Annotated in this window: 52 protein-coding genes and 1 pseudogene (2 of these 53 only partly in view); 20 read left to right on the top strand and 33 right to left on the bottom strand. The window is 56.8% G+C overall.

The window, feature by feature from the left end:
* The 5 genes from thiL to PSH66_RS26505 all read left to right on the top strand — a co-directional run.
* Positions 1-214: the 3' portion of a thiamine-phosphate kinase gene (gene thiL / locus PSH66_RS26525; RefSeq protein WP_003176354.1), read on the top strand. The gene continues 752 nt to the left of window position 1, outside the view; only the last 214 of its 966 coding nucleotides appear in the window; its start codon lies beyond the left edge, outside the window; it ends in the stop codon at positions 212-214.
* 66 nt (positions 215-280) lie between these two features.
* Positions 281-1,009 carry an ABC transporter substrate-binding protein gene (locus PSH66_RS26520; RefSeq protein ID WP_305427961.1) on the top strand — a complete coding sequence of 243 codons (729 nt, stop codon included), beginning with the start codon at positions 281-283 and terminating at the stop codon, positions 1,007-1,009.
* Positions 1,010-1,138: 129 nt separating this feature from the next.
* Entirely contained in the window at positions 1,139-1,756 is a 618-nt protein-coding gene (ribA, locus tag PSH66_RS26515; protein WP_003176352.1) for a GTP cyclohydrolase II, read from the top strand.
* Positions 1,753-2,172: a hypothetical protein gene (locus PSH66_RS26510; protein WP_003176351.1), complete on the top strand. Its 420-nt coding sequence runs from the start codon at positions 1,753-1,755 to the stop codon at positions 2,170-2,172. The genes ribA and PSH66_RS26510 overlap by 4 nt, the downstream gene beginning before the upstream one ends.
* A complete protein-coding gene (locus PSH66_RS26505; RefSeq protein WP_141063410.1) occupies positions 2,169-2,954 on the top strand; it encodes a cobalamin-binding protein in 786 nt (261 codons plus the stop codon). The genes PSH66_RS26510 and PSH66_RS26505 overlap by 4 nt, the downstream gene beginning before the upstream one ends.
* 18 nt (positions 2,955-2,972) lie before the next feature.
* Here PSH66_RS26505 and PSH66_RS26500 read toward each other — a convergent pair whose 3' ends face one another.
* From PSH66_RS26500 to PSH66_RS26450, 11 genes are all read right to left on the bottom strand, one after another.
* Complete coding sequence (locus PSH66_RS26500; protein ID WP_042945342.1) at positions 2,973-4,862, bottom strand: TonB-dependent receptor domain-containing protein; 1,890 nt, start codon at positions 4,860-4,862, stop codon at positions 2,973-2,975.
* A 78-nt stretch (positions 4,863-4,940) separates the two neighbouring features.
* Positions 4,941-6,839 carry a 1-deoxy-D-xylulose-5-phosphate synthase gene (gene dxs, locus PSH66_RS26495; RefSeq protein WP_305427960.1) on the bottom strand — a complete coding sequence of 633 codons (1,899 nt, stop codon included), beginning with the start codon at positions 6,837-6,839 and terminating at the stop codon, positions 4,941-4,943.
* Between the two features lie 111 nt (positions 6,840-6,950).
* Positions 6,951-7,838 (bottom strand): (2E,6E)-farnesyl diphosphate synthase, encoded by an 888-nt coding sequence (gene ispA, locus PSH66_RS26490; RefSeq protein ID WP_003176347.1) that lies wholly within the window; start codon positions 7,836-7,838, stop codon positions 6,951-6,953.
* Positions 7,835-8,077 carry an exodeoxyribonuclease VII small subunit gene (locus tag PSH66_RS26485; RefSeq protein ID WP_003176346.1) on the bottom strand — a complete coding sequence of 81 codons (243 nt, stop codon included), beginning with the start codon at positions 8,075-8,077 and terminating at the stop codon, positions 7,835-7,837. The genes ispA and PSH66_RS26485 overlap by 4 nt, the downstream gene beginning before the upstream one ends.
* A 74-nt stretch (positions 8,078-8,151) precedes the next feature.
* Positions 8,152-9,291, bottom strand: a complete 1,140-nt coding sequence (locus PSH66_RS26480; protein ID WP_305427959.1) for a Fic family protein — start codon at positions 9,289-9,291, stop codon at positions 8,152-8,154.
* 371 nt (positions 9,292-9,662) lie between these two features.
* Complete coding sequence (locus PSH66_RS26475) at positions 9,663-10,052, bottom strand: hypothetical protein (RefSeq protein ID WP_305427958.1); 390 nt, start codon at positions 10,050-10,052, stop codon at positions 9,663-9,665.
* Between the two features lie 5 nt (positions 10,053-10,057).
* Positions 10,058-10,303, bottom strand: coding sequence for a hypothetical protein (locus PSH66_RS26470; RefSeq protein ID WP_225908827.1), 246 nt, complete (start codon positions 10,301-10,303; stop codon positions 10,058-10,060).
* A gap of 149 nt (positions 10,304-10,452) precedes the next feature.
* Entirely contained in the window at positions 10,453-10,785 is a 333-nt protein-coding gene (locus PSH66_RS26465) for a hypothetical protein (RefSeq protein WP_078734841.1), read from the bottom strand.
* Positions 10,782-15,413, bottom strand: coding sequence for an RHS repeat-associated core domain-containing protein (locus PSH66_RS26460; RefSeq protein WP_305427957.1), 4,632 nt, complete (start codon positions 15,411-15,413; stop codon positions 10,782-10,784). The genes PSH66_RS26465 and PSH66_RS26460 overlap by 4 nt, the downstream gene beginning before the upstream one ends.
* 135 nt (positions 15,414-15,548) lie before the next feature.
* Positions 15,549-15,929, bottom strand: coding sequence for a MerR family transcriptional regulator (locus PSH66_RS26455; RefSeq protein WP_305427956.1), 381 nt, complete (start codon positions 15,927-15,929; stop codon positions 15,549-15,551).
* A complete protein-coding gene (locus PSH66_RS26450) occupies positions 15,868-16,512 on the bottom strand; it encodes an NAD(P)H-dependent oxidoreductase (RefSeq protein ID WP_305427955.1) in 645 nt (214 codons plus the stop codon). Before PSH66_RS26450 ends, PSH66_RS26455 begins: the two co-directional genes overlap by 62 nt.
* Before the next feature lie 201 nt (positions 16,513-16,713).
* On the opposite strand from PSH66_RS26450, the gene PSH66_RS26445 reads away from it, so the two are divergent.
* From PSH66_RS26445 to PSH66_RS26405, 9 genes are all read left to right on the top strand, one after another.
* Positions 16,714-17,745: a YhcG family protein gene (locus PSH66_RS26445; RefSeq protein ID WP_305427954.1), complete on the top strand. Its 1,032-nt coding sequence runs from the start codon at positions 16,714-16,716 to the stop codon at positions 17,743-17,745.
* Between the two features lie 293 nt (positions 17,746-18,038).
* Positions 18,039-18,620 (top strand): YjfI family protein, encoded by a 582-nt coding sequence (locus PSH66_RS26440; RefSeq protein ID WP_305427953.1) that lies wholly within the window; start codon positions 18,039-18,041, stop codon positions 18,618-18,620.
* Positions 18,621-18,637: 17 nt separating this feature from the next.
* The gene (locus PSH66_RS26435; protein ID WP_078734836.1) at positions 18,638-19,336 is read left to right on the top strand and encodes a PspA/IM30 family protein; all 699 of its coding nucleotides are present in this window, start codon (positions 18,638-18,640) and stop codon (positions 19,334-19,336) included.
* A gap of 64 nt (positions 19,337-19,400) precedes the next feature.
* On the top strand, positions 19,401-19,961 hold the full coding sequence (locus PSH66_RS26430) for a rhomboid family intramembrane serine protease (RefSeq protein WP_003176336.1): 561 nt from the start codon (positions 19,401-19,403) through the stop codon (positions 19,959-19,961).
* A 70-nt stretch (positions 19,962-20,031) separates the two neighbouring features.
* Positions 20,032-21,066 carry an ion channel gene (locus tag PSH66_RS26425; RefSeq protein WP_305427952.1) on the top strand — a complete coding sequence of 345 codons (1,035 nt, stop codon included), beginning with the start codon at positions 20,032-20,034 and terminating at the stop codon, positions 21,064-21,066.
* Positions 21,053-21,727: a DUF2491 family protein gene (locus tag PSH66_RS26420; protein WP_003176334.1), complete on the top strand. Its 675-nt coding sequence runs from the start codon at positions 21,053-21,055 to the stop codon at positions 21,725-21,727. The genes PSH66_RS26425 and PSH66_RS26420 overlap by 14 nt, the downstream gene beginning before the upstream one ends.
* Before the next feature lie 15 nt (positions 21,728-21,742).
* Complete coding sequence (locus PSH66_RS26415) at positions 21,743-22,171, top strand: DUF350 domain-containing protein (RefSeq protein WP_305427950.1); 429 nt, start codon at positions 21,743-21,745, stop codon at positions 22,169-22,171.
* An 18-nt stretch (positions 22,172-22,189) separates the two neighbouring features.
* Positions 22,190-22,903, top strand: coding sequence for a DUF1190 domain-containing protein (locus tag PSH66_RS26410; protein ID WP_003176332.1), 714 nt, complete (start codon positions 22,190-22,192; stop codon positions 22,901-22,903).
* Between the two features lie 12 nt (positions 22,904-22,915).
* Entirely contained in the window at positions 22,916-24,073 is a 1,158-nt protein-coding gene (locus tag PSH66_RS26405; RefSeq protein WP_003176331.1) for a glutathionylspermidine synthase family protein, read from the top strand.
* Between the two features lie 95 nt (positions 24,074-24,168).
* Here the strand turns inward: PSH66_RS26405 and ycaC are convergent, their stop codons facing one another.
* Positions 24,169-24,801 (bottom strand): isochorismate family cysteine hydrolase YcaC, encoded by a 633-nt coding sequence (ycaC, locus tag PSH66_RS26400; RefSeq protein ID WP_003176330.1) that lies wholly within the window; start codon positions 24,799-24,801, stop codon positions 24,169-24,171.
* Positions 24,802-25,099: 298 nt separating this feature from the next.
* Here ycaC and PSH66_RS26395 point away from each other — a divergent pair, with 298 nt between their 5' ends.
* Positions 25,100-25,336 carry a hypothetical protein gene (locus PSH66_RS26395; RefSeq protein ID WP_305427949.1) on the top strand — a complete coding sequence of 79 codons (237 nt, stop codon included), beginning with the start codon at positions 25,100-25,102 and terminating at the stop codon, positions 25,334-25,336.
* Positions 25,337-25,581: 245 nt separating this feature from the next.
* Here the strand turns inward: PSH66_RS26395 and PSH66_RS26390 are convergent, their stop codons facing one another.
* The 19 genes and pseudogenes from PSH66_RS26390 to PSH66_RS26295 all read right to left on the bottom strand — a co-directional run bounded on the left by PSH66_RS26390 (position 25,582) and on the right by PSH66_RS26295 (position 49,985).
* Complete coding sequence (locus tag PSH66_RS26390; RefSeq protein ID WP_305427948.1) at positions 25,582-26,700, bottom strand: macro domain-containing protein; 1,119 nt, start codon at positions 26,698-26,700, stop codon at positions 25,582-25,584.
* Entirely contained in the window at positions 26,697-27,341 is a 645-nt protein-coding gene (locus PSH66_RS26385; RefSeq protein ID WP_305427947.1) for a DUF4433 domain-containing protein, read from the bottom strand. The genes PSH66_RS26390 and PSH66_RS26385 overlap by 4 nt, the downstream gene beginning before the upstream one ends.
* Positions 27,342-27,920 carry a DarT ssDNA thymidine ADP-ribosyltransferase family protein gene (locus tag PSH66_RS26380; RefSeq protein ID WP_305427946.1) on the bottom strand — a complete coding sequence of 193 codons (579 nt, stop codon included), beginning with the start codon at positions 27,918-27,920 and terminating at the stop codon, positions 27,342-27,344.
* Positions 27,921-28,081: 161 nt separating this feature from the next.
* Positions 28,082-29,002, bottom strand: a complete 921-nt coding sequence (locus tag PSH66_RS26375) for a restriction endonuclease (RefSeq protein ID WP_305427945.1) — start codon at positions 29,000-29,002, stop codon at positions 28,082-28,084.
* A gap of 1,005 nt (positions 29,003-30,007) precedes the next feature.
* Positions 30,008-32,875: a type I restriction endonuclease subunit R gene (locus PSH66_RS26370; RefSeq protein ID WP_305427944.1), complete on the bottom strand. Its 2,868-nt coding sequence runs from the start codon at positions 32,873-32,875 to the stop codon at positions 30,008-30,010.
* Positions 32,872-33,621, bottom strand: coding sequence for a hypothetical protein (locus PSH66_RS26365; RefSeq protein WP_305427943.1), 750 nt, complete (start codon positions 33,619-33,621; stop codon positions 32,872-32,874). The genes PSH66_RS26370 and PSH66_RS26365 overlap by 4 nt, the downstream gene beginning before the upstream one ends.
* Positions 33,578-34,834: a restriction endonuclease subunit S gene (locus PSH66_RS26360; RefSeq protein ID WP_305427942.1), complete on the bottom strand. Its 1,257-nt coding sequence runs from the start codon at positions 34,832-34,834 to the stop codon at positions 33,578-33,580. Before PSH66_RS26360 ends, PSH66_RS26365 begins: the two co-directional genes overlap by 44 nt.
* A complete protein-coding gene (locus PSH66_RS26355; RefSeq protein ID WP_305427941.1) occupies positions 34,831-36,387 on the bottom strand; it encodes a type I restriction-modification system subunit M in 1,557 nt (518 codons plus the stop codon). Before PSH66_RS26355 ends, PSH66_RS26360 begins: the two co-directional genes overlap by 4 nt.
* A 759-nt stretch (positions 36,388-37,146) precedes the next feature.
* A pseudogene (locus PSH66_RS26345) lies at positions 37,147-38,125 on the bottom strand (integrase domain-containing protein).
* Between the two features lie 981 nt (positions 38,126-39,106).
* Positions 39,107-40,330: an integrase arm-type DNA-binding domain-containing protein gene (locus PSH66_RS26340; protein ID WP_305427940.1), complete on the bottom strand. Its 1,224-nt coding sequence runs from the start codon at positions 40,328-40,330 to the stop codon at positions 39,107-39,109.
* Between the two features lie 359 nt (positions 40,331-40,689).
* The gene (locus PSH66_RS26335; RefSeq protein WP_003176324.1) at positions 40,690-41,466 is read right to left on the bottom strand and encodes a S24 family peptidase; all 777 of its coding nucleotides are present in this window, start codon (positions 41,464-41,466) and stop codon (positions 40,690-40,692) included.
* Positions 41,467-41,678: 212 nt separating this feature from the next.
* Positions 41,679-42,206 carry an inorganic diphosphatase gene (gene ppa / locus PSH66_RS26330; protein ID WP_003176323.1) on the bottom strand — a complete coding sequence of 176 codons (528 nt, stop codon included), beginning with the start codon at positions 42,204-42,206 and terminating at the stop codon, positions 41,679-41,681.
* Positions 42,207-42,315: 109 nt separating this feature from the next.
* A complete protein-coding gene (locus PSH66_RS26325; protein WP_003176322.1) occupies positions 42,316-43,131 on the bottom strand; it encodes a zinc-dependent peptidase in 816 nt (271 codons plus the stop codon).
* 6 nt (positions 43,132-43,137) lie between these two features.
* On the bottom strand, positions 43,138-43,794 hold the full coding sequence (locus PSH66_RS26320; protein WP_003176321.1) for a DedA family protein: 657 nt from the start codon (positions 43,792-43,794) through the stop codon (positions 43,138-43,140).
* Between the two features lie 261 nt (positions 43,795-44,055).
* A complete protein-coding gene (locus PSH66_RS26315) occupies positions 44,056-44,514 on the bottom strand; it encodes an N-acetyltransferase (protein WP_003176320.1) in 459 nt (152 codons plus the stop codon).
* A 90-nt stretch (positions 44,515-44,604) separates the two neighbouring features.
* Positions 44,605-45,438, bottom strand: coding sequence for an ethanolamine ammonia-lyase subunit EutC (gene eutC / locus PSH66_RS26310; protein WP_003176319.1), 834 nt, complete (start codon positions 45,436-45,438; stop codon positions 44,605-44,607).
* Complete coding sequence (locus PSH66_RS26305) at positions 45,435-46,829, bottom strand: ethanolamine ammonia-lyase subunit EutB (RefSeq protein WP_078826210.1); 1,395 nt, start codon at positions 46,827-46,829, stop codon at positions 45,435-45,437. The genes eutC and PSH66_RS26305 overlap by 4 nt, the downstream gene beginning before the upstream one ends.
* 53 nt (positions 46,830-46,882) lie before the next feature.
* Positions 46,883-48,316, bottom strand: a complete 1,434-nt coding sequence (eat, locus tag PSH66_RS26300) for an ethanolamine permease (protein WP_003176317.1) — start codon at positions 48,314-48,316, stop codon at positions 46,883-46,885.
* Between the two features lie 148 nt (positions 48,317-48,464).
* Positions 48,465-49,985, bottom strand: a complete 1,521-nt coding sequence (locus PSH66_RS26295) for an aldehyde dehydrogenase family protein (RefSeq protein WP_003176316.1) — start codon at positions 49,983-49,985, stop codon at positions 48,465-48,467.
* Between the two features lie 271 nt (positions 49,986-50,256).
* Here PSH66_RS26295 and PSH66_RS26290 point away from each other — a divergent pair, with 271 nt between their 5' ends.
* The 5 genes from PSH66_RS26290 to PSH66_RS26270 all read left to right on the top strand — a co-directional run bounded on the left by PSH66_RS26290 (position 50,257) and on the right by PSH66_RS26270 (position 55,752).
* Positions 50,257-52,155: a sigma-54-dependent Fis family transcriptional regulator gene (locus tag PSH66_RS26290; RefSeq protein WP_305427938.1), complete on the top strand. Its 1,899-nt coding sequence runs from the start codon at positions 50,257-50,259 to the stop codon at positions 52,153-52,155.
* A 185-nt stretch (positions 52,156-52,340) separates the two neighbouring features.
* A complete protein-coding gene (locus PSH66_RS26285; RefSeq protein WP_305429656.1) occupies positions 52,341-53,384 on the top strand; it encodes a hypothetical protein in 1,044 nt (347 codons plus the stop codon).
* A gap of 115 nt (positions 53,385-53,499) precedes the next feature.
* Positions 53,500-54,849, top strand: a complete 1,350-nt coding sequence (gene mpl / locus PSH66_RS26280) for a UDP-N-acetylmuramate:L-alanyl-gamma-D-glutamyl-meso-diaminopimelate ligase (RefSeq protein WP_042945321.1) — start codon at positions 53,500-53,502, stop codon at positions 54,847-54,849.
* Entirely contained in the window at positions 54,846-55,475 is a 630-nt protein-coding gene (gene ubiX / locus PSH66_RS26275) for a flavin prenyltransferase UbiX (protein WP_003176312.1), read from the top strand. Before mpl ends, ubiX begins: the two co-directional genes overlap by 4 nt.
* Positions 55,468-55,752 carry a YceK/YidQ family lipoprotein gene (locus PSH66_RS26270; RefSeq protein ID WP_003176311.1) on the top strand — a complete coding sequence of 95 codons (285 nt, stop codon included), beginning with the start codon at positions 55,468-55,470 and terminating at the stop codon, positions 55,750-55,752. Before ubiX ends, PSH66_RS26270 begins: the two co-directional genes overlap by 8 nt.
* Before the next feature lie 51 nt (positions 55,753-55,803).
* Here the strand turns inward: PSH66_RS26270 and PSH66_RS26265 are convergent, their stop codons facing one another.
* Together PSH66_RS26265 and PSH66_RS26260 are read right to left on the bottom strand one after the other, a co-directional pair.
* Entirely contained in the window at positions 55,804-56,445 is a 642-nt protein-coding gene (locus PSH66_RS26265; RefSeq protein WP_305427937.1) for an oxidoreductase, read from the bottom strand.
* 29 nt (positions 56,446-56,474) lie between these two features.
* Positions 56,475-57,671 carry the 3' portion of a C13 family peptidase gene (locus PSH66_RS26260; RefSeq protein ID WP_003176309.1) on the bottom strand. 522 nt of this gene lie beyond the right edge of the window, so 1,197 of the gene's 1,719 nt are visible here — the last part of the coding sequence; its start codon lies beyond the right edge, outside the window; its stop codon occupies positions 56,475-56,477.

Raw genomic sequence — 57,671 nt, 5'->3', positions numbered from 1 at the left:
TGCGGCGCGGGTGGCGGCATTGAGTGGCGGCGACGACTACGTGCTGGCGTTCACCCTACCGCCCGTCGAGTTGGCGCCGTTACGAGCCGGCGGTTGGCCGGTGCATGTCATCGGCCGAGTCGAGGCGGGGATGGGTGTAACGCTGCTTGATGCCGGCGGGCAAGACATCACCCCGGCTATCCGTGGCTATCAGCATTTTCGCGAGACGCCCTGAATCGGTGTGCTGCGCTACCCTCTATAACGTTATTCGCGATGCAAGGCTTTGCAGGAGGTCGTACCCATGGACGTGCGCCGCTGGCTGTTGATGCTGCTGTGTGTCGTTTCGACCTGTGGGTGGGCAGAGGATCGGTCGGCGCTGCCCGGCAAAGTCATGCTGGCCAGTGAAGCCTGGGAGGACTACACCAACGCCGACGGCAGCGGCCTGGCCTGGGACGTATTGCGACGGGTATTCGAGCCGGCCGGGATCACCTTGCAAACCCGTATCGAGCCCTATACCCGCGCCGTGGGCCTGGCCCAGCGCGGTGAAGTGGACGGTTGGGTCGGTTCTTACCGCGATGAGGTCAAGGGCGTGCTCTACCCGCGCTGGAACTTCGACTCCGACCAGATCTATGCCCTCGGGTTGGCCACCTCGCCGACACCGAGCGCGGCGACGCTGGGCGATTACCGACTGGCCTGGGTGCGCGGCTACAGGTACGAGGCGTATTTGCCTAACGTTCGGCGCTTTAACCAGATCCAGCGGCGCGATGGCATTTTACCGATGCTCCAGCATGGCCGGGTCGACTTCTATATCGATGCCCTCCCCGAAGCCAATGAGGTGCTCAGCCAGGCGCAAGACCCAGCCACATTCCGGCTCACTCCCATCATCGATCTGCCGCTCTACGTAGGCTTTGCCGATACCGAACGTGGACGTGCATTGCGCACAGTGTTCGACGAGCGCATGGCCGTGCTGGTGAAAAGTGGCGAGCTGAAGCCGATTTTCCGGCGCTGGAAACTGCCGTATCCCTTCTGACCTGCATAGAACCGGGATGAAGGCCAATCAAACCGATTGATCTTTATCAGCGATAATTCAGCTTAAGCGTCTGTAGGAACCTGCTGTTACAATGCCCGCCTCTGTGAAATCTGAAATCAGGAGCACACGGTGCCCGTCGTTTTCGTCGCTGCCTCCAAGCTGCCTACCCCTTTTGCCACGTTCACCATGCATGGCTTTCTCGAAAAAGCCACCGGGCGCGAGCACGTTGTGCTCAGCCTGGGCGATATCGCCGATGGCGCGCCGGTGCTGGGGCGTCTGCATTCCGAGTGCCTGACCGGCGATGCGCTGTTCAGCCAGCGGTGTGATTGCGGCTCGCAATTGGAGGCCGCCATGCGCGCCATCGCTCGCGAGGGCCGTGGCGTGCTGCTGTATTTGCGTCAGGAAGGCCGTGGCATTGGCCTGCTGAACAAGATTCGCGCCTATGAGTTGCAGGATGGCGGCGCCGATACCGTTGAGGCCAACGAGCGCCTGGGCTTCGCCGCCGACCAGCGTGACTACGCGATCTGCCTGCCGATGCTCGAACACCTGGGGGTCAAATCCCTGCGTCTGATGACCAACAACCCGCGCAAGGTCAACGCTTTGACCGAGATGGGCATCACCGTCGCCGAGCGCGTGCCGCTGCACACCGGGCATAACCCGCACAACAAACTCTACCTGGCCACCAAGGCCAGCAAGCTCGACCATATGATGGGCAACGAGCACCAGGGCGAGGTCGATCGCGCGTGACCCGCGGTCAGGTAAAGCGACGACTGTCGTTCGACTGGTGGCAGTACCTGGCCCTGGCGTTGCTGCCGTTGTTTGTGATCAACCTGGTGTTCGGCCAGGCACAATCGCTTTTGCCAGTGCTGGCCATGCCGTTCTTTATCGCTGGCGTGGCTTCGATGTTTTTCAGCCTGCGCTTCTTCAACGGCTATAAACACGCGTTGATCGCGACCTCCAAAGCCCTCGATACGCCTGAAGAACCGGCGGCCTGGATCACCCTGGCGGCCCGTCGGCGTGCGGCCCTGCTGGTGGCGGCGATCCCTGCCTGGGTGGGCGCGCTGGCGGTGTTCGTCGGGCTGGAGGCGGTGCCGCTGTTTCTGCTGGCGCTGTCGACGATGGTGCTGTTCTACCTCTACCGCATCCCGCGTCAACTGGGGTGATGCGCTGCTGGCTGGCCGTGCTGTTGGTGCTGAGCGCCCAGGCGTTGGCAGCGGAGCGCGTGGTGAGCCTGGCGCCTTCGCTGACTGAAATCGTGCTTGAACTGGGCGCCGCCGATCGGCTGGTGGGCGTGCTGGACGGCGGCGACCGGCCTGCCGCATTGGCGAGCGTGCCGTCCGTGGGCCATTACGGCCAATTGAACATCGAGCGCCTGCTCAGCCTCAAGCCCGACCTGATTCTGTTATGGCCCGGCAGCATCGGTCCGGCCCAGCGTGAACAGTTGCAGCGCCTGAATATCCCTGTCTACGTCGCCGAACCCCATAGCCTTGAGCAACTGACGGCACAGGTCGACGCCATTTCCCGGCAACTGGGCCGGGCGGATGCCGGTCGCCAGTTGGCTGCCCAGTTGCGTCAGCGCCTGGCCGAGCTGCGTCAGCGCTATCAGCGGGCCGAGCCGCTACGGGTGTTTTATCAGGTGTGGAACCAGCCGCTCTATACCGTGGGCGGCGGGCAGATCATCAGCGACGCGTTGACGGTATGCGGTGCGCGCAATGTGTTCGATGACCTGAAGCTGCCTGCGCCGCAGGTCAGCATTGAGTCGGTGTTGCAGCGCGAGCCCGAGGTGATTCTGGTCGGTGACCAGGCTCAGGCGGATGCCTGGAAGGTCTGGCCGGCGATGGCAGGGCGGGTGCGGCTCGTGCCGGACAAAGGCCTGGAGCGGCCCAGTGGGCAGATGCTGGAGGCGGTGGCGCGGTTGTGTCAGGTGATTTCACCTGGCCTGTGAGGCCGGTACAGGCAACGATCAGATTTCGGGTGTCCACGTCACCCCAACCCTCCACACCCGACCGTCTTCCCGATAATCCTGATTGTTCAAGAACGAGGGATCGTTGTAGCTGTACATCGCCCGTGCATAGGATTTATCCAACAGGTTATCGACCTTCAACGACAGCACCACCTCCCGACTCAGCGCCCAACTGCTGCGCAGCCCGAGCAAGGCGTAACCGCCCAGGCGCTGCGTGTTGTCTTCATCGTCGTAACTGCTGCTGACCGCCTGCCAACTGGCCCCCAGGCCCAATTGGTCGAATTGTCGATCCACATCCAGGCTCAACGTACGCCGTGCGCGACGGGCGAGGGTGTGGCCGCTGTCGCGGTCGCGCGGGTCGATGATCGACAGCCCCAGGTTGCCCTGCCAGCCGAATAGCGTCTGCTTGAGCGCCGCTTCAACGCCGTTGATGCGTGCCGATGCCACGTTCTGCGGCTTGCCGGTGCGGTCGAGAATGATCGCGTCGCTCAAATCGGTGCGGTACAGCGAGGCTTCCAGGTGCGTGCTGTCAGTCAGTTGGCTGCGCCATTGCAGTTCGTAGCTTTTCGAGGTCTCGGGCTGCAGGTTGGGGTTGCTGTATTTCGCGTCCGGGTAATACAGGTCGTTAAAGGTCGGCGCCCGAAAGCCTTCGCTGTAGGTCAGCAATACATCGTTGTCGGGGTTGACCGGCAAGGTCAGGGTGCCGCTCCAACTGTTCTGGCCACCAAACTGCTGGTTCTGGTCGCGGCGCAGGCCCAGTTCGGTGGAGAACCCGTCGCCGTGGAAGCGGTGCTGCACGAACGCGGCGCGGTTCCAGCGGCTGTTTTCTGTAAACGTGGTGGAACCGTGGAAGCGATCCTCGTACCAGTCGCCGCCCAGGATCAGGCGGTTCTGCTCATCCAGCGTCAAGTCGTTCTGCCAGTTCACTGAGTCGCGGTAGGTGTTGAACACGCTGAAGTCATCGCTGAGGGTGTCGCGCTTGGTGTCACGGTTTTCGCTGTGGCCCAGCTCCAGGCGCGACTGCCAGCGCTCGCTGAGTGTGGCGTCCAGATAACCGCTGGTGCTGCTGACCGCGTAGTCGGTGTAGGGCTTTTGCCCCAACGTCTGCCCGCTGGCGGCGTCGTAGCGGCCGAAGCTGTTGTCGTATTCCGATTTACCGCGGTTATCCAACAGGTTGAACCCCGCCTCCAATTCGTCGCTGAATGAATGGCTGAGGTTCAGGCTGACCGACTGGTTGCGGTAGGCATCATGATCGCCGTCACTGGGGAATGACTGGTGCGTGGCGTTGATGCCGGCGGTTTCATCCAGGCTCGCACCGAGGTTGAAGCGCGTGTGTTCATCGCCGCCCGACAGGCCGAGGCTGCGTTCCCACGTGTCGTGGCTGCCATAACCCAGCTTAAGGTGCGGTTGCAGGCCTTGTTCGGCATTGCGTCGGGTAAACACCTGGATCACCCCGCCGATCGCATCGCTGCCGTAGATCACCGAGCGAGAACCGCGCAGCACTTCCACGCGCTCGATCTGGTCGACGTTGAGGTATTGCAGACCACTGTCGCCGGAAGTGGTGTTGGCAATGCGTTGGCCGTCCACCAGTACCAGGCTCTGGGCGGATTTGGTGCCGCGCAGGTAGATTCCCGGCAAACTGCCGCGTCCGCCGGTGGGCGCCACTTGCACGCCGGGCACGCGGCTGAGCAGGTCGGTGAGGCTGGTGGGTTGCAGGCGGTCGATGTCGTCGCGGGTGAAGACGGTGTTGGCGGCACTGCTGTCGTTGCGCGCCTGGACCTGGCGGTTGGCGCTGATGACCACATCGGGAAGTTTGAGGGCGGCGTCGCGGGTGTCGGCGAGCAGCTCGGGTGTGGGGAGCAGCAGCAGGGCAAGGTACAGGCGTTTCATGGGCTGTCTATGGCACTTCAAGATGGCATAAATCAAATGTGGGAGGGGCATGTCCCCTCCCACATTTTGATCCGGTTTCTACAGGGAGAGCAGCGCCATACGCTGGCGCACAGATGCCTCAATGCCTGCCTCATCCAGTCCACACTCCGACAGCATCTGCGCCGGCTTGGCGTGTTCGACATACACATCCGGCAAGCCCAGATGCAGCACCGACTTGAGGATATTCTCCCGCGCCAGAAACTCACTGACCGCCGCACCGGCACCGCCCATGATGGCATTTTCTTCGACAGTCACCAGCAACGCGTGGCTGCCGGCGATTTCGCGCACCAAGGCTTCATCCAGCGGTTTGACAAAGCGCATGTCGATCACGGTGGCGTCGATTTTCTCGGCGACTTTCAGCGCTTCGGCCAACTGCACGCCGAACACCAGGAAGGCGACGTTGCTGCCCTGGCGACGCACGATGCCTTTACCGATCTCGATCGGTTCCAGGTCTTTTTCGATCACCGCATTCGGGCCATTGCCGCGTGGGTAACGCACGGCGGCCGGGCCGTTGTACAGGTGGCCGGTGCTGAGCATCTTGCGCAGCTCGTTTTCGTCGCTTGGCGTCATCACCAGCATGCCGGGAATGCAGCGCAGGTAAGACAGGTCGAAGCTGCCTGCATGGGTCGGGCCGTCTTCGCCGACCAAACCGGCGCGGTCGATGGCGAACAGCACATCAAGGTTCTGTACCGCGACGTCATGCACCAACTGGTCATAACCGCGCTGCAGAAAAGTCGAGTAGATCGCCACCACCGGCTTGGCGCCTTCACAGGCCATGCCGGCGGCAAACGTGACGGCGTGCTGCTCGGCAATCGCCACATCGAAGTAGCGCAGCGGGAAGCGCTCGCTGAAGGCAACCAGATCGGAGCCTTCTTTCATCGCCGGGGTAATTCCCACCAGGCGCGGGTCGGCGGCCGCCATGTCGCACAACCATTCGCCGAACACACCGGAGTATTTCGGCCCGCTGGCCTTTTTCGGCGCGGCGGCGGGGGCGTCCAGGGGTTCGAGTTTGGTGATCGCGTGGTAACCAATCGGGTCGACTTCCGCCGGGGCGAAGCCTTTGCCCTTTTTGGTGACGATATGCAGGAATTGCGGGCCCTTGAGGTCACGCATGTTACGCAGCGTGGCGATCAGGGTCGGCAGGTCATGCCCGTCGATCGGGCCAATGTAGTTCCAGCCCAGCTCTTCGAACAGTGTGCCCGGAACCAGCATGCCCTTGGCGTATTCTTCGGTACGACGGGCAATTTCCCACGCGCCAGGCAGACGCGAGAGCACTTTCTTGCTGCCTTCGCGCATGCTGGCATAGGTGCGGCTGGAGAGAATCTTTGCCAAATAATTCGACAGGCCACCGACATTGCGCGAAATCGACATGTCGTTGTCGTTGAGGATCACCAGCATGTTGGCGTCCACTTCCGGCGCATGATTCAGCGCTTCGAAGGCCATGCCGGCGGTCAGCGCACCATCACCGATCACCGCGATCGCCTTGCGGTCGCTGTTTTGCAGGCGGGCAGCAATCGCCATGCCCAGCGCTGCGCTGATCGAGGTGCTGGAGTGGCCGACGCCAAAGGTGTCGTACTCGCTCTCGGAACGACGCGGGAAGGCGGCAACACCGTCCTTCTGGCGCAGGGTACTCATGCGCTCGCGGCGGCCCGTGAGGATTTTATGCGGATACGCCTGGTGGCCAACGTCCCACACCAGCCGGTCGTCCGGGGTGTCGAACACGTAATGCAAGGCGATGGTCAGCTCGATGACGCCCAGGCCGGCACCAAAATGCCCACCGGTCTGGCCGACCGTGTAGAGCAATTCCAGGCGCAACTCATCGGCCAGGGTTTCCAGCTCGGCTTCACCCAGTCGACGCAGGCCGTCCGGCGTGGCAGCACGGTCGAGCAGGGGCGTGGACGGGCGCTTGCGGGGAATCTCTTGAAACGTCGTGGGCATCAGGCGAATCGTTATAGGTATAGAAGAGGCGGCAGTTTACCTCAAGCATCGCAAACTGCCCACGCAGAGCGCCGAACTTGGCCGATATGCGGCTGCAATGGCCGCGGGTTATCAGTGGCGGCGTTCGACGATATACCGCGCCAGGTCACGCAACGGCTCGGCCGCCGCGTCGAAAGGTCGCAGGGCGTCCAGGGCCTGGTCGCGCAACTCAAGGGCATACGCCTTGGCCGCAGCAAGCCCGAGCAGTGCCGGATAAGTCGGTTTGTCCCGTGCGATGTCGGCGCCCTGACGCTTGCCCAGCGTGGCGGTGTCGCTCTCTACGTCGAGAATATCGTCCTGCACCTGGAACGCCAGGCCGATGGCCCGGGCGTAAGTCTGCAAGGCCGCCAATTGCGCAGCTTCGGCGCGGCCGCTGGCCAGCGCGCCCAATTGCACGGCGGCCTCGATCAGCGCGCCGGTCTTGTGGCGGTGCATGTGTTCGAGGGCTTGCTGATCCAGCTTGAGGCTGACCGAACCCATGTCGATAGCCTGCCCGCCGACCATGCCGGCCGGGCCGGCAGCCAGGGCCAGGGCGGTGACCATGCGCAGGCGGATCTCGGCATTGACGCTGCTCAAGCCCGGGTCCAGCAATGCACTGAACGCCAGGCTCTGCAAGCCGTCACCGGCGAGGATCGCATAGGCTTCATCAAAGGCTTTGTGAGTAGTCGGCTGGCCGCGACGCAGGTCGTCGTCGTCCATCGCCGGCAAATCGTCGTGTACCAGGGAGTAGGCGTGAATCAGCTCAACCGCACACGCCGCGCCATTGGCCTGCTCGGCCGGCGCGCCCAGGGCTTCACACGCGGCATAGGCCAGCAACGGACGCACACGCTTGCCGCCGTTCATCACGCTGTAGCGCATGGCTTCGTACAGACGCTTCATTTGCGGACTTGGCGCAACAAACAAGGGTTCCAGCGCCGCATTGACCCGGGCTTGGCTACTGGCCTGATACGCGTCGATCATTCCGGCTGTTCCGCATCGAAAGGTTCTTCGGCCAACTCCCCGTCACGTTCCAGCAACACCTGTACCTTCTGCTCGGCCTGCGCCAACGCGCTTTGGCAGTCGCGGGTCAGGCCGATGCCCTGCTCAAACGCCGTCAGCGAGTCCTCCAGCGACAACTCGCCGTTCTCCAGACGCTCGACCAGGGTTTGCAGGTCGGCGAGGGATTGTTCGAAATCGAGTGCAACTTTTTTGCGGGCCATGGCGGCAATTCCGGTAGACGGTAAACCGGCGCGACACTAGCAGACATGGGGAATTGGGGCAAATGAGCGGGGTGTCAACGGTCCGTTGTATTGACCTGATAACGCGTGCTGCGGCCGCCTCCGGGGAGACGGATCAGGCAGTTTTTTTCCAGCAGGTCGGCCAGGTGGCGTGTGGCCGTCGCTTTGGAGACCTTTGCCACTGTTTGGTATTGCGCGGCGCTGATGCCGTGTTCGAAGCCCCTTTCACCACCGTCGAGTAAGCGGTTGAGAACTTTTATCTGCTCGGAGGACAACGCAAGGTCGCGGTGTTGCTGCCAGAACCGGCTCTTGCCCACTACTCGGTCTATCCGCGCCATTGCCTGTTGTACGCTGCGCAACAGGGTTTTGAGGAACCATTCCAGCCAGGCGGTGATATCCAGTGTGGCTTTCTGGCTGGATTCCAGCGCGCTGTAATAGCCGGCGCGGTCCTCGAGGATACTGGCCGACATGGCATAAAAACGGATGGATTGGTGTTCGCCCTGGGCCAATGCCAAATCGGTAATGGCACGTGTTAACCGACCGTTGCCGTCATCGAACGGATGCAGCGTGACAAACCAGAAATGCGCCACGCCGGCACGCACCAGGGGGTCCAGTTCCGGTTGATCGCGACTGGTTTCGAACCATTCCAGAAAGTCATCCAGTGCCTGCTCCAGGCCCAGGCGCGGCGGAGCCTCGAAATGCACAGTCGGCCGATCAAGGCGCCCCGACACTACCTGCATCGGCTCGTCTCCCCTCAATGATCCAATATTGAGTGCTCGGGCGGCATAGCCTGCCTCCGGCGCCGGGAACAACAAGTGATGCCAGTTCAATAACCTGTCGAGCGTAAAAGGCAGGGTGAATTGCTGAGTTGCATCCATCATCAGCTCGGCGAGGCCTTCGCTGCGGCGGCTGACCTGGCCGTCATTCATCGCCTCCAAGCCCATGCGTCGTGCCAGCGAGGAGCGAACGGAGCCAACATTCAGTTGCTCACCTTCGATCGCAGAAGAGGTCAGGATATTTTGCAGCAGCGCATCCAACTCATTTTGCGCACTGACTTCCTGGGGGAAGGAACCTAGCATACCTAGGAGCCGACCTTGGGCTTGCCCACATTCGCGTAACAAGACGGCCAGACGGGCGGGTTGCCAGTGGAAATGCGGCCAGTCGACGTGTTGCCAGATCCAGTGTGGATGGTCCATGAGGGAGCGCCTGGGTGCGTGAGCCGAATAGAGAGGTTATTCGGCTCATATGGTGAGCCGATTGTGCATTTTATTTGGCTCGGCGTCCATGGCGGTGCTTTGTGGCAGTGAGGTAATTGCAGGTGAAGATGAACTTGTATGAGAAGGTGCTGCGCCTGTAATCAAGGTATGAAAATTGTTTTTTGCGCTGGTGGTCTATTAGAAATAAAAAAACAGCTGTTTTTTTGTAAAAAAGATACGATCTTATTTGTGTTGTCTACAGTTGAGTTGTAGTTGGTTGTCGATAGGATTTCAAGCTTAATAGCTGAGTATGTAAGGTTTTTAATTGTTTCGTCATCAAGATAGGTCGTTGACTGGCGAATCTCTCTTTACTATGCCCACAGTACGCAGTCATGATCATCTAAATGGACCAGAAACGTTAGCTCATGGTCAGTTATCCAAAATGGATAGCCGGTCGTTTCACTTATAATCAACGCAAGCTCTTGCGCGCTCCGAAGTTTCCACGCTCTGTAAGCTGTATCGAAAACTAAGAGCGTAAGGCCTGTTTTGGTTATGCGTTCTGGTATTTCTTTCCAGAAGTTCGGGTTGTATTCAGTATGTTTTTCGATGAGGTTATTGAGGTCTAAAATATCGCTCTGTGATGTAAAAAATGTCTTTGTTATGGAATTTATTAATGCTGCGAGTTCTTTCGCTTGTAGTTTTTCATGCTGAATTTTCAACGTGTTAAGGGTTTCGTCTATTTCTTCTTCTAGATAGCTCATTAGTATCAATTGATTGCGCGGTAAAAGTTAGAGGAGGGAGTCCAGTCATGGTTTTTGATGATCTTTATTTGAAGATGTCCCTTTGTATCGAATGAAGGAAACCAACCTGCGTCAAGTAAGAAGCCGTCCGGGCATTCCACCTGTAGCAGTTCCTCCTTCAGGTTGTGTACTTGATCTTCAATCGTAGAATTTCCCAGCAAAGAAAGCTTATTATAGGTGATATTGCCTTTTATGAAATCTAACGAGCTCATTTGGTTAATCTCCTGAATTCTTGTTCTGGAATAGGGTGGCCGTGAGTTGTTTTTGCGCTTAACTCTATGCGAATCCAGCGACTCGGCGCACCCTCGCTTGCGCCGTTGATAATGCTGATAAAAGCTCTTTATTAAGTGTATGCATTAGGCTAGAAGAAAAAAAACAGTCCTGTATGGTTCTTGATTGCGACTGTGTTCAGGTGGATCATTTTTTTTATTACTGATGAGTTTTCAGGTGTCAGATGGGCTTCGAATATCGCTAGTGCCTTGCTGAGGTCCTCATTGGTATTGATAGTTTCGTCTTCGTAGTCGTCAATTATTTTCCCCAGGGTTTTATTTATAGCTTCCACTGCGCCAGAGGTCAGAAGTTTTTTATACTCTTCCTCGGTGAGGTGAATGCTTTCAAGTAGAGAGTCTGGGCAATCATTTGTATCTAATAGCCTCATGGCCTCCGGTGTAAGTGGGACACAAATTATCTTCATTGTTTTGGTTCCTTGTTGAAATGAGTGGCTTCATTGTATTCACTTTGTGTTCTGCCCATTTGCTTTCCTGAAGGAGATGTCTTGTTGTTGGGTACGACGCCTTCAAGACTTAAGTATCGTCTCGATCCCGGTAGTGATGGGTCGTAGATCCTGAAGTAGTTTCCATTGATGTCCTCTACAATTTCAACGCCATTGAGAGGGTTCTTGTATATTTTTTTACCTTTATCTGTCTTGGTCACGGTTGGATCGGCGCCGGCAAATTTGACAATGTTTTCATTCAAGTCGGCTGTTTTCCAATTCGCTGAGTATTTAGCTGATCGCTCAGCACCTCCTGCTTTTGGTAATACAGGGTCTCCTTCATCAGCTTTTACAGTTTTGGTTGGGTCATTAGCAGTTACCTCTGCCTTACAACGATCTTCCCCAGGGCAGGTACTTAACCCTAATGGGTCTATCCATCCCGTCGGATTGGGTACGTACTGGTAGGCGTTGATCCCTCCCGCCAGCTTCACCGGGTCCGGCGTCAGGTAACGACCAATATCTGGATTGTAGTAGCGATGGCGGTTGTAGTGCAGCCCGCTTTCCGGGTCGAAGTATTGGCCTTGGAATCGCAGCGGGTTGTCGACTTTTCCGATGTCGAGTCGGCTGATTTGGCCGTAGGCGCGGTAGTGGGCGGACCAGACGATTTCTCCGTCTGGAGCGGTGAGTTCTTGGGGCGTGCCGAGGTGGTCGAGTTGGTAGTGGTAGGGTTTTGTTTCGTCTGGGCCAAAGCCTTCCAGCAGCACCAACGGCCTAAAACTATTGGGTTCGTAGAGATAGCTGCGATGGCGGTCCGCATGGTGTTCGGCGATCAGTTTGTCGCCTTGCCAGAAAAATTCAGTGGTGATGTCGTTGACGGTTTTGCTGATACGCCGCCCGAACGGGTCATAACGGTAGCTGGCGGTTTGGCCGTTGGGTTGCGTAATACCGATCAGGCGGTGCTGGCAGTCGTAGCTGTACTCGGTAACGAGTTGATGCCCTTTGCCACGCCGTTCGCGGATCAGGTTGCCGAAGGCGTCGTAGTCGTAGTGTCGGTCGCCCTGAATCATCAACCGATTGCCCGCCACAATGTCCGGGCCGGGGCGGTCTTGCATCAGCAGGTTGCCGGCGGGGGTGTGGGCAAAGCGTTCCTGCAGGTCTTGGGTGTGGTCGGCGCGGGTCAGGCGGTTTAGCGGGTCGTAGCGGTAGTGGTGTTCGCCTTTGCGGGTGTCGTTGAGGCGGGTGAGGTTGCCGGATTTGTCGTAGTCGTAGTGGCGTTGGTAGAAGTAGTTCTCCTGCTGGGTGACGGTGTGGGCGTGCAGGCGATGCTGGTCGTCGTAGTGGTAGTGGCTGAGGAGTTGGCCTTGTTGGCGTTGGTGCTCTTGGCCGGCTTTGAAGAGGTGTGAAGTCAGCAGCGCGTCGTTGAGTTCGACGGTGGCGAGGTGACCGCCTTTGGCGTGGTTGAACACCAGTCGGTTGTTGTCTGGCAGGCGTAGGTGTTGCAGCTGACCGCAGGCGTCGTAGCCGTAGCGCAAGGTGCCCCAGCCTTGATGCTCGGCGGTCAGGCGGTTTTGGTTGTCGTATTCGTAGGCCAGCGCCCAGTGGCCGTCTTCGACGCTTAAGAGGTTGCCTTGGCGGTCGTAGGCGTAATCAACGGTATTGCCGTCGGGGAGGGTTTTTCTTACAAGGCGTCCGGCATAGTCGCGCTCGTAGCGGGTGATTAGCTGACGGCCGTCGTCGCCGTGTTCAGTTTTTTCCTGCAGGTTGCCGTTGAGGTCGTAGACGTAGGCGGTGCGCTGGCCGTCGAAGCCGATTTCCTGCTGGATCAGGCCGTTGGGGTGGTAACCCAGTCGGTAGATTTCACCCACTTCGTTTTCGATTTCGGTGAGCAATAACCGGGCATTGTCGTAGCGGTACTTGACCTGGCTGCCGTCTGCATTGATACGGCGGCTGATCAGGTGCAGGCCATCGGCGTATTCGTAGCGGGTGACATGGCCGAGTTCGTCGCGTTCGGCGGTGATTTTTCCGTAGGGGTTGTAGCTGTATTCCCGCGTGGCACCGCCGGGGAGTACGACGCGAATTAGCCGATCAACGCTGTCCCATTGGTATTGGGTCAGCGCGTCCTGTTCATCCTCGCGGGCAATCTGGCGGCCCAGATCGTCGTAGCGGTAACGCTTGATGCCGCCATTGGGCAGTTGCTCCTCAATGAGCTGACCGCGTTCATTCCACACCAGGCGATGACAGCTGTGATCCGGATACCAAACCCCCGTTAGTTGGCCGTATTTGTTGTAGCTGTAGTCTGTGGAAGTACCGTCAGGGTCGGTCTTGCGAATGACATCGCCCTGATCGTTACGCTCGTACTTCCAGGCGGCCTCCCCACGTCTTACAACCCGTACGAAGCCATTGTCATGCTCGTAGGACGTCGGTTCATCATCCCCCGGAAACAACGCCACCAAGCGTTCGGCGTCGTCGTATTGATACGCCGTCACCGCCCCGAGCGGATCCTGCTCGACCGTCAGCCGGCCTTTAGCGTCGTAGGATTTGAAGTGCTGTGCGCCGTCCGGATCGATACGCTGCACCAGTCGCGCACGCTCATCGTGGACATACACTTCCTGGCTGCCGTCGACGTTATGCACGACAACACGGCCATCATCACCCCAGACATACCGCGTATCCATCTGCGAAAAACTGGCCCAGTGCCGGACACAGCGCGCCGCCTTGCCAGCTCTTTCCCATTCCCAAAAGAAGCTCGCACCACCGGCCAAGCCCCGCTCCAGAATGACGTGCTGCTCGTCGTACCGATAAACCTCACTTTCGCCTACGGCATTGGTCGCCGAAACCAGTCGTCCCACGTCGTCATAGGCGTAGGAAACAACGCTCTGCTCCGTCACCCATTCGTAAGGCTCATACCCCTTGGCCCGCTGAACCTGGTAATCCACCGCCACGATGCGGCCCAGTTCATAACGCAAAAACAGCGAGCGGCCGACACCGTTATCCAACCGCTCAATACGGCCCATAAAATCCCGGGCAATCCGCAGCCGGTTGTCATACGCATCACTGATCGAGACCAGCACGCCGTCGCGAAAGTGATAAAACCGCGACGCCTGGGCCAGCACCAACTCATCCGGCGATGACCCCAAATAGATCGCCGCTTCAGCCAGGCTATTGGTGATTGCCGGGCGAACAACAGTTGGCATCGGAAACGAAGTAATGCGATTCTCATGGTCCGTCCACACCACCGAATCGCCCGAAACAGAAAGCCGCTGCGCCAGCGAATGGCTCCAACCAAACCCGAGCCCAACATCCACTTCCACCGCACTGGTGCGATACAACCGCGTCCACTCAAACGGCAATATCCCGTCCAGCACACCATCGGTCAGGGTGAGCAATTCCTCCCCGGTGACCATCGACACCGGGCAGCCATTGGTCACGGTCTTGTCCGCTGAAGCCGCCGCATCCCCGTTCAGGTTTTTCCCCGAAACAGGCGCATCGTCCACATGCTCGGTCTGCTTCAGCACCGCGTTCTGCCGCGCCCGCCAGCGCATCTGCAAGGTGCCTTGCTTCACCCCGCCGACCACCCCGCGAATCGCTACCGCCTTGTAGCGATCCACGGTCTGCATAAACCGGGTCAGAATCTTCAGCAGGCCTTCAACAAAACCTACCGCGGCATCCAGCATTTGCGCGCCGTACTTGACCAAGCGCACACCCAGATACGCCACACCCGCCGCCTGCAAGGCGATGGTCAGCACCACGCCAATCACCAGATCGACCAGCAGCGACACCACAAACCCTGCACCTACCTGCGCAACCTGGCCGGGCGGCAGCGCGTCCAGCCACAGCATCGCCGTGCGCACCAGCAGGAACAACGCCGCCTCGTCACTGGCCAGCAACATCGCCTGTTCCATGACCTTGGGCGCATCGGTGGCGATTTGCGCCAACTTGGCTGCCTGATCACCGAGCTGTTCGACGTACTTCAGCGGGTTTTCAAGGATCGCCTGCACCAGCTTGATGCTGTCCCACACGTCCATGATCGCGGCCCAACTGCCCGCCAGCACGCCGCTGCCAATCGCGCTGGCGGTGGACTGCTCCCAATACGGTTTGACGGCTTGCCAATGAGACCGAAGCCACTGCTCCAGGTCTGCCGTCAGCCCGGCATAGGAGGCAAACAACGCATCCACCTGCTCTGCCGACACGCCGCCCTGCACCCGCACCTGATAACGCCCACCGGCAGCGCAGTAGTGCGAGCCCTTGCCGTGCTCGTCGAGCATGAGCATCGTGGAGCTGCCATCGTCCAGCCCGATTACTTCAACCGGGATGTCGCCAATCGGCACGTCATACAGCGACTCGAATTGGCTCTCGATCTTCAACTCACCGCCCACCGGGCAACGGGCCACGGTGGAAAAGTCGGCATCGGACAGGCTCACGGAGCGCTGCGTATCCCCCACCCGCACCACCCGCTCCATGCCCAGCAACGACGGCATATCCGCGGCATGGCTCACCGAATCGAGCGCACGGGAATACCAGGCCCCCATCTGCTGGCGATACACCGCCAGGCTCTGATGAAAGCCATTCAGCTCATGTTCGATATAGGCAATGTGGGCGGCGTGGGTCATCCGTGACGTCTCGGCAGGGGGCAAGGCGTCGGAGTCTGCCGCAGCAAAAAGCGGCTGGATGAACGGTTGGGAAAATCAGAATGGGCTTACGACAGCGGCGTAAAAGTCAGCGCCAATTCGCGCTGAAGGGCTACTTCAAATAACGACCAAGCTCATTGACGAGCATTGTCCCTGCGCCTCTTTCAACTGGCTTTCAAACGCTGTCAGCCCTGTGTGCATTTTCTGCAACTCGGTAATCTGCGCGGCCAGCTCGCGTTTTTTGCTGGCGATGGCGTGTTCTGCCCGGTCCCAGGGCAAGGTGTCTCGTGGGCTGTCGCGCAGAATCTCCTGCAACTCCTTGAGCTTGAACCCCAACTGCTGCGCGCACTTGATAAACATCAGCAGCTCAACGCTCTGCTCCGAATAGACCCGGTATTGGCCCTGGCGCTGCGGCGCCGGCAGCAGGCCTATGGCCTCATAGTGACGAATCGCTTTGATGGTGGTGCCCGACCGTTGCGCGGCTTTGCCGATGTACATGAAAATTCCCTTTTCCAAATAGTGCGCCGGCTTGTTTGATCCATCTATCGCGTTGTGCCGGTGTAGAGCCGAGTACCGGCCCGAACAGCAGCGTCTTGATCGGCTTGATGCCACAAAACGCCAGCGTGGCCTTGCGCATCTGATGCACGCCCGGCATGTGCTGGAACCAGCGGTAATACCACGGCGGTGTGTCCAGGGTCACTAACAAATGCGCAGTCTTGCCGTGTAATAGCTTGTCAGGGAATGTCTTGCCCGCACGGTATTTGAAGGCAAAACCAGGTAGGAAAATACGGTCGATAAACCCCTTCATCAACGCTGGAATACCACCCCACCAGATCGGGAACACGAACGTCAGATGAGTAGCCCAGAGGATGTCGGATTGGGCGCTTTGCAGGACGGCCTCCAATGGCTGGGTCTGTGTGTAACCGTCGTGCAGGACGGGGTCGAACACCCGATCGCCCAGGCGCAGTACACGGACTTCGTGGCCGGCGGTTTTTGCTGCGTGGGTATAGGTGTCGGCGAGGGCTGAACAGAGACTGGTGTTGGACGGGTGGCCGAGGACGACCAAAATGCGTTGGCTCATGTGAACAGCTCCTGAAATGAGATTCAGGGTAGGGGGTGCCGTATAGGGGAGAGTCAAGAGAGAGGATTGCAATACGTCGATTTGCAAAGGCCAGCAGGACCGTTCCGCAAGGTTTGAAGGGCGCTTCCTGAAGTATTCATAAGCACTTGTGACGGCACAGGTCTCTGCTTAGTCTGCCGAAAACCCAAACGTGAGACGGGCATGAGCAATGTATCTACCGGCGTGACCGCATCGCCTGAGGGCTACAGCGATTGGCTGACCGACCTCAAGGGCCGTATTCATACGGCGCAGCAACGCGCAACACTCGCCGTCAACCGCGAGTTGGTGCTGCTCTACTGGAAAATCGGACACGATATTTTGACTCGCCAAAGCGAGCAGGGTTGGGGTAGCAAGGTTATCGACCGGCTCGCCCAGGATTTGCGCGCGGCTTTTCCCCAAATGAAGGGGTTTTCGCCGCGTAATCTGAAGTACATGCGTGCATTTGCCGAGGCCTGGCCGGATTTGGAGTTTGTGCAAGGGGTGCTTGCACAATTGCCTTGGTATCACCAAGTGGCGTTGATAGACAAACTTCCTGGTCCCGAGACTCGCCGCTGGTACGTCGCCCAGGCAATCGAACACAACTGGTCACGCAATACGCTGGTGATGCACATCGAGAATCGTCTGCTGGAGCGCAGCGGCAAGGCTGTCAGCAACTTTGAGAGCCATTTGCCAAAGCCGCAATCGGATCTGGCGCGCGAGTCGCTGAAAGATCCCTATCGTTTTGATTTCCTTGGCCTGGCCTTGGATGCGCAGGAGCGCGACATAGAAAACGCCCTGATCAAGCACGTGACCGACTTTTTGCTGGAACTGGGGGCAGGTTTCGCTTTCGTCGGCCAACAGGTGCTACTGGACGTGGGGGGCGATGAGTTCTTCATTGACCTGTTGTTCTATCACGTGAAGCTGCGCTGTTACGTCGTGATCGAACTCAAAACCGGAAAATTCAAGCCAGAGCACCTGGGTAAACTGAGTTTTTACCTCGCCGCCGTGGATGCCCAGCTTAAACATCCCCAGGATGGCCCGACCATTGGACTCTTGTTGTGCAAGAGCAAGAATGAAGTAGTGGCCGAGTATGCGCTGCGCGACAACAATCGGCCGATTGGCGTGGCGCACTATCAATTAAGGGAGTCGTTGCCGGCAGCGCTTCAAACCAGTTTGCCGAGCATCGAACAGATCGAGCGGGAGCTGGCGGGATAGGGAGAGTGCCACACACCTGCTTTGCAGCACAGGTCAGTCGCCGGGTTTGCTTCTGATGAGCCGTCAGCGCTGCATAACCCTTCATCCAACGTGCGTAGAAAAATCTCACGCGTGAGCTATTGAGCATAGCGAACATTACCTGTAGATTTTCTCACGCGTGAGTTTTTCACAACGAGGTCAGTACCATGAAAAGCAGCTCTCCATCGAGCCCGCCAGCAGGGCCCGAGACAGATTCACCAGGCCGCAAGGGAGAGCGCTTGAAACCGTCCGCTAAAAAGCCATCGAGCTTTTACATGAAGCAGATGCGCGCGGGCCTGGCGGCGGCCGGTTATGTGAAACACGAAACTTGGGTGCTTCCCGAAAACCGAAGCCTGCTCAAGCAAATGGAGAAACAGCTCCGCCAGCCGATTCTGGCGGGCTCATTCATATCGGAGAACTACATGAGCGCAGGTACCAACTGGAACATCGACCGCCTCTTCAGTGCGCTTCAGGCCCTGGACGACGTGGTTGCCAACGACATTACGCTGTCTCTGGTTCAAGGTTCCGAATCCAGTATCAAGCTGGAAATGAACGACTTCGGAGGCTTGCCGATTTACATCGCGGTAGTGGGCGAGCAGATCATCGTCGATACCGTGCTGGTCGACGTCGAGTCCATCACTGACGTAACGGCATTCAACGATGCTGTGCTACACAGTCGGGAAATGTTCCCGCTGTCCTCGATCGGTATCGAGTCCATGCCTAACGGGCAGGTGGTCTACAACATGTTCGGCGCATTGAGTTCCGACTCCAGCCTGACCAACATCGTGACCGAGGTGAAAACCCTCGTCGATAACGTGCAGCGCGCCAGCGAAGCCTTCGAACGTTTCTTCAATTAAGTATTCGGGAGTATCCAATGACTCAATCCATCTGGAGCAAATTGTTCACCGCGCTGCGTGGCGGTGCCAGCGAAGTCGGCGAATCGATCGTCGACCAACAGGCCCTGCGCATCCTCGATCAGGAAATTCGCGATGCCGACACCGCGTTGGCCAACGCCAAGCGCGAGCTGGTCAGCATCATGGCCAAGCACAAACTGGCGGCTGATCGCGTCGGCGAGTACGACGCCAAGATCAAGGACCTGGAATCCAAGGCGATGGCCGCTATCCAGGCCAACCGTGAAGACCTGGCCCTGGAAGTGGCCGAAGCTATTTCTACCCTGACCAACGAGCGCGACGTCGAGCAGAAGCAGACCGCCGAATTCGGTGGGTACGCCGACAGCATGCGCAAGGACATCACCAAGGCCGAAAGCCGGATTAAAAGCCTGCGCCAGCAAGTGGACATGGCCAAGGCCCGCGAAAGCGTACAGAAGGCCCAAGTCAGTGCGTCCATCGCCAGTGGCGGTGCCAACGGCAAGCTGGAAACCGCTGTCGGTACGCTCAACCGCTTGCAGGCCAAGCAGCAGCAACGCGCCGCCGAACTGCAAGCCCAGGACGAGCTGGCTGAGGCCTCGACGGGGACCGACCTGGAGCGCAAATTGCGCGAGGCCGGCATCACGCCGAACGAAGGCAGCGCCAACGCGATTCTGGAACGCCTGAAGCAAAAGTCAGCCGAGTAAGCGACGCCGCCGCGAGAAGGGCATCAGTTGCCCTTCTTTTTTATGTCGAGGTGTCGAGGTCGGGATGGGTGCCCTTAACGGTTTCAAGATAATCGCAGGCTTGGCCCTGTTCATGGTCGCGCTGCAATTGCTCAATGCCGTGACCGGTTACAGCCTTATGGCGTTCGGACTGATCCCGAGAACGATGCACGGGTTGCCCGGCATCCTCACCTCACCGTTTTTGCATGCATCCTTTGCCCACCTGAGTGCGAACCTGATTGCCTTTTTGATACTGGGCACCCTGGTCATCATCGAAGGAGTCAAGCGGTTTATGGCCGTCAGCGCGATCATTATTGTGCTGGGCGGCTCGCTGGTCTGGTTGTTCGGTTTTGCAGGTCTGCACATCGGTGCCAGCGGCTGGGTATTTGGGCTATGGGCCTACCTGTTGTCTCGCGCCTGGTTTCACCGCAGTTGGAGCAACCTGATAACGGCCAGTGTCGTGGCTTTATTGTACGGCGGCCTGGTCGTTGGCTTTCTGCCTCGCCAGGGCGTTTCCTTTGAAGGCCATCTTTTTGGTGCGTTCGCCGGATTTATTGCAGCCAAGGTACTTCTCTCGACGCCGCGCAGCAGGTTTAATGCCGGCTGAATGCGCGAGAGCCTCCAGACGTAGAGGCGACGCCATGAGGGATCAAGTACCCCAGGGAGCCAGGGACGATATGTCGATTTTTCTTTTATTGCGCCTGTACGCTTCGTCCCTCTTTCACCGATTCGGCTGGGCAGGCTTGGTCGTTGCCCTGGGAGTACACCTGAGCACGGCCTATCTGGGCCTTGTATTGCTGGGCGAACAGCACCTCACCGCTGCGGCCACGTTTGTTTACTTCTATCTCACCACCACGCTTACCGTCGGCTACGGCGATCTCGCGCCGCAGACAGCGGCGGGGCGCGTTTTTGTGGCTACCTGGGTCATGCTCGGGGGCATTGCGCTGTTGACGGCAGCCATCGGCAAAACCACCAGCAGTGTTATCGATGCATGGAGAAAAGGTATGAAGGGCAAAGGCGATTTCACCGGCAAGGTTGGCCATACGGTGCTCATTGGCTGGGAAGGGGCGTGCAGCGAGCGGGTCATTGAATTGTTGCTTCAGGACGAAACCTCGAACGACAACCTGATCGTCATCTGCGACTGCTCCCTCGAGGAAAACCCGATGCCGGGCAAGGCGGCGTTCATTCGTGGTGAAAGCCTGTCCTCTACGGCGTTCTTACTGCGTGCCGGGGTTCCGGGGGCCGAGCGTGTGCTGGTGCGTACCCCGTCCGACGATCTGACCCTGGCCACCGTACTGGCGGTGAATCAGCTGAGTCCTGTAGGGCATGTAGTCGCCCACTTCAATGAAAGTGAAATTGCCGCCCTCGCCAGCTCCTACGCGCCCCGTCTGGAATGCACCTCAAGCATGGCTATCGAGATGTTGGTACGCGCCTCCCAGGATCCGGGTTCGTCAGTCGTCATTAATGAGCTGCTGTGCGTAGGGCAAGGCGCCACTCAATACCTGATGAAATTGCCCGAGGCTTTTGAAGCCACGTTCGGCGATCTATACACGCAGATGAAAGAGCACCACAACGCTACCCTTATCGGCTATCGCGCCAAAGGTGACCGGCAACCCTCGATCAACCCGCCCAGTGCCACGCGCGTTGAAGGCGGCGAACTCTTCTATATCGCCTCCACCCGCCTCAAGGAAATTTCCAATGGGATGGCTTAAACAATTGATGGGGCTTGAGGCCCCGAACGCGAATACAGCGTCGAAAGGCTCTGCCGGCACCACTCTGCCAACTACAGGTCCGTTGGGCCTGGCACCGGGCAAAGGCGTGATATTTGACACGACCCTGAAGTTGTTGCTCGACGGGAAAACCTCGGTGGTGATCCCCGGCTCCCAGGAGATCTGGAGTAACGGCACCGTTGACCTGGGGCAGTCGACCTGGCTGTCGCGCTACTACATGAACGACGAAGATTACTGGCTGCAGGTGCACACCACAGGCGATATCGCCGGGCAGGTCGAGTCGGTGATCCTGTTCAACTACCTGAGTTACGTCACTATCGGCAGTGAAGCGGAACTGCGTCGGCTGGCGGGTCCACAAAGCCTGATCGGGTTGCCGACCTACACCCACAACGGCGTGGAATACGCCCGTGTGTGGGGGGGCGAGGAGGGGCAGACAGAACTGGTGGCGATGAGCGAGCAAGTGATCAATCCAGAAGATTCCTACATTGTCGAACACCGTTCAATGCTGTACGCCCGCGACACAGGCCTGACCGACCGTCGAGAGTTTTTGCTGTTTTCCGTCGAAGAAGACGCCGAAGGCACCGTCAGCCTGAGCACGTCGCTGGGCATTTCGCTGTACACAACCGACCTGAATGCGCTCTGAAAAAGGAAGTCATCCATGCTAGAAGCTCTCTCCATCTCCCTGAACAAAGCGGCTGTGTTCGGGTTTGTCAGCTACCTCCTGGGGGCTGCCTTACTGTTCGCACTGTTCCAGTTCGTCTATACCCGCCTCACGCCGCACAAGGAATTCGAACTGATCCGTGCGGGCAACGTGTCGGCTGCGGTCGCGCTGGGCGGTGCCATCATCGGTTTCGCCATTCCAGCCAGCAACGTCATTGCCTACTCGATCAGCATCCTCGACTTCGTGGTTTGGGCATTGATCGCGGCCATCGTCCAACTGTTGGCGTTCCTGGTGACCAGCCTGGTGCTCAAAGGCACTTCTGCGCGCATCAAGAAAGGCGAGCTCGCCGCCGGCATCTACGTGGCTGCGGTGGCCATCAGCGTCGGCATGTTGAATGCCGCGTGCATGACGCCTTCCCAGAACTGATTGCGCACGGAGCTCACGATGAAACGAAGCAAGTACGTCCAGCTTTCGCTGGCCGCCTCGGTCGCCATGGCGATATCCGGCTGCGGGCCGACGGAAAAAACCTACGATTTGCAAAAGAAGTACAACTTCCAGTCGGTCCAGCAATGTGCCGATGAAAAGCTGCCGGTGGACGTGTGCTCGGATGCCTATATGACGGCCATGGCCGAGCACCGCCGCATCGCCCCGGTGTACGCCAGCCAGGCCGATTGCGATGCCGACTTTGTCGCCGGCTGGTGCCAGCTGGACTCCAACGGCCAGTTCATCCCCAAGCTGGGCGGTTTCGAACTGACCGCCGAAGGCCAAGTGACACAGTCCCAGGTGGACGCCGCCCAAGCGCAAGTGCCTGGCTCGCAAGTGAGCAATGGCGGCTCAGGCTTCTCCACCAGCAGCCTGCTGACCGGCCTGTTGATCGGCAACATGCTCAGTAATAATCGCAACAGCTACCGCTCCGAGCCGGTGTATCGCTACCGCGATGATCGCGGCGACTATGGCAACTCGACACTCAATCAGCGCGTCTCCAATGGGGCGACATTCGGCCGGTCCAACCAGGCCAGGTATGGCAGCAGCGATTACGCCAATACCCTGCGTTCCTCCAGCAAGTCGAGCGCCGTTGCCTCGGCCACCTCCCGTGGCGGCTTTGGCAGCAAGGCCAGCGCACGCAGTGGCTGGGGCGGCGGCGGGTCGAGCAGTTAAGGAGCCCGGGCCATGAAGAAGATCCATTGCGCAGAGCGTCATGACTGGAAACAGACCGCCGACAGCCTGGGCTTTCTGTTCCATACCATCGACGGCGAACCTTACTGGGACGAGCGCGCGTATTACCAGTTCACGCTCAAGCAAATCGAGCGCGACCTCGAAGACCCGACCACCGAGATCCATGACATGTGCATGGACCTCGTGGCCCGTGTGGTCCAGAGCGAGGCGCTGCTGGAGCGCCTGAGCATTCCCGCGCCGTTCTACGACATGATTCGCACCTCATGGCTCGAAGGCCACCCGCACCTGTATGGCCGCATGGATTTTTCCTATAACGGCACCGGGCCGGCCAAATTGCTGGAGCTCAACTACGACACGCCAACCAGCCTGTATGAGGCGGCGGCGTTTCAATGGGGCTGGCTGGAGCAGTGCATCGAACGCGGCTTGCTGCCCAGGCACGCCGACCAATTCAACAGCATCGACACCAAACTGCATCAGGCTTTCGCTCAATTGCAGCTCAACCAGCCGTTCTACTTTGCTTCGATGAAAGACTCGATCGAAGACAAAGGCACCACGGATTACCTGCGTCTGGTCGCGGAAAAGGTCGGCATCGAATCACGTCACATCGATATCGAAGACATCGGCCTGACCAGCGAAGGCCGTTTCGTCGACCTGCAGGATCGCTGGATTCCTCACCTGTTCAAACTGCACGCCTGGGAATTTATCTTCCACGAACCCTTTGGTACCGCGATTGCCCAGAGTGACACGCAGTTTTTCGAGCCTGCGTGGAAGTCCATTCTTTCCAACAAAGGCATCCTGCCGCTGTTGTGGGAGTTCAACAAAGGCCACCCCAACCTGCTCGCGGCCCACCTGGATACCGAGCCAGGCCGAGCCGTGCCAAAGGGCTGGGTGCGCAAGCCGTTCTTCTCGCGCGAAGGCGCCAACATCGAACTGCAAACCGCCGACGGTCTGATCGTCAAAGAAGACGGTCCCTACACCGATGCGCCTTTTATCCTTCAGGAGTTTGCACCGTTGCCGAAATTTGACGACAGCTACACGCTGATCGGGTCTTGGGTGATAGGTGATCAGGCGGCGGGGATTGGTGTGCGGGAGGACAACAGTTTGATCACCAAGGATTCGAGCCGGTTTCTGCCGCATTTGATCCTGGATTGACGGGGCGTGATTTTGAGCGTTCCCCTGGCGTAGCAGCTGCCTCGCCAGGGCTCGACAGCTGCTACGTATTACCCTATTGAAGGGATGTCGTTACCTTAGTCTTGACGAGCAGTCAGCGCCGAGTAGCTGTTCATCAAATTGCGATAGTTAGGAATCCGCTGGGACAACAAATTCCCCAGCCCTTCGATATCGTTGCGCCAGTCGCGGTGCAGCTCACAGGCCACCGAGAACCAGTTCATCATCTGCGCGCCGGCCTGTGTCATGCGGCTCCAGGCTGCTTGCTGCACCGTGGTGTTGAAGGTACCGGACGCATCGGTCACTACAAACACATCAAACCCTTCCGCCAGCGCCGACAAGGTCGGGAACGCTACGCACACATCCGTGACCACACCGGCAATGATGATCTGCTTGCGGCCGGTGGCCTTGATCGCCTTGACGAAGTCTTCGTTGTCCCAGGCGTTGATCTGACCGGGGCGGGCGATGTACGGCGCGTCCGGGAACATCGCTTTGAGCTCCGGTACGATCGGGCCGTTGGGGCCTTGCTCGAAGCTGGTGGTGAGGATGGTCGGCAGGTCGAAGAACTTGGCCAGGTCGGCCAGGGCCAGCACGTTGTTCTTGAACTCGTTGGGCGAGAAGTCCTGCACCAGGGAGATCAGGCCGGTCTGGTGGTCGACCAACAGAACAATGGCGTCGTCTTTGTTCAAGCGGTTGTAGGTTGCAGTGCTCATGGTTGAATCCTTTTTGTTTAAGTGGGTTTGGGCGTTGCGTTCAACATGGGCACAGATTAATGGGGGATCGAATTGGGATAAATCGGCTGAAATAGGTCATACCGTCAACTAATAGGTGACGATGATCAAAGGGCCAGCAGTACCTATCCCTTTCAATTGCAGGACGTTTCCGAGCGGAATCCCAACCGCTTGCGCCAGCGGAAATGCCTGACTAGGCTGCGGATCGTCACTGCCTATTCAGTGATCGGGTTTAGTCGCCCGGATTCGATTGGTACACACTTTTAATTGGAGTTGTGCCATGGAAAACATCGTTTCGGATTCTCTTTCTCCGCTCACGCCTTACCCATTCACGGTCAACGAAGAGCTCAGCTTCGAGGATGCCTGGGTGCGTGTGGCTGAGTTGCTGCACTGTGCGGTGGCGACATCGCAAATGCTCGGTGAGCCGGTGCCTGCACCGCAGAGGGCAGTGATGCATTTGGTGGAGATGGCGAAGATGGTGGCGGATCGGGCTGTGGAGTGTTTGCAGCCGAGGTGATGTGACATTTGCATCAGGTCAGCAAGTTGCTGACCTGATGCCGTACTGCTCTACATGAGCGGTTGCCGCCTATCACGAGCCGAGCTGGCTGGCGGACTCAGGTATTGATGGCGGAGCTTTTCAGTGCCGCATTAGAGGCGAGGGAACCTTGATCAAACTGCAACCGCTAAGAAGGTATGCGCCAGACAGAACGCAGCTCATGTCGTTATTTATTGTTTTTTGCGACACGTTTTGTCTTCATGTCTTTATTGGCGACATATCAATGCATCCATTTCCAATTTGTGCGGCAGTCGAGCTTGGGAATGATTGAATGTAAGCCGTTTGAGCGCGATCTCGAGCGCTTGATCATCAAACAGCTTGTTCTTTCGGGCCCCAGCTCCTGCTCCGCCCTCCCAATGTTTCAATGCCTCACGCACCTGCGGGACTGTAGGGGAAACATTTTTCTGACTCAGCAGCCAATCAACAGTCGCCAGCAGCTCCATCCCAAATGGAGACTCAAAACCGTCAATCAACTCGGCGGTGCACTCCAAGGCTTGTGAGTACTCTTTGGCCTCCGTGTTGAGGTAGGTTTGAAGAAAGGCCTTACGGTCCTGGTCAAACCAGATGACATCGCTGATTTCCGCATCATTGATGCGCTTATTGCAATGCAGATAACTACCATCCAGATTGTTAAGCAGATGCTCCAAACGATTGGCATATGGCCCGTACTTGTGAGCAACGAATTTAAGGTCCAGCGGGTTCTTGAGGCCTGGCCGCTTTTCAATTTCGCGTTCCAGGAACCAGGCCAGCTTCTGAATCTCCAGCAAGCTGCATTCCATGCCTAACACCCAATACCGCCGCACCAGTTCGGCAATAAGCGCGCGGGCCGGTGTGAGTTTCTCCACACCGCTGCGTTTGGCGACATTCAGATACTGATTGGAAGGCTCGAATACCAGCACATCGACATCCAAATCACTTAAAACATCAACGATCTGCTCGCGAACTTCCGGCCATTTCAGCCCCCCGTTACCCGCACCCAACGGCGGAACAGCCACGGATTTCACATGGTTTTCAATCAGAAAACGCCGTAGATCATGCAGACCTTCGGTTATCCATGCCATCTGCGAAGGTGATCGCCAGTGACGTTTGGTCGGGAAGTTAACGATCCAACGCGGGCCTTCCAGTTCGTTGACTGCGGTTACGTGAACCTTGCCTGTTTCTACCTCGCCAGCCTTACAGGCCGTCGCGTACAAACGATAGTTCTCCGCAAAACGCTCTTTGAACATCAGCGCGATGCCTTTACCCATCACTCCTACGGTATTCACCGTGTTGACGAGGGCTTCGGTGTTGGCTTCCAGAAGGTTGCCTTGGGTGAATCTGATCATTGGAAATACCATCCCGGACGCGCATGGACGGACAACGTCAGGCCTCTGGCGGCGACGTCGTGTTCTATGCGTTTTTTTGCAGCATCGGTGTAACACATGATGCCAAGGAGTCCTGTAATCGGTAGGTGGTGGTGAATCAGCGCTTCTGCCTGATAACGCTCCATTTTGCGGGGGTCATCGGGGTCACGTTTGAAATCGCGCCGTTGAAGGATAGACCAATCAATCTTGTGGAGATTATCCAGATCGTTGTAATAGTCTGTCCAATCCGGGTAGGCGTGTGCATTTGTGAAGACGAACGGTAGGCCAAGCTCGGCGACGCGTGGCAGGCTGGAGACCAGAATCACAATCTCGTCATTGCTGCGTTGCTGAACGCTCCACCCGGAGTGAATGTTTTTCATCATCACAGAGAAGGGCGTGAAGTAGAAGGGTACGTAATCGGCCAACACGCCCGCAGGCGCAATAGGAACGCAGCGCGTGCGGCGCTTGTCGATTAAGTCAGTGTTGCCGATGTTCACGTACTGCGGTGCCTGCACCTCGGAGCTGGCGCAGTGCAGGCCGTTGTCCAGAATCCAGGGCAGATTATCGCGATGGACTATGCGCCAGATCAACGCTTTTTCTGGATTCAGACTGCTGTAATTCATTTATAGAAACATTCCAGGATTTACCGTGATTGGAGTCGTGAGCTTGGCTGCGCCCAGTTTAGCCTCACAAAGCTTTTTGACTTCATCGTTTGGTACATAAATTCTGGAAAAGGATTTGGGGGATACCACGTCGGGAGAGAGGCATTCAGCCATACAAATGTTTTTGCACTCAGCTTTTTTATAGTCCCGAGTGTCCATCACTGCCCAGTTAATCGCTCTGTGGCCAGTATCGTAGTCAAGTAGCTGAATTGCCTCATCGGCGAGTGGGTGATGGGGGATAACCATCCAGCCGTTCTCCCTGGCAAATGTTCTGTAAACAGAGATCAGCGCGAATTTTGATTTGGGTCGATCAAGTTGCACACGCCCATCAAAGGGGTTGGCAGCAAACCAATGAAAGGGCACATAAGTGTCAAGCTTCAAAGCTTTACGCTTCTTGAGAATCTCGCTGTCTGCTACGTCAGTGAAGTCAACGAGACTAGCCCGAGGCTTCAGGCCCTCTTTGAAAATCCCATCCAAGTTTTCAATGGAGGTGAGATGGTAAACAAAAAATTGATCCCTGATGCTTTTGGTGTCTGACATTGCGGTCTCCGTGACCTACGCATTTATCTAAACAGGCTATTGTCCAAGCTGTTCCCACCCCTTATCCGTGGGGGTAAGCAGGTATGCGTTTTGATTCTAATGTGCCATCGCTGTAGGCTACAAGGGCCAAAGGGGGGCTGCGCATCTTTAGCGCTTACAAATCACTCCTCATCAAAATAGTCCCGATCCAACGTCGGCAGCCTCAACAGTCGCGAGGTAACACCGACCTCATGTTCCATCATCAGATGTACCAGTCGCGTGCCATCCACCAACACAATGCCATCAACCGATTTAGCGAAGTCGACGGCATGTACCGTGAACCCAGAGGTTGTGATGAACACTCCGCGCTTAGCTTTTTGCCCGGCGAGTGCGCCGTAAAACGCCTGCAGCTCAGGACGGCCTACCGTGTTCTGCCAGCGTTTGGCTTGAACATACACCTTCTCCAGTCCCAACTTATCGAGCGAGATGATGCCATCAATGCCGGCATCCCCCGAGCCACCAACACGCTGCAAGTCATTGCGGCTGGCGCCGTATCCCAAGCGATGAAGCACATCCAGCACAATCACTTCAAAGCGGGTAGGGCTCACCTGTAGCAAGTTATCCAAAAGGTCGGCAGCCGTGGCTGCGCGCAGTTCCTGGAGCGCTTGCTCGAGCCGGTCATCCGGGCTGGCGGTGGCAGAGGTGACGGCGGGTTCAACAGGCGTTTCGTCATCAAGCGGCGCAGCGTCGGAAGCAACCTTCAGTTTCACATTCATATAACCAATGGCTAAATGCTCCACTTCATCGGATGGCAGAGGGACTGGATGTTCCATGGCGTAGGCCACTCCGGCGTCTGTTAACTTCCAATACCCGCGTTTTGCGCTGCTGGAGAGGCCTGCCCGCTTGAGTCGGTCGTGCGCCCAGCCGGCTCGGTTTTTATAGGTAGCCTGTCCACTGGCGATCAATTCTTCACGTTGTTCTGCAGTCAATTGTAAGCGGTTGGCAGCCGCCTCATGGGCCTCTCGAGCAGGAACGCCATCGGGCTTGGTGGCGAGAAAGCGCAGGATGGGCTCGATGAACTGATCGTAAGTTGGAACGGACATGGACGCTTCCCTGTGATGACTACGTTTTGTGCGAATCGATAGGCGAGTATAAATTAACGATTACTCAACTTTCCCTGACGTGGGCGATGCTGAGGCTGATAAAGCGTAAGCCATTGTGCACGGCAAATGGTTTGTCCTAGCGCTTTACCTGCGTAATGAATCCACCATCCGGCATATGCGAGCCTTGCCGGGGGCAGTCTAATGAGCTTTCAAGGTGTCCAGAGAAGCTGGGCGATGCAAACCTGTGATATAGCTAAGGCTATCGTGGCTTTTGGAGGGCAAGAGAATGACTTTCATACGGACATTAAAAAGCCGGCTTGTGGTTAGCTTTTAATTAATTTATATATTTGAATTTAAAAGATTTTTTGTATTATTGGCTAGCGGAGATCCCCCATTTGGTCCCCCATTTTTAAATGCTTTCACACAGCAGTCGTCCGACCTTTTTTGGGTTACAGGGCTTGATTTGTACTCCTATAAGGGCGCGTGTTCTATGAGTGCTTCGGTGGTGAAATTTTTGGGATTTTCATTTAGTGCTGTAAGCACCTGTGCATGGCTTGGTCTTAACCAAGGGAGAGCAATTCGGGTAAAAAATACAACACATGGCTCTGCGGTAATCTGAAGGAAGAGGCGCATTGGCGATGTATCTATATCGACCAGGAGAAAAGGGAATTCATCGATGGAGGACCATATAAAATGCGCAAGTGATTACCGTATTTGGCTTTTTCCTTTTTACGAATCCTATCTAATCGCAACAGACAGCCTAACGGCAAAAGAAGATCTTCTCGGTGAGTTGTATGCATTGATAATGCTAATCTCGGCTGCGATATCTCTAGGGGAGCACTGAATCTGACATCGCAGCCGCCTTGCTAGAAGAGCACTCTGATTATTTCGGAGCGCTCATCTAAATTTACCAAGCTTGGTGCACCGTTATGTCGAAAGCTTTATACATTGTTTTGTCAGTGGTTTTTATCCGCTGGCTCTTAATTAGCTAAGATTTTTTGAAGTCTACGAGTCAATATCACCAATGCTTTCGTCAAAGGTTGCAATGAACTCGCTGAGTCTTTGTGTGACTCGTTCGATAACCATTTTGCGCTTTAAGATGCTCGGCTTGACTGTTAGCGCAGATATAACGTTATCACCAAGTGGGCTTTTTCCAGTGAATTGATATCGCGCGATCATGTCTAGAAGTGCTTCATGACTGACGCATTCCTCCAAGCAAAATTTATTAATTTCTTCTTCTCGAGCATTGTTCCAGAACTTTTCGAATGGTTCGCGAAGATTGTCGCCTTTAATGACTAATGTCATATGCTCTTCAATGAAGGCCTCGATCAGACTTCTCTTGCTCCGTAACTGAGTCTCGGAACTCAGAAGCTCTACAATTTGCTTGCGTCTGGCTTGAAAAGAGGAACTATCAATACCATCGCCGCCACGTGCCACGCTAGATAGCAGCTCCAGAATATAGGCCACATTAATTTCGTCGCGCTGAATTAGCTCCAGCTCGAAATCAACCTCTTCAATAATTGAGGCTTTTTCAGTTTTTTCTGGACTTCTTGTTTGATCGTATATGTCGAGATACTTGCTCTTGTAATCTTCAAATTCTTGAGGTTGTATCGGAAGAGAGTTGGCGTCAAAGTCGACAAAGCTTGCCATTACGTTGCGGATGCGAATTAGAGCTCGAAATGCTCGGACAAATGATAGCTTTTCGTTTTCGGACTTTAGATGACTTACATCGTCGGGGGTAGGGGCGATGCGCCGGAGGCGAGATAATGACTCTTCGAATTGAGAAAAGTATTCCTCGAAAGGTTCCAGCAAAATAGTCTCATGCGCGTCCTTGTTAGAAAATAAGGTGATCGCCTCATCCGTTTTGGATTTGAGATTTCGGAAGCAGACTATATTGCCTTGTGATTTAACTTGGCCAAAGATTCGATTTGTACGTGAGAAGGCTTGTATCAGTCCATGGTGCTTCAGGTTTTTATCTACATACAGTGTGTTTAGTGTCTTGGAGTCAAATCCTGTCAAGAACATATTGACTACGATTAACAAGTCCAATCCTTCCGCTGGAACAAAGCCCTTTTTATCTCGGTCCTTTATACGTTTGGCTAAAGCTTTATAATAAATATAAAATCCTTTTCCGTCCTTCACGCTTTCATTTGTGCGGTACATAGCATTATAGTCAGCTACGAACTCACTCAATCGATCCCGGTTGTAGCGTGTTTCGGGTGTGTCCGGGCCTAGGTCGAAGTCTGGATCGCTAACTAGTCCGTTTGCGCTCGCATCTTCTTCATTGGCAGCGTAGGTAAAAATTGTTGCGATTTTTAATTTGTGAGCGCCTTCATTCTCTCGTCGTTTGAACGCGTCATAATAGGCAATCAGCGCATTGACGGAGCTGACGCAGAAAATTGCACCGAATTGCTGTCCTCTAGTTTTCCTGTCGTGGTTCTTAATTATCCAGTCAACAGTATTTTCTATGCGATCCGGATTGTCAAAAAACTCTTGAGTATTGATCCCTGCTACTTCTTCATCAATAAGACTACCATCTTTTCGCTTGAGCTTGCCCCAGTATTCGACCGAGAATCGCAGGACGTTTTCGTCATTAATAGCGTCGGTGATAACGTATCGATGGAGGCGCTCTCCAAAGAGGTCTTTCGTTGTGCGTTTACCGATTGAGTTGTCAGCAAAAATTGGTGTGCCAGTAAAACCGAACATCTGCGCCTTGCTGAAGTAGGCCACAATATTCTTGTGAGTGTCGCCAAATTGCGAGCGGTGGCATTCATCGAAAATGAAAATTACCCGTTGGTCCTTCACGGACTGCAGAGCATTATCATATTTGTCACGAGTGATCGCTGTATTCAGCTTTTGTATAGTCGTTACTATTAAGCGATGGTCTCCTGAAAGTTGGCTGACAAGAGCCTTTGTATTGTCTGTTCCATCTACGGATCCTTCTGCGAAGTAGTTAAATTCTTTCGTCGTTTGATAGTCTAGATCCGCCCGATCCACTACGAAAACTACCTTGTGCACCTTGGGGTTTTCGATGAGCAATTGTGAAGCTTTGAAACTTGTCAGGGTCTTTCCGGATCCAGTTGTATGCCAAATATAGCCGTTCTTTCGGCCCGTCATTACACGAGTCACGATGGATTCGACAGCGTAATATTGATAAGGGCGCAGTACCATTAGTATTTGATCGCTTTGATGAAGAACAATATACTTTGCGATCATTTTCGATATGTGGCATTTCTCAAGAAACGCATCAGCGAAAGAGTCAAGCTGGGTGATTTGCTGGTTTTCTTCGTCCGCCCAAAAAAAGGTCTGCTTAAAATCTTGGTCGCGATTATTGGCATAGTACTTTGTGTTAACTCCGTTGGAGATCACAAAGATTTGGACATATTGGAATAAACCACCTTCGGCCCCGAACGAATGACGCTGGTAACGGTTAATTTGATTAAATGCTTCTTTCAGTTCCATGCCGCGACGCTTCAGCTCAATCTGTACGAGCGGTAGGCCATTTATGAGCAGCGTGACGTCGTAGCGATTATTATAAATGCCGCTTTGAGCCACTTGGGTAGCAACCTGATAGCGATTGCGGCACCACTCATGAGAGTTGAAGAAATGAATATAGGCCGTAGTACCATCATCGCGCAGTAGTGCGTACCGGCCGCGCAGGATACTTGCCTTATCAAAAACATTGCCCTTCGTTAGGTGGTTTAAAACGCGGGTAAACTCGCCATCAGAAAATAGAACTCCATTTTGTTCCTCTAATTGCACCTGTAGGTTGGAGCGCAGCGCCGCACTATCAGGTATTGATACAGAGGACCAGCCTAGTTCATTAAGGCGATTGACCAAGCCGATTTCAAGCTGTGCCTCGGACTGAATCATAGATCTTCGCTCTCTAGACTTTCCTGATAGATTTCAAGCTGGACCAAGTAGTCCTCATAGTATAGGGCGTATAGTGCGAAGCTGTAGTTTAATTTGCCCTCATAAGGGTAATGATCATCCAGCCAATTATTGAACTCTAGATTGGTCTCATATTCGACTTGCTCTAGGTCTAAGGAGTTATCTTCTTCTCGGGTATCCGGTTCCGGCTCTGGTGGTATGGCTATCCTGGCAAGACGCTTTGCGGTGAAAAAGCTGTCTAGCATATAGGTCAGGAGCCCACTTGAGACCTGGAAGATTACCGCAGAAAGCTTGTCGTTACTCTGTACTGGTTTTGGCACTGCCCGACCGTGGGAGACGTCGCCACGCTCATTTCGCAATACGCCAAGAAACTCGGCGACGGACGCAACGCGGCGAGCAAATTCATCCTCGATGACGGTATTATCCTGTTTTAGGAGTTGGCACGCCCATTTCGCAAGCGGTGAAACATCCATATTACTTAATTTTTTTGGATCAGTATCTGGCGCAAAATCGAGGATAACCGACTTCGAAACTCCCTCAATCAAAGACTTACATATTTCAATGCTGATGTCCGGTTGTGAAAAAAGGTTTAACTCGGCCTTTTTCATTAATCGGATGTAGTAACGGAATTGTGGATATTCTACCGCATTCTCCACAATGATCTTGATTGCTGGCTCCATCATATTAGGCAAATAACTGCTGACGCAGTCCCTTACTGAAATGCTCAAGCTGATTGATCTGAACAGTTATAGCATCAATTTTTGCATCTATAGCTGATAGGGCGCCAGCAATTTGGCGTTGTTCGTCGGGGTGAGGAAGCCAAAATTTCAGACCGGATAAGTTTCCCTTAGACACGCCCAGTACGGAAATGCCCTGAGCAACCCGCATGATTTGCTTACGCATCGGTGCGCTGCGTAAAAGATATCCAGAAAACCCAACAACCAGTTGTTCAATTTTTGGGCGCGCAATATAGGTATGTAAACCGGCTACGAGAGGGATATCACTCAGTTCAACTATTTCGATTGCTTTACCAATATCAGCGTAATCCTCAGAAGCATCAGCGATTATTACATCTCCAACACGACAGTACTCCGCTGCTGTAAAGTCTTTTATCGGTGCAGATTCGTGGACAAATGGTACTTGTTCCCGAGACTGTCGGAAGTTGGCACTGTACTTGGTATGAATATCGCCATAGTGTATGTTCTGAACTGATCCGCCCTCGGTAGTTAGGTATTCTCGAGAGAGATTATTTGTTCTAACCCAATCGAACATATCTCCCAATCGCTTCTCTTCCCAATCGGGGAAGGGCTCGCCACTATCGCTGGTAAATCGCAGATCTTGGTTAAACAGCCTTTGCATCAACCCCGTCTTGTAGCTCGCGAGTAAGTCTCGCTCTCGCTGCATTCCTAACATGCGCGAGTCAACTGCTTCCAAAAACGACGCAATTTTCTTTTGTTCGTCTCGGTGAGGTATTACTGCTTTGAGGTTGAGAAACGCTTGCTTGCCTAGCGTTTTGTTTCGTCCCGCACCACCCGGTGATGCCATTTCAAGTAGAGCCTTCCCCTGCGGGCGAAGAAAAAACTTACGAATAAAGGGAAGATACGATTGATCATCCTTTTCGGCAAACATTGGAAAGCGATGAGATGCGATGAAGCCGGTCTCATCATCGGACAAAATCGCGAGGGCTTGTTCCCAAGCGAAAACTATGTTGAAAACCAATGTGTATGGAACAACGTGAAAAACCCGCTTTTCGCCTAGAGATGCCCCAGAAACAGGCTCTTTGTGAAAAATACCTTTCCCATGAGACCTAACGCCAATTTCACGATATTGCTCTTCAGGCAGCACTTTTGCAGGTATACCAACAGGCTCCAAAAAAGATGAAATTTTCTTTTGCTTCCAGTCGCCTGAAAACTCAGGGAATCTCAGCTTGGGCAAGTTCATACAGGACTTTCCAAATTAAGTTCTTTGCAGTAACTTTGAATAGTCTTATCTAAGGGAGCCATTTTTATACTAAGTTCTTTTAATTCGGTCACGATGGCGGCCAAATTCACAGGTTCTTCTTCTTCGAACGCTTCTACATAGCGAGGTATATTAAGATTATATTCATTCTCAATAATTTCTGCTAGGCTTGCTCGATGACTGAAACGAGCTTCCTCTGCCCGTGTCGAGTATACGGTGACAATATGGTCAATATCCTTGGGGCGGAGATAGTTTTGGTTTTTAGCCTTCTCAAAGTGTTTGGAGGCATCAACAAATAGTATATCTTCATTTTCGCGACATTTCTTGAAGACCAAGATGCATGTGGGAATTGAAGTGCCATAGAAAATATTTGCGGGCAAACCAATTACAGCATCAAGCCAATTGCGGTCCTTTATCAGATACTCTCTTATTGCGCCCTCTGCAGCTCCCCTAAACAGCACACCATGCGGTAAAATTACTGCCATAGTGCCATTGTCATCAAGGTGGTGCAGCATATGTTGGACAAAGGCAAAGTCTGCTTTTGACGAAGGTGCAAGCCGACCATATTGAGCAAAACGGTCGTCCGTTTCAAAGATTTTGTTTGCAGACCACTGAGCTGAGAAAGGTGGGTTCGCTACAACAGCTTCAAACATTAAGCCTTCATGCTGGGGCGCGATTAGTGTATCTTCTTGACGGAGACTGAAGTTACGATAATGCACCCCGTGCAAGATCATATTCATGCGCGCTAAGTTATAAGTGGTTCGGTTCATTTCCTGCCCGTAGAAGTCGCCTACTTCTTCAACTTCACGTGCGACACGTAGCAACAGGGACCCAGAACCACATGTAGGATCATAGACCGACTTCAATCGGGTCTTGCCTACCGTAACAATTCTTGCGATTACAGTTGAGACCTCTTGAGGTGTATAGAACTCCCCGGCTTTCTTACCCGCACCGCTAGCAAACTTGCCAATTAAGTATTCATAAGCGTCGCCAAGGATGTCTGAATTTGCATCTTTCAGGCGGAAGTCTATTTCGTCAAGGTGCGTTAGAACTTTGACAATCAGTGCGTTCTTTGCCTCTTCTGATCGACCCAGTTTAGTAGAGGTCAAGTCGAGATCTTCGAAGAGGTGGTCGAAGTCTTCCTCCGACTCAGTACCCATCGTTGAGCGTTGAATATTATTTAAGATGTTTGTCAGATCGGACAAAATAAATTGTCCTGGCAAAGCTCCACGCTTGGCGACGCTGCTAAATAATTCGGACGGTTTCAGGAAATACCCCAGCGCTTCGACAGAAGCCTCCCGTACCGCTGCAAGATATAATTGCCCTTCTACTGTGGTCGCATCGATGGAGATAAAATCAATCCCATCCTCCTGCAAAATTTCGTTCGCATAATTGCACATGCGTTCCGAAAGATATTTGTAGAAAATAAAGCCGAGAATGTAGTCTCTGAACTCATCGGCATTCATTTTCCCGCGCAGCGTATTGGCAATGTCCCATAGCTTTTGTTCGAGTTGCTTTTTCTGTTCGTCAGTCACTGGATTTCGTCTTCTTGAATGCAGTCGTCAGTTTAGCGAGCGCAGGATGCATGGGCTAAATCTTCTGGTGAATTTTTTTCTCGCTTGGTCACAGGCTAATTTTTGACCGGGAACGGGGAGGTTTTTTTGTGCTCCAGCATCCCAAATCATCCATCCGAGTAGAAAGGAACGTCTGTGCCACCTGCTTCTCCCATAGAGCTTGCCGCGTTTCTCGAAGGCAGCGTTTTCGCTTTATCTCATCGACAGCAGCGTAAAATTTCTTCTCCATACGCCCATAAGAATACGGCGTTTTTCACAAAAATCAGAGGAGGAATTTGCTCGTAGCCTCGAGGTTCTCACTCCGTGAGGCAGAGCTAGCGATTTGCACTGCTTAGCCGGTAGCTTAACCAATCGGCTTCATTCGTGGTCCCCCCCTAGGGATTTTTCGACTTGATTAGTAATCGTCAGCGTAATAACCGGCAGAAATCGGCGGATGGATGGCTTTGGGGGGAGGTTTGAACTGCCAAGACTTTCCCAGATGCTGGGTGATCAGCTGAGCCGTGAGCCCATATTGATAGCGCTTTGCCCTCGCTCGCAGGGGAATGCCTTGATACAGAATCCATGCTAGATGCTTTCATCGCCATGTCCATGGATTGTCTCGTTTCCAGCGCTCTGAAATTGCGGCTTGGATGATTTTTGCCTGTCGGACCTGGCGCTGCCGGGTGGCGTTAGACTCAGTCAGTACTCGGGTCAGAAATAGCTCGATATCGAACGGCTTGCTCATGCTCGACCACCGATGCACGCCGAAGCTACGTCAATACGACCATGCCCGAGCTCGTGGCTGATTTGGAGTTGGGCTTGTTGATCGAGGGCTCGGTTTTTTCGACAACATGTACCGCCATTAATTTGGGCAAGCTGGCCAGTGATCTCCTCGTAGCGTCCCCAAGCATAAGCCGCTCGCAGCTCATGGATGCCTTTCAGCCCTTCTCATGTAGTAAATTTCGGGAAGGTCGGACGGTTTTACACATGAATTCGATATAGCTTTCTCCGGAGCAAGCAAATTACGGCGTCCACTCGGTGATATTTTTTGGGCGAAGGTCAGTGCGTCCCGGATATGATCGTTCACCACAATCCAGCGGGGTGCTGAAACGCCCAAGCGACCACCTTTGGTGCCGTCCTGGATGTTGATCCTCCCTAATTGTTCGGCCTCATATCGCAGACGGGGCAAATTGGCCAGAATGGCCTCACGTAAACGCATTCCGGTTTCTCGCGCCAAAAGGGCGATTGCAGTAACTCGCACCTGTCGACGTTCGCAGAGTGCTTCTATGATCCTCTTCATTTGCTCGCGGCCTTGGCCTTGCGTCGCCACAGTGCGAACACTGGTGCGCCGCATTCCCAAAGCTTTGCTTGGGCTCGGTACTTTCACGGACTGATCACCGCGAAGCGCGGCGATGGTTCGGTTCACGCTGGACAATCGGTTTTGCGCGCTGGCGATGCCGATAGCACGTTGTTCAACTTCTTGACGCAGATGTCCGGCGTAAGCCAACAAGGTCCGCCGATCAATTTGTCGCGCATCATTAAACCCTGGTCCATCCTCCGAACGACACCAGTGTACAAACGCCTGCCAGCGATCACTGTACGCTTTGACCGTGCCGTAATGCCCGCTGCCAAATAGGTCTTTCAGCGCTTGCGGCCCGGCGTAGCTCAGCTGCCGGCCATAACCAAAATTTCGCCCGCTACGTCTACCTACTAATGCCATGATCAAATTCCGCTCGAAGCCAAAACTTTTAAAACTTTCCCCACGTCATCCCGCCACGAATGTTGAGTGTTATCAGGGATCAAGGCCCCTGCGACCTGTGAGGGTTGTCCACTAACGCGGGACAGGCGGCTCTTTACGACCGGGAGCCTGGGCATCTCATGATCTGGCCTCCTGAACACTTCCAAGGAAGTGGGCGGGTAGAGGCTGCATTGGCTGACTAGACCAACGCCGTGAGATCTTGAGCCGGGTGAAGGCAGTGATGCGATGACCGGGGCGTGCCTGACTGTCAGTCAGGTGCAGTCCATTCCCTGGGCTGCGGCACCATCATCTGCATCGCTGTTGCTGGTGACCTCGGTGTTTGTCACGCCGTTTGTCACGAGAGGGAATGCCGCAAAGCCTTGTACGAGTTGGGCTGCAGCAGCGGTAGGAGCGCCCGTCTCTTTCCGGAAGAAAGAGACGGGCGCAGGTTGGCGCAATGAAATGGCCAAGCGGATAGGTTGCTGCAGGGCAGCTATGAAAGGGTATGAGTTGCTGCAGTGGGCACACTGATAAAAGTAGGCATCCATCACATCGCTGTGACCGTGCGAGCCGCCGGACGCTAATCGCACTTTGGGTGAACCACCACGGTGTGGCGTAGCCTTAAAGGTTCTGGCTACCTGGGTTGCTGTCAACGACAGCGCTTTGCCCGATCTTTTCTACGCTTATGGATAATTCGGGTCAAGACTCGATTTGATGGTCATTCTGCGTCACGGCAGGGTCGTGGTTCATCTTGGCAATCGGTGGTACGCCCTAGACTCCCAAGATGTTCTCGTTATTTTAATGAAGGTCCCTCCAAGCAGGGAGGCTACGCATCCCTACTTGGAGGGACCCGCTGGGTACAACATGTCCCTGCGCAGATATTGATGGTTGCGCCACTGTGGCCGCGGCTGTGAGCTTCTGCGTGCGGGCCTGGTTTGTGACCTCGATCGGCCTTCTGAGTTTTCAGATCTCTTCCTCTGTGCGTTTCGGTGTGGATGTGGCGTAAATGCTCCATGCGTTCATCAACTCTCGTCGCTTATCAAAGAAGTCTGACCGAGAATATGCGCTCTCCGTTTCTCCGCGCTCATCATGGGCTAGTGCCAGCTCGCAGATCTCTCTTGGGAAGGGCGTTTTTTCACCAGCCCAATCTCGAAAGGTCGAACGAAAGCCGTGACGAGTGATGTGCTCATAACCAAGATCATGCAGCAGATTTCGGATGCCGTTGGCGTGTATCACGCCACTGCGACCGCGTCCGGGAAAAATGTAAGGGCTCTTGGCGTCGACTTTCGGAAGGCTTTTCAATAGGGAGACCACTTCCGGCGCTAGCGGGATTGCGAAGGCTTGTCGCGTCTTCATGCGTTCGGCCGGCAAGGACCAGCGACTCGAGTCCAGATCAAACTCATCCCACCGCGCAAACCGCACCATATGCGTTCTCGCACCGGTCAGAATCAAAAGCTGAGTCGCCGACGAGACATGGCTCGGGTCTTTTCTTAAGGCTTGCATCAATTTGGGAAGGTCTTGCCATCGAAGCGCTGGATGATGGACACGTTTTCGCGCTTTCTTCTTCTCATGACGGCTGAGGAGATTTTCCAGATGGCCGCGCCAGCGTGCCGGATTCTCTCCAGTCCTGAGACCTTGAGCTCTGGCGGCGTCCAGGATCTGTTCGATTTGCCCACGTACTTCGTCGGCTGTCCGAGTTTTGGTTGCCCAAAGTGGTTGCAGTGCCTTGATCAGGTGTTTGGTCTCGACCTGGTCGGCTGACAACTTCCCTATAGTAGGGAAAGCATAGAGTTCGAGTTTCCTCAGCCAGCCCTTACGCCATTTCTCCGACCAGCTCGAACCATGGGCATCTTGATAGTCGGTGGCCAATTTCTCAAAGGTAATCAACTGCGCCAGTTCTCGGCGTTGAGCTTCCCGTTGAGCGGCTTGTTCAGCCTGTCGTTTTGCGAGTGGGTCAGTGCCTTTGAAGATCTGGACTTTGTTTTCATAGGCGGCCGCGCGGGCCATTTTTAGATCGAGCTGGGGGTAGCCACCCAGTCCCATCTCCCGTCGTTTGCCGTGTAGCTGAAACCGCAGCACCCAGTTTTTTCGCCCTGTAGCTTTGACGATAAGGCGCAGCCCTTCACCGTCTTCGTAGGTGCCTGGCTCGGTCACGTTTTCGACATACTTTGCGGTCAGTTTGCCCATCTTTTCGGCCCTCTGGTCCCCCACTTGATCCCCCACTTGGCTGTGGAAGACGATGGATGAAAACGGAAGTCACGGGAATAAAAGTAGGCTGAAACCCTTGATGTAGCAAGGCTCTCACGATTTTCAGTAGATGGGAGTGGCTTTCAAAAAGACATTAAAAAGCCGGCTTGTGGCCGGCTTCTCTGTGACTGCCTCAGGTTGTTTTTGACAAACCTCACCAGCCTTCAAATCGCTCAGCCCACATTGCGTCGGGCTGAATAGTAGGGGCATCTGCGGGAACTCCTCCGCATCGCCAGGTAGGGCAGTAGCTGAAAGCCACCCCCCTGCCAAATGTGCGGCGCATTCTACCCACATTCACCTCAATTGCCCACCTCCGGATCCGTTTTAGAGCCTTCCCAGCCCAGCAGGTGTTCATCCAGCGGGACGGGTGGGCGGCGGTTGTTGAGGGTGGACCACCAGAAGACCCAGCCCACGATCTGGAAGTTTTGCTCGAAGCGTTGTTCGTGGGTGAGGTACTCGTCGGGGTGTTCGCCGGCGTTATGGCTGCGCATGCGCAGGCCTCCGCCGGGGCGGTTGTAGAGGTATTTGATGCGCAGCATGCCGTCGTGTTCGACGGCGTAGATTTCACCGTCGATGATTTGCGTGCGGCCTCGGTCGATGGCCAGGGTGGCGCCTTGTTGGATGATGTCGATCATGCTGTTGTCGACCATGTAGGCGCCTACCGCGCGGTCGGGGTTGACGGTGAGGGTCTGGAGCGTGTGCAGGGAGACGCGGATGCGTTCGGTTGAGGTGAACGTGGGGTGGAGGGGGATCTCCACGTCGAGTTTTTCCGGGGCGCAGGTGGGGCCTGTGAGGTATTTACCGCGTCCTTCGCGGGTGCTGGCGAGTCCTTTTCGAGTGTCCGAGCCTTCCAGCAGGAAGTTGGCCGGTGGATGTTTGGGGCCTTCGCCGGTGCGCAGCCAGCGGCTGGACACGCACAACAGTTCTGCGAACTCGTTGAGTCGGCCCATGGGCACGCCGCGCTTGAACCAGTTGTTCACGTGTTGAGGCGTGACGCCGCGGTTCTTGGCGAAGTCGGAGGCGGAAAGATGAACTTCCCGTAATAGCGCTTTTAAACGATCACCTGATTTATTCATAAACGCGAGTTTACTGGCCGGAAAAACAAAGCAAATAAACCATGCGTTGAATTAGGTGTGTAGGTTTTTGCTTAGTTGTGGCCTGTTTTTTCAGTTTTGCCGTTTTATTAAACGTAAGCTGCTGTTAGTTGAACTTGATGTTTAATTTTACCCATAAAAAAGCCCCGAATAATCGGGGCTTTTTTACATTGCCAGGCAATGAGTAGCGGGTATCAGCCTTTGTAGGCGGCGACCGATTTCATGATTTCGGCGCGGGCGGCGTCTGCGTTGCCCCAACCGTCGATCTTCACCCATTTGCCTTTTTCGAGGTCTTTGTAGTTCTCGAAGAAGTGCTTGATCTGTTCCAGCAGCAGCGGCGGCAGATCGGTGTATTCCTTCACGTCCACGTACAACTGGGACAGCTTGTCGTGTGGCACTGCGATAACTTTGGCATCGCCGCCGCCGTCGTCGGTCATGTTCAGGATACCGACCGGACGTGCGCGAATTACCGAACCTGGGGTCACCGGGTAAGGGGTGACGACCAGCACGTCGAGGGGGTCTCCGTCGTCAGCCAGGGTGTTGGGGATGAAACCGTAGTTGGCCGGATAGAACATTGGGGTGGCCATGAAACGGTCAACGAACAGGCAGTCGCTGTCTTTGTCGATTTCGTATTTGATCGGCGCGTGGTTGGCCGGAATCTCGATGGCGACGTAGATGTCGTTCGGCAGGTCTTTGCCAGCCGGAATCTTGCTGTAGCTCATTGGGCGTTGCCCCCGTTAATTGGCCAAGAAACTTGGCCGGATTGGCCTAAAAGTGGCGGCGATTATAGGCATATTCCGTTGCCGATGCCATGCGCCAGACGTCGTACGGTCATTCGTCTTGTGGCTGATAACGTGGATCGTGCGCCTGCAGGTGGGTCAGGCGGGTCAGGGGATCCTGGCGGTAAAAGCGGCTGAGTTGGGTGTACACCTGTGGATAACTGTCGACCAGCAGATCCGGGGCACTGAAAAAATATTCGCTGGTCACGGCAAAAAATTCCGCCGGGTTTTCCGCCGCGTAGGGGTCGATCACCGTCTCTACATCGGGGTCGGCGTCGAGCTGGCGGTTGAGATCGTCATAAGCGCTCTGCATCACACGGGCCCACTCTTGCACGCGCATGTCGTTGTGCAGCGGTGGCAGGCCATTGGCGTCACCGTTGAGCATGTCGAGCTTGTGCGCCAGTTCGTGGATCACCAGGTTGTAGCCTTCCCATTGGCCGCTGGCGAGCACGCCGGGCCAGGCCAGGATCACCGGGCCTTGTTGCCAGGCTTCGCCGCTGTGTTCGCCGTTCCACTCGTGTTCCACACCGCTGGCGTCGCGATGGCGTTGCGGGCTCAGGAAGTCGTCGGGGTACAGCACGATTTCGTGGAAGCCCTGGTACCAATCGAGGTCGCCGAGGTTCATCAAGGGCAGTTGCGCCTGGGCGGCAAGCAGCAGGCGGTGTTCCTGGTGCAGCTCGACGCCGGGCAGGGCGGTGAGGTGTTTTTCGTCGAGGAACACCACGCAGGCTTCACGCAGCCATTGGTCCTGCTCGGTGCTGATGCCATCGAGGAAGGTCAGGTGGTGGCGCACCCGCTGCCAGGTGTCATCGGCAATCGGGTGCTTGGCCAGCAGGCGCCGGCGACGCCAGGCGCTGAGGGACCACATTGCGGGTTACTGTGACTTGGCTTCGGAGGAGGCGCGACCAAAGCGGCTGCGCAATACGCCAATGATCATCGGCACCAGCGACAGCAGGATGATGAACACCACCAGCAACGACAGGTTCTTCTTGATAAAGGGCACGTTGCCGAAGAAGTAGCCCAGGGTCACCAGGCCACCCACCCAAAGCACGGTGCCCAGCACGCTGAAGCCGAAGAAGCGCGCGTAAGGCATTCTCGCGATACCGGCGACGAACGGCGCAAAGGTGCGCAGGATCGGCAGGAAGCGCGCCAGGGTCACGGTTTTGCCGCCGTGTTTGTCGTAGAAATCGTGGGTTTTTTGCAGGTAGTCGCGACGGAAGATTTTCGAGTTCGGGTTGCTGAACAAGCGTTCTCCCGCCGTTCGCCCGATCACGTAGTTGGTGCTGTCGCCGAGGATGGCGGCGAGCATCAACAGGCCACCCAGCAACACCGGGTCCATGCCGCCACCTGCGGCTACGGCGCCGGCGATAAACAGCAAGGAGTCACCCGGCAGGAAGGGCATGACCACCAGGCCCGTTTCGCAAAAGATCACCAGAAACAGAATGGCGTAGATCCACGGACCGTAATTGGTTACCAGCAGGTCGAGGTAAACATCGAGATGCAGGATAAGGTCAAGCGGGTTGAAATCCATTGGTGGCACCTGTGTGAACGGCCCTGCTCTGCAGGCCTGTGCGGAAGCTCGGGTAATAAGGCTACACCTGTATGCCGTATTTCTTACAACCCTGAAAGGGCGGCATTATACGGATTGATCGGTGAAAAGCGTGTTGGTTTTGTAGCGGGGGATGTCGTGGTGCGCGACTTGGGAACCGCTGGAGACTCAACTGTGGGAGGGGGCAAGTCAAATCGTCGCACCGCCCCCCGCAGGGGATCTGTGTTGTCTGGTCTGTCGAACTTAATCCTCGCTGATCGGCAAGGTGTAGTTCTTGAACTCGGTGTCCTCACGAAACCCGATCGACTCATACGTCTTCTGCGCCACTTCGTTGTCGCTGCTGGTCGATACCCGCAGCCGTACCGCGTGGGTCTCCTTGGCCATTTTCTTCGCCGTGCGCATCAGGTTGTCCGCCACCAGTTGCCGGCGTGCGTCTTCGGCCACGTAGATATCGTTAAGAATCCACACCCGCTTGAGCGAGAGCGACGAAAAGCTCGGGTACAGCTGACAAAACCCAAGCACCTTTTTGTCGTCATCGTCGGCCAGGGCCAGGTAGATCACCGACTCCTTGCGGCGCAGGCGCTTCTCCAGGAAGGCGCGCGATGAGTCCGGGAAGGGCAGGGCCCCGTAGAATTCGCGGTATTTGACGAACAATGGGGTCAGCAGGTCCAGGTGTTCCAGGGTCGCTTGAGTGATCCGCATGCCAGGCCTCAACTTCCAATGGGTACGACCACACGCGCGGCCGTGACTTGATGCTGCCTAAAGACGCCAAAAAGCGCAATCGTGCCGGGATCAGTCGGTCGGTGGGCTGAGCAGGAAGTTGCCCTTCATCAGGTCCGGGTCGTCGGACTCGATGGTCTGCACCTGCGCCTCGTCCTTGAGATTGACCCCCGACAGCTGCCGACGGCACGCCTCTTTCATCAAGTACAGCAAACGATGGGCCGCCATGCCATAGCTCAAGCCTTCCAGGCGTACGTTGGAAATGCAGTTGCGGTAGGCGTCGGTGAGGCCGACCTTGGGGTTGTAGGTGAAATACAAGCCCAGGCTGTCCGGCGAGCTGAGCCCTGGGCGTTCACCGATCAGGATCACCACCATCTTGGCACCGAGCAATTGCCCGATCTCATCGGCCACGGCCACGCGACCCTGCTCCACCAGAATCACCGGCGACAGCGACCAGCCCTCGGCGTGGGTCTGTTCTTCCATGCGTGTCAGAAACGCCAGCGTATGTTTATGCACCGCCAGCGCCGATAAACCATCGGCCACTACCACCGCCAGGTCCACACCGCCAGGGTTGGCCGCCGCATGCTCGCGCAGCGCCTGAGCCGATTCGTCGCTTAAACGCCGACCCAGGTCCGGGCGTTGCAGGTAGCTGTGCCGATCCGTCGCGGCGCTGTGCAGCAACAGGCTGTCACGTCCACGTTCGGCCAATTGGCGGCTGAGGCCCGCATGATCGAAGGGCAAGTGCACCGCATCCCGCGCCTGGGCGTGGGCGAACTGGAAGTCCAGTTGCGCGCTGGTGGGGATGCTGGTGCCGGTGCGACCCAGGGCAATACGCGCCGGGGTCAGGCGGCGCAATTGCAGCCACGGGTTGTCAGGCAAGTCTGGTTGCACGGTAGGTTCCTTCATCCCAATTGCGCCAATGCGTGGCGAAACGCCGGTGGCAGGCTGTTGCCGAAACGTACCTTGCCATCGGCCTGCGTGAAGATGCCCATTTTCGCCAGCCACTGCTCAAACTCCGGCGCCGGTTTTAACCCCAGGGTTTGGCGGGCGTACAAGGCGTCGTGGAACGAAGTGGTCTGGTAGTTGAGCATGATGTCATCGGAGCCGGGGATGCCCATGATGAAGTTGATCCCGGCCACGCCGAGCAGGGTCAGCAGGGTGTCCATGTCGTCCTGGTCGGCTTCGGCGTGGTTGGTGTAGCAGATGTCACAGCCCATCGGCACACCCAGCAACTTGCCGCAGAAGTGGTCTTCGAGACCGGCGCGGATGATCTGCTTGCCGTTGTACAGGTATTCGGGGCCGATAAACCCGACCACCGTGTTCACCAGAAACGGCTTGAAGTGCCGTGCCACCGCATAGGCGCGGGTTTCGCAGGTTTGTTGGTCGACGCCAAAGTGCGCGTTGGCCGACAAGGCGCTGCCCTGGCCGGTTTCGAAATACATCAGGTTCTGGCCCAGGGTGCCGCGGTTCAGGCTCAAGCCCGCCTCGTAGCCTTCCTGCAACACACTCAGGCTGATGCCGAAACTGGCGTTGGCCGCCTCGGTGCCGGCAATCGACTGGAACACCAGGTCCAGCGGTACGCCACGGTTGATCGCCTCGATGGAGGTGGTCACGTGGGTCAGCACGCAGGCCTGGGTGGGGATTTCATAGCGCTGGATGATGGCGTCGAGCATCTCCAGCATGGCGCAAATCGAGGCGATGCTGTCGGTGGCCGGGTTGATGCCGATCATGGCGTCGCCGTTGCCATACAACAGGCCGTCGAGGATGCTCGCGGCGATGCCGGCCGGTTCGTCCGTCGGGTGGTTGGGTTGCAAGCGCGTCGACAGGCGCCCGCGCAAGCCCATGGTGCCGCGAAACTGCGTGACCACGCGGATCTTCTGCGCCACCAGTACCAGATCCTGCACACGCATGATCTTGGACACGGCGGCGGCCATTTCCGGTGTCAGTCCGGGCGCCAACGCACGCAGGGAGTGTTCATCGGCCGCATCGCTCAGCAGCCAGTCGCGCAACCCGCCGACGGTGAGGTGGCTGACCGGGGTAAACGCCTGTTTATCGTGGGTGTCGATGATCAGTCGGGTGACTTCATCGCTTTCATAAGGAATCAGCGCTTCTTGCAAAAAGTGCTTGAGCGGGATATTCGCCAGCGCCATCTGCGCGGCGACCCGTTCGCCGTCGTTCTGTGCCGCCACGCCGGCCAGAAAATCTCCGGAGCGTGCCGGGCTGGCCTTGGCCATCACGTCCTTGAGGCTGTCGAAGCGGTAGGTTTGTGTACCGACCGCGTGGGAAAAGCTTGCCATACAGTGTCTCCTTGGCGACGCGGGCAAGGCGCCCGCGCCGAGGTTTACGGCAGTCAGTGCAAGGCGGCCTCTGCGGCCTGGATCGCCGCGAATTCCTCTTCGGGCGTGCCTGCTACCAAGTGATGCCGGCTGTAGAAAGCAAAGTAAGCAATTAATACTCCATAGATGATCGCAGCGCCAATCACCACCCGAGGATCCACCAGAAAGCCCGCCACCACGGCGACGCAGGCCAGTACCAGCGCCACGCCGGAAGTGAAGATGCCACCCGGTGTGCGGTAAGGACGTTCCATTTTGGGGCGGCGGATGCGCAAGGTGATGTGCGCGGCCATCATCAGCACGTAGGAAATGGTCGCGCCAAACACGGCTACCAGGATCAGTAAATCACCCTGGCCGGTCAGCGACAGGCCAAAACCGATGATGCCGGGGATCACCAGCGCCAGTACCGGCGCCTTGCTCTTGTTGGTCTGCGACAGCTTGCGCGGCAGGTAGCCGGCGCGGGACAGGGCGAAAATCTGCCGCGAATAGGCGTAGATAATCGAGAAAAAGCTCGCAATCAGCCCCGCCAGGCCGACCAGGTTGACGAAGCTGCCCATCCACGTCGAGCCACCGTACGACAGTGACAGCGCTTCCACCAATGGGTTACCGGATTTGATCAGCGCATAAGTCCCCGCGCCGCCTGGTGCGATCACCAGAATCAACAGGGCAAAACTGGTCAGCACCACAATGGCGCCGATCAAGCCACGAGGCAGGTCGCGCTTGGGGTTCTTGGTTTCTTCGGCCGCCAGTGGCACGCCCTCGACCGCCAGGAAAAACCAGATCGCATAAGGGATTGCGGCCCACACGCCAACGTAGCCGAAGGGCAGAAAGGTGCTGGCGCCCTTGGCTTCGGTGACTGGGATGTCCAGCAGGTTGGCGACGTTGAAGTGCGGCACCATCGCCACCAGGAACACACCCAGCGCAATCGCGGCGATGGCGGTGATCACAAACATCAGTTTCAAGGCTTCACCGACGCCAAAGATATGGATGCCGATGAAGATGATGTAGAACGCCAGGTAGATCATCCAGCCGCCAATGCCGAACAACGACTCGCAATACGCGCCGATAAACACCGCAATGGCGGCAGGGGCGATAGCGTATTCGATCAGGATCGCGGTGCCGGTGAGGAACCCGCCCCAGGGCCCGAAGGCGCTGCGGGCAAAACCGTAGCCGCCGCCGGCGGTGGGAATCATCGAAGACAGTTCGGCCAGGGAAAAACACATGCACAGGTACATGGTGGCCATCAGCAAGGTAGCCAGAAACATCCCGCCCCAGCCGCCCTGGGCCAGGCCGAAGTTCCAGCCGGCGTAGTCGCCGGAGATCACGTAGGCAACGCCGAGACCGACTAATAACACCCAGCCGGCGGCGCCTTTTTTAAGTTCGCGTTGTTGGAAGTAATCAGTGTCGACTTTTTCGAAGTCGACGGAAGAGCCAGTGGGTTCGCTAGGCATAGGGAAGTACCTTTCATTGTTATTGTTTTTAACCCGGCATCTTTGTGCCGGATGCACATCGCAAGTACTTATGAAGATTTAAATGTGGAGGGAGGCTTGCCCCCCTCCCACAGTTGATTGCATTTCAAACGTGGGAGGGGAGGGTTGGTTAGAAGAAGCCCAACGGATTAATGTCGTAGCTCACCAGCAAGTTTTTAGTCTGCTGGTAATGATCCAACATCATCTTGTGTGTTTCACGGCCCACGCCGGACTTCTTGTAACCGCCAAACGCGGCATGCGCCGGGTACAGGTGGTAGCAGTTGGTCCACACGCGACCGGCCTTGATCGCCCGGCCCATGCGGTACGCGCGGTTGATGTCGCGGGTCCATACGCCGGCGCCGAGGCCGAACTCGGTGTCGTTGGCAATCGCCAGGGCTTCGGCTTCGTCCTTGAAGGTGGTGATGCTGACCACCGGGCCGAAGATTTCTTCCTGGAACACGCGCATGTCGTTGGTGCCCTTGAGCAGGGTCGGCTGGATGTAATAGCCCCCAGCCATGTCGCCGCTGAGCTGCTCGACCTTGCCGCCGGTGAGCAGTTGCGCGCCTTCGCCCTTGGCGATTTCCAGGTAGGACAGGATTTTATCGAACTGCTGCTCGGACGCCTGGGCGCCGACCATGGTGTCGGTGTCCAGCGGGTCGCCGCGCTTGATCTGTTCGATTTTCTTCATCACCACTTTCATGAAGTCGTCGTAGATCGATTCTTCAACCAGCGCACGGGATGGGCAGGTGCACACCTCGCCCTGGTTGAAGAACGCCAACACCAGGCCTTCCGCCGCTTTTTCGATGAACGATGGCTCGGCTTTCATGATGTCGGCGAAGAAGATGTTCGGCGACTTGCCGCCCAGTTCGACGGTCGATGGAATAATGTTTTCGGCCGCCGCGTGCATGATGTGCGAGCCCACCGGGGTGGATCCGGTGAAGGCGATCTTGGCGATGCGCTTGCTGGTGGCCAGGGCTTCGCCAGCTTCTTTGCCGAAACCATGCACCACGTTCAGCACGCCTGGTGGCAGCAGGTCGCCGATCACTTCCATCAGCACGTTGATGCCCAGCGGCGTTTGCTCGGCGGGCTTGAGCACCACGCAGTTGCCCGCGGCCAGCGCCGGGGCGAGTTTCCAGGCGGCCATCAGCAGGGGGAAGTTCCACGGGATGATCTGGCCGACCACGCCCAGGGGTTCGTGGAAATGATAGGAGGCGGTGTGTTCATTGATTTCGGCGCTGGTGCCTTCCTGGGCGCGGATGCAACCGGCGAAATAACGGAAGTGGTCGGCAGCCAACGGGATATCGGCGTTAAGGGTTTCACGCACGGCCTTGCCGTTGTCCCAGGTTTCGGTGATGGCCAGCAGTTCGAGGTTCTGTTCGATACGGTCGGCGATTTTCAGCAGCACCAGCGAGCGGTCCTGCGCCGAGGTCTTGCCCCAGGCGTCAGCGGCGGCGTGGGCGGCGTCCAGCGCCTTGTCGATGTCTTTGGCGGTGGAGCGCGGGAATTCGGCGATAGGCTTGCCGTTGACCGGCGAAGTGTTGGTGAAATAGTTGCCGTCGACCGGCGCAACAAATTCGCCACCAATGAAGTTGCCGTACTTGGCCTTGAACGAAACGATCGCGCCTTCAGTACCGGGGTGTGCGTAACGCATGGTGGGTATCTCCTGGCTTTTATGTTTATTGGAGTGCAGCGCTCAAGCGCTTGATAAAGCGTAGAGCAAAGGTCGGGCCAGCGCTTTGCAGGCAGGTAAATCAAGGGGTTGGAGATTGTTGCGACGCATGACTGTCACGCTCCCGGGACAGGTGAAGTGACAATCTGTGCCATAAACGGTACAGCCTGTGACCGGTGGGTCGGGCCGGGATTGCATTGGCGCAAAGCCTGGGGGATGCTGGGCGTTCTCACGCAGGGAGAACAATAAGAACATGCACAACGATCATTTCAGTCGCCATGCCCAACAGGTACTGACCGTTGCACGCGGGCACAGCCTGCCCCAGGGACCCGCCAGCGACCCGTCCATCGCCCGCTCCTGGCTGCGTTGCCTGGAGGACTACCACCTCGACCCAGCGCAGACCATCGCTCCCACGGTACTGGAACATGGTCGCGTGCTGGAGAGCCGCGAGCGCCTGCAACAAGTCCTGCACATCGCCGGCACGGAGATGAACAGCCTGCACCAGCAACTTTCCGGCGCCGGCCACGCGGTGCTGCTTACCGACGCCCGCGGGGTGATCCTCAACTGTGTCACCGCGCCGTCCGAGCGCCGGATTTTCGAGCGTGCCGGGCTGTGGCTCGGTGCCGATTGGAGCGAAGCCTGTGAGGGCACCAACGGTATCGGCACCTGCCTGGTAGAGCGTCAGTCACTGACCATTCATCGTGATGAACACTTTCGCGGCCGGCATACCGGGCTGACATGCTCGGCGAGTCCGGTGTTCGATCCCCATGGCGACCTGCTGGCGGTGCTGGATGTGTCATCGGCCCGCGAGGCGGTATCGCGCCAGAGTCAGTTTCACACCATGGCGTTGGTGAACCTGTCGGCCAAGATGATCGAGAGCTGTTACTTCCTGCGTCATTTCGAGCACCACTGGCTGCTGCGCTTTCACCTGCAGGCCGAATCGGTGGGCCTGTTCAGTGAGGGGCTGCTGGCGTTCGATGGGGAGGGGCGGATTTGTGCCGTCAACCAGAGCGCGCTGAATTTGCTCGGCCAGGTGCGTGACGGCTTGCTGGGGCAGCCGGTCGACGCGTTTTTCGACTGTTCGCTGGACTCATTGCTCGGTCGCGCCAGCGCCAATGCCACCGCCAGTTGGCCCCTGCGCACCCGCGATGGGCGGCATCTGTTTGCGGCCTTGCGTGGTCAGCCACGCACGGTGCCGGCTGCCGTGGTCAAGGCGCAGCCGGCACCTGTGCCCGGCATCTGCCTGGGCGACCCGACGCTGCAAAGCGATTTTCGCAAGGCGCTGCGCGTATTCGAGCGTGACGTGCCATTGCTGATCAACGGCGAAACCGGTTCCGGCAAGGAAGCCTTTGCCAAGGCCGTGCACCACGCCAGCCAGCGCGCCGGTAACCCTTTCGTGGCGCTCAATTGCGCCGCCATCCCGGAAAGCCTGATCGAAAGCGAACTGTTCGGCTACCGCGGCGGTAGCTTTACCGGTGCGCGCAAGGAGGGCATGCACGGCAAGTTGCAACAGGCCGACGGCGGAACGCTGTTTCTCGATGAAATCGGTGATATGCCCCTGGCTCTGCAAACCCGCCTGTTGCGTGTGCTGGAGGATCGCAAGGTGGTGCCGCTGGGCGGTGAACCCCAGGTGGTGGATGTGCGCATCATCAGCGCAACCCATAGGAATTTGCTGGCGCGTGTGCGGGACGGCAGTTTTCGCGAAGACCTGTACTACCGACTCAACGGTCTGGAAATCGCCCTGCCACCCTTGCGCGAGCGCAGTGACCGATCCCAGGTGCTGGACTTCCTGCTCGCCGAAGAGGCCGGGGCGCAATCGGTGCAGCTGGAACCGGATGCTCGCCAGGCGCTGCTGGCCTTTGCCTGGCCGGGCAACCTGCGCCAGCTGCGGACGGTACTGCGTACCCTGGTGGCGCTGTGTGATGACGGCCGAGTGGGGTTGGCGGACCTGCCTGCGCTGCTTCATCCGTCACCCATGCCGCCGCCGATCACCGAGTGGCCGCTGGAAGATGCCGAGCGCCAGACCCTGATCGCCGCGCTGGAGCGTCAGCATTGGCACATGACGCAGACCGCCGAACACTTGGGCGTAAGTCGCAATACGTTGTATCGCAAGTTACGCAAGCATGGCATTAACCGTTCTGCCTCGTTGTAAGTTCGGTCTGTCAGTTGTTGTGCTCGTAGCGTGTCAGTGATACCGAGTTTTTATTGTTTAGTTGGAAACATCGTGCGCGTTGAGTTGGGCTGCGCTGACAGGAACTGTTCAGCGCAGATGGCTCACTTAATTAGGGCAACCAGCGACAGTGTTTTCTGACAATAACAAGCACTCGGGTGAACACGATGAGAATTACCACACCAGCCGTTCCTTTCATTCCTGCACAACCGCCAGCCGTGGAGGCACCTTCTGCACCGCCGACAACCTACGACAACGACGCACCTGAAGCGCCCTTACGGCGCAGCAAAAGAGGACTGAGCTTTTCGTGGTTTAGAAAAACCCCATCCCCGCCGCCACTTCCTCCAAAGCCAGCCCTGGTCGGGCCAACCCCGCCGCCCAAGCCTGTGCTTTCGCCAAAGCCCGGACCGTCTTCAAAACCCGGCCAGATTCCGTTGCAGGAAAAATTCAAGGGAACGGGGCAGGCGATTATCCACGCCAATAAAATCAAGGTTCAGGATGAGTTGCTGCTGACCAACCTGCGCAAGCAGGCGCCGATCAGCGTGGCGGATGCCGCCAAGCGTTTGATCGATGCTGACAAGTTGATCAAGGCGGGCGTTATTTCCACCGCACCCAATGCCAGTCGCGTGGCCCGTGATGCGTTTATCAGCGCAGGTATCACCGGGATGGTCAGCGCGCCCATCAACGTGGCGTCCTATGCCGGCTCGGTGGCCACCGGCGAGTCGATCAAGGCGACCTATGCGCCGGGCGTGTTGCCGCCACCTTTTTTGCCGGGGGCGGGCAGCGCACCGAAACCCCAGGCGTCCTCGTCGACTGAATCGACACTGTCCGCGCCAGACCCGATCAATGCTCGGTTGGAGGAAGCCGAGATGAAGTTGCTGGGCATGGCGTCTACCGTAATGTTTCTGCTCGGCGATACGCGCGATGTATTTACCAAAGATGAAAGTTGGCCTACCGATACTGCCGCACGTTTGAATAACCTTGAGAAGTTGCTCGGTGTATCGGAACAACAACTGAAAAAAGCGGCTCGGCAAAACAGCCTTGTGTTCAAGCCGTATAAGCCTGGGGAAGCGATTCCCACACAACCGGAACAACGTCTTGATCTGATCGATAAGAAATTCGAACGCATGGTCGAGACATACGAGAAGTTGCGTTTTCTTGCCGCGATGAAAGAGACGGAAAATAAAGCTGGGGCTGTAACGACCGCCTGAAAAGCGTTGCGGCCGAGTCAAGGTCCTTGCGACACCTTGCTCGGCCGCAGGCTGTATAAAGAGTGCGATTTCATACGCCCTGCGCTAACCTGCCTCGATGTTTAAGAGGTCAACCATGCATATTCATATTCTCGGTATTTGCGGCACATTCATGGGTTCGATGGCGGTTCTGGCCAAAGAGCTGGGGCACCACGTTACGGGCTCCGACGCCAATGTCTACCCGCCCATGAGCACGCAACTCGAGGCTCAGGGCATTGAGCTGACCCAAGGTTACGACCCTGCGCAATTCGACCCGGCGCCCGACCTGGTGGTGATCGGCAATGCCATGTCCCGTGGCAACCCTGCGGTCGAATACGTACTCAATAAGGGCTTGCCCTATGTGTCCGGCCCGCAATGGCTGGCTGACCACGTGTTGCAAGGGCGCTGGGTATTGGCCGTTGCCGGCACCCATGGCAAGACCACCACCAGCAGCATGCTCGCCTGGGTGCTGGAGCATGCGGGCATGAGCCCCGGCTTCCTGATCGGCGGTGTGCCGCAGAACTTCTCGGTGTCGGCGCGTCTGGGCGATACACCATTCTTTGTGATTGAAGCGGACGAATACGACAGCGCGTTTTTCGACAAGCGCTCCAAGTTCGTCCACTACCGTCCGCGCACGGCGATCCTGAACAATCTGGAGTTCGATCACGCGGATATCTTCCCCGATCTACCAGCCATTGAGCGTCAATTTCACCACTTGGTGCGCACCATTCCGAGCGAAGGCCTGGTGATTCACCCCACCACCGAGCCGGCCTTGCAGCGCGTGATCGAGATGGGCTGCTGGACCCCGGTGCAAACCACCGGCGCCGGCGGACAGTGGCAGGTCAAATTGCTCAGCGAAGACGGTTCCAGGTTTGAAGTGCTGTTCGAAGGCCAAGCCCAGGGCATCGTCGAATGGGACATGACCGGCCAGCACAACGTCGCTAACGCCTTGGTGACGTTGGCGGCTGCGCGGCATGTGGGTGTGGTGCCGTCCATGGGCATTGCTGCGTTGAGCGCGTTCAAGAGCGTGAAGCGGCGCATGGAAAAAGTCGCCGATGTGAACGGGATTACCATCTACGATGACTTCGCCCACCACCCCACGGCGATCGCCACCACGCTGGATGGCCTGCGCAAGCGTGTGGGAGATGCACCGATCATTGCGATCATCGAGCCGCGCTCCAACTCCATGAAGCTCGGCGCGCACCGCGATGGCTTGCCCGAAAGCGTCAACGATGCCGATCAGGCCGTGTGGTATGCGCCGCCCAACCTCGGCTGGGACCTGCCGGGCATTGCGGCGTTGTGCACCGTGCCGTCGACGGTTCGTGACAGCATTGAAGGCATTATCGAGTACGTCAAACAACAGGCCAAACCGGGCACCCACGTGGTGGTCATGAGCAACGGCGGCTTTGGCGGCCTGCATGGCAAGCTGGCCGAGGCGCTCAAATGAGCGGGCCCGAACGCATCACCCTGGCGATGACCGGCGCCTCGGGAGCGCCCTATGGTCTGCGCCTGCTCGACTGCCTGGTGCGCGAGGACCGTGAGGTGCACTTTTTGATCTCCAAGGCCGCGCAACTGGTGATGGCCACCGAGACCGACGTGGCGTTGCCGGCCAAGGTGCAGACCATGCAGGCGTTCCTCACTGAGTACACCGGTGCGGCGGCGGGGCAGATCAAGGTCTATGGCAAAGAGGATTGGATGTCGCCGGTGGCCTCGGGCTCCGGTGCTCCTGCGGCGATGGTGGTGGTACCGTGTTCCACCGGTACGCTGTCGGCGATTGCCACGGGGGCCTGCAACAATTTGATCGAGCGTGCGGCGGACGTGACCTTGAAAGAGCGTCGTCAGTTGATCCTGGTGCCGCGCGAGGCGCCGTATTCGAGCATTCATCTGGAGCACATGCTCAAGTTGTCGAATATGGGCGTGACCATCCTGCCGGCGTCGCCGGGCTTCTATCACCAGCCGCAAACCATCGATGACCTGGTGGACTTCGTGGTGGCGCGCATTCTCAACCTGTTGAACATCCCCCAGGACATGCTGCCGCGTTGGGGCGAGCACCATTTGAGCAGCGATGAATAAGGCCCTGCTGCTGGTGCTGGCGCTGCATCTGACGGGCTGCGCCACCGCGCGTACGCTGGACGCCGCGCAACCCGGCGCGCCGGTGGTGTATGCCGGCACGCGATTGGACCTGTATGCGATCAATGGCGGCTGCTGCGCCAAGGACCGGTTTGGCGCCGAGGCTCCGAGTTACCCCGGCGTCGACCTACCGGCCAGTGCGTTGCTCGATACCTTGCTGTTGCCGCTGTCGGTGTTGACAGTGCTGGGGGTGGGGTTTAACGCCACGGGCGGGTTATGACGTAACTTCCTGCGGCAACACAAAACCAATGTGTAAGGTCTTTAGATCGCCTTACTTACCGAGTTTGCGCAGCTCATCCGACTCCACCACGCGCACCCCATCCTGCTCTTCCAGCGCCAGCCGCCACATGGCTCGCGCCAGTTCGCACACTTCAATGCCGTGGTATTTGCCCGGGATCAACCGCGACAACGGCCCGGCCAGTTGTTCGGCCAGACGCGGTTCCAATCGCTCTCCCAACAACAGCGATGGCCGCACGATGGTCAGTTGCGGCCAGTCCTGGGCCTTCAGCGCCTGCTCCATTTGGCCTTTGACCCGGTTGTAGAACACCGAGGATTTCGCGTCGGCGCCGATCGCGCTGATGACGATCAGGTGCCGCGCGCCCAGCTCCCGCGCGCGCTGGGCGAAGGCCACCACCAGGTCCAGGTCGACGGCGCGGAAGGCTGCTTCGGAACCGGCTTTTTTCAGGGTGGTGCCCAGGCAACAAAAGGCGATGTCCACCTGCCCACTCAGTTGCGGCAGCAACGCCGCCGGGTCGCCCACCGGGTTTTCCAGGTGCGGGTGTTCGGCCAGGGGTCTGCGGCTGGGTGCCAGTACGCGGGTAACGGTGGGTTCGTTGAGCAGGCGATCGAGCAAGTGTTCGCCGGTAAGGCCAGAGGCGCCAGCCAGCAGGATATGCTGCGGTGTCAGGTACATGGTGTTTCCCCCTTGTTACACGTTACAGCTTAGTTGCCTTTGGCTTCCTTGCTATTCATTGAGACGCTTTCCAGCGCCTTTCGTGCCTGCTGTTTACGTAATAATTGCCAGTGGGCGATCACGCCCTTGGGGGCCCAGATCTGCGGTTCGGACGCTTCGAAGTTGTCCGCCTGTTCGCGTTCGGCGACGTGCAGTTGCGCCAGCTTGAAGGCTTGCTGCAAGTCGTCTGTCTGGTTGAAGGCTTGAGCGAAGAGAGCGTCGCCGAAGTAGGTAAAGTCCGCTTCCTCCGAGCAACCGAAGGACACCCGGTCAGCCCGCGAAGCGGTCATGATCAGCGTGCGATCGTCTTTGAGCGCCGGGATGAAACCGCCGGAGTAGCAGGCGGAGATCACCACGATCTTGTCGCGGTTTTTCAGCGGTGCCAGCACGGCGGCCAGTTCATCGGCCGGCAGGTCGGCCAGCTCCATGCGCGGCTGGTCCAGCACCAGTTCGTGTTCGTGGGTGCCGTGGCTGGTCATGTAGATAAACACAAGGTCTTCCGGCCCGGTGCGTTCGGCCAGGGTTTGCACCGCCTGGCGCAGGCTTTCGCGGGTGGCCAGGGGGCGGTCGGCGATATGGTCGCGGTGGTTGACCAGACGGACCTGCCCGCGTGCACCGAAGCGCGAGGCAAGCAGGTTACTGACGTAATCGGCTTCGCGCAGGAATACGCTTTGTTTGCCGTCGCCGGCCAGCACCAGGGTATACAGCTCCACGGCGGGGGTGGACGCGGGCACGGCGGCCAGGGCTTCATCGAGCAAGCGGCCCTGGGCCAGTACGCCGAGTTCCAGCGGGTCGGGCAGTAATTTACCGTCGGCATCGCGCACGCGCAGGCCATTGACCCAGGTGCCGGCTTGCACCGTGCCGTCGGTGAGTACCAGCGTGCCGCGACCCTGATAATTGTCGCTGTCGAAGCCACCGATATAGAAGCTGCCGTCGGTGAGGTTCAAACGGCCCTCGCCGCTGAAGCGCCAGTCGCTGAACTGGCCGACGTAATGGCTGCCGTCCACGCCGATCAACTCGCCCTTGCCGGTGAGAGCGCCTTCCTTGAACTGGCCGATCCACACGTCACCGTCGGCGTTTTCGTAGCGGCCCTTGCCGTTGAGCTGGTTCTGTTTGAACTGGCCGACATAGATGTCGCCGTCGGCGCTGTTGAAGGTGCCGTTGCCTTCCAGCTGACCCTCGACGAA

The organism is Pseudomonas sp. FP597 (genome assembly GCF_030687435.1).
Lineage (GTDB): Bacteria > Pseudomonadota > Gammaproteobacteria > Pseudomonadales > Pseudomonadaceae > Aquipseudomonas > Aquipseudomonas lactucae.
Note: the sequence above shows the minus strand (reverse complement) of the source record. Positions and strands in the feature narration are given on the sequence as shown.

Bases quoted from the DNA above. Each gene is read 5' to 3' on its own strand.
- PSH66_RS26520 (WP_305427961.1), top strand. From the start codon at position 281: ATGGACGTGCGCCGCTGGCTGTTGATGCTGCTGTGTGTCGTTTCGACC.
- PSH66_RS26500 (WP_042945342.1), bottom strand. From the start codon at position 4,862: ATGAAACGCCTGTACCTTGCCCTGCTGCTGCTCCCCACACCCGAGCTG.
- dxs (WP_305427960.1), bottom strand. From the start codon at position 6,839: ATGCCCACGACGTTTCAAGAGATTCCCCGCAAGCGCCCGTCCACGCCC.
- ispA (WP_003176347.1), bottom strand. From the start codon at position 7,838: ATGATCGACGCGTATCAGGCCAGTAGCCAAGCCCGGGTCAATGCGGCG.
- PSH66_RS26485 (WP_003176346.1), bottom strand. From the start codon at position 8,077: ATGGCCCGCAAAAAAGTTGCACTCGATTTCGAACAATCCCTCGCCGAC.
- PSH66_RS26480 (WP_305427959.1), bottom strand. From the start codon at position 9,291: ATGGACCATCCACACTGGATCTGGCAACACGTCGACTGGCCGCATTTC.
- PSH66_RS26475 (WP_305427958.1), bottom strand. From the start codon at position 10,052: ATGAGCTATCTAGAAGAAGAAATAGACGAAACCCTTAACACGTTGAAA.
- PSH66_RS26470 (WP_225908827.1), bottom strand. From the start codon at position 10,303: ATGAGCTCGTTAGATTTCATAAAAGGCAATATCACCTATAATAAGCTT.
- PSH66_RS26465 (WP_078734841.1), bottom strand. From the start codon at position 10,785: ATGAAGATAATTTGTGTCCCACTTACACCGGAGGCCATGAGGCTATTA.
- PSH66_RS26460 (WP_305427957.1), bottom strand. From the start codon at position 15,413: ATGACCCACGCCGCCCACATTGCCTATATCGAACATGAGCTGAATGGC.
- PSH66_RS26455 (WP_305427956.1), bottom strand. From the start codon at position 15,929: ATGTACATCGGCAAAGCCGCGCAACGGTCGGGCACCACCATCAAAGCG.
- PSH66_RS26450 (WP_305427955.1), bottom strand. From the start codon at position 16,512: ATGAGCCAACGCATTTTGGTCGTCCTCGGCCACCCGTCCAACACCAGT.
- PSH66_RS26445 (WP_305427954.1), top strand. From the start codon at position 16,714: ATGAGCAATGTATCTACCGGCGTGACCGCATCGCCTGAGGGCTACAGC.
- PSH66_RS26440 (WP_305427953.1), top strand. From the start codon at position 18,039: ATGAAGCAGATGCGCGCGGGCCTGGCGGCGGCCGGTTATGTGAAACAC.
- PSH66_RS26435 (WP_078734836.1), top strand. From the start codon at position 18,638: ATGACTCAATCCATCTGGAGCAAATTGTTCACCGCGCTGCGTGGCGGT.
- PSH66_RS26430 (WP_003176336.1), top strand. From the start codon at position 19,401: ATGGGTGCCCTTAACGGTTTCAAGATAATCGCAGGCTTGGCCCTGTTC.
- PSH66_RS26425 (WP_305427952.1), top strand. From the start codon at position 20,032: ATGTCGATTTTTCTTTTATTGCGCCTGTACGCTTCGTCCCTCTTTCAC.
- PSH66_RS26420 (WP_003176334.1), top strand. From the start codon at position 21,053: ATGGGATGGCTTAAACAATTGATGGGGCTTGAGGCCCCGAACGCGAAT.
- PSH66_RS26415 (WP_305427950.1), top strand. From the start codon at position 21,743: ATGCTAGAAGCTCTCTCCATCTCCCTGAACAAAGCGGCTGTGTTCGGG.
- PSH66_RS26410 (WP_003176332.1), top strand. From the start codon at position 22,190: ATGAAACGAAGCAAGTACGTCCAGCTTTCGCTGGCCGCCTCGGTCGCC.
- PSH66_RS26405 (WP_003176331.1), top strand. From the start codon at position 22,916: ATGAAGAAGATCCATTGCGCAGAGCGTCATGACTGGAAACAGACCGCC.
- ycaC (WP_003176330.1), bottom strand. From the start codon at position 24,801: ATGAGCACTGCAACCTACAACCGCTTGAACAAAGACGACGCCATTGTT.
- PSH66_RS26395 (WP_305427949.1), top strand. From the start codon at position 25,100: ATGGAAAACATCGTTTCGGATTCTCTTTCTCCGCTCACGCCTTACCCA.
- PSH66_RS26390 (WP_305427948.1), bottom strand. From the start codon at position 26,700: ATGATCAGATTCACCCAAGGCAACCTTCTGGAAGCCAACACCGAAGCC.
- PSH66_RS26385 (WP_305427947.1), bottom strand. From the start codon at position 27,341: ATGAATTACAGCAGTCTGAATCCAGAAAAAGCGTTGATCTGGCGCATA.
- PSH66_RS26380 (WP_305427946.1), bottom strand. From the start codon at position 27,920: ATGTCAGACACCAAAAGCATCAGGGATCAATTTTTTGTTTACCATCTC.
- PSH66_RS26375 (WP_305427945.1), bottom strand. From the start codon at position 29,002: ATGTCCGTTCCAACTTACGATCAGTTCATCGAGCCCATCCTGCGCTTT.
- PSH66_RS26370 (WP_305427944.1), bottom strand. From the start codon at position 32,875: ATGATTCAGTCCGAGGCACAGCTTGAAATCGGCTTGGTCAATCGCCTT.
- PSH66_RS26360 (WP_305427942.1), bottom strand. From the start codon at position 34,834: ATGAACTTGCCCAAGCTGAGATTCCCTGAGTTTTCAGGCGACTGGAAG.
- PSH66_RS26340 (WP_305427940.1), bottom strand. From the start codon at position 40,330: ATGGGCAAACTGACCGCAAAGTATGTCGAAAACGTGACCGAGCCAGGC.
- PSH66_RS26335 (WP_003176324.1), bottom strand. From the start codon at position 41,466: ATGAATAAATCAGGTGATCGTTTAAAAGCGCTATTACGGGAAGTTCAT.
- ppa (WP_003176323.1), bottom strand. From the start codon at position 42,206: ATGAGCTACAGCAAGATTCCGGCTGGCAAAGACCTGCCGAACGACATC.
- PSH66_RS26325 (WP_003176322.1), bottom strand. From the start codon at position 43,131: ATGTGGTCCCTCAGCGCCTGGCGTCGCCGGCGCCTGCTGGCCAAGCAC.
- PSH66_RS26320 (WP_003176321.1), bottom strand. From the start codon at position 43,794: ATGGATTTCAACCCGCTTGACCTTATCCTGCATCTCGATGTTTACCTC.
- PSH66_RS26315 (WP_003176320.1), bottom strand. From the start codon at position 44,514: ATGCGGATCACTCAAGCGACCCTGGAACACCTGGACCTGCTGACCCCA.
- eutC (WP_003176319.1), bottom strand. From the start codon at position 45,438: ATGAAGGAACCTACCGTGCAACCAGACTTGCCTGACAACCCGTGGCTG.
- PSH66_RS26305 (WP_078826210.1), bottom strand. From the start codon at position 46,829: ATGGCAAGCTTTTCCCACGCGGTCGGTACACAAACCTACCGCTTCGAC.
- eat (WP_003176317.1), bottom strand. From the start codon at position 48,316: ATGCCTAGCGAACCCACTGGCTCTTCCGTCGACTTCGAAAAAGTCGAC.
- PSH66_RS26295 (WP_003176316.1), bottom strand. From the start codon at position 49,985: ATGCGTTACGCACACCCCGGTACTGAAGGCGCGATCGTTTCGTTCAAG.
- PSH66_RS26290 (WP_305427938.1), top strand. From the start codon at position 50,257: ATGCACAACGATCATTTCAGTCGCCATGCCCAACAGGTACTGACCGTT.
- PSH66_RS26285 (WP_305429656.1), top strand. From the start codon at position 52,341: ATGAGAATTACCACACCAGCCGTTCCTTTCATTCCTGCACAACCGCCA.
- mpl (WP_042945321.1), top strand. From the start codon at position 53,500: ATGCATATTCATATTCTCGGTATTTGCGGCACATTCATGGGTTCGATG.
- ubiX (WP_003176312.1), top strand. From the start codon at position 54,846: ATGAGCGGGCCCGAACGCATCACCCTGGCGATGACCGGCGCCTCGGGA.
- PSH66_RS26270 (WP_003176311.1), top strand. From the start codon at position 55,468: ATGAATAAGGCCCTGCTGCTGGTGCTGGCGCTGCATCTGACGGGCTGC.
- PSH66_RS26265 (WP_305427937.1), bottom strand. From the start codon at position 56,445: ATGTACCTGACACCGCAGCATATCCTGCTGGCTGGCGCCTCTGGCCTT.